Source organism: Chlorogloeopsis fritschii PCC 6912, from assembly GCF_000317285.1.
Classification (GTDB): Bacteria; Cyanobacteriota; Cyanobacteriia; order Cyanobacteriales; family Nostocaceae; genus Chlorogloeopsis; species Chlorogloeopsis fritschii.
On record NZ_AJLN01000117.1, the window covers coordinates 1 to 57,671 of the forward strand.

At 42.8% G+C, this 57,671-nt stretch carries 55 protein-coding genes and 1 tRNA gene (1 of these 56 running past the window's edge); 27 read left to right on the forward strand and 29 right to left on the reverse strand.

The features are described from left to right. Positions 1–290: 290 nt before the first annotated feature. The 4 genes from UYC_RS0127320 to UYC_RS0127335 form a co-directional block, all read right to left on the reverse strand. On the reverse strand, positions 291–2,510 hold the full coding sequence (locus tag UYC_RS0127320; RefSeq protein ID WP_016874107.1) for an SPFH domain-containing protein: 2,220 nt from the start codon (positions 2,508–2,510) through the stop codon (positions 291–293). Between the two features lie 186 nt (positions 2,511–2,696). Beyond that, positions 2,697–3,110, reverse strand: a complete 414-nt coding sequence (atpC, locus tag UYC_RS0127325) for an ATP synthase F1 subunit epsilon (RefSeq protein ID WP_016874106.1) — start codon at positions 3,108–3,110, stop codon at positions 2,697–2,699. A gap of 83 nt (positions 3,111–3,193) precedes the next feature. Then, on the reverse strand, positions 3,194–4,642 hold the full coding sequence (atpD, locus tag UYC_RS0127330; RefSeq protein ID WP_016874105.1) for a F0F1 ATP synthase subunit beta: 1,449 nt from the start codon (positions 4,640–4,642) through the stop codon (positions 3,194–3,196). A 415-nt stretch (positions 4,643–5,057) separates the two neighbouring features. After that, the gene (locus UYC_RS0127335; protein ID WP_235082923.1) at positions 5,058–5,747 is read right to left on the reverse strand and encodes a PEP-CTERM sorting domain-containing protein; all 690 of its coding nucleotides are present in this window, start codon (positions 5,745–5,747) and stop codon (positions 5,058–5,060) included. A 557-nt stretch (positions 5,748–6,304) separates the two neighbouring features. Here UYC_RS0127335 and UYC_RS0127340 point away from each other — a divergent pair. After that, positions 6,305–7,996: a potassium channel family protein gene (locus UYC_RS0127340; RefSeq protein WP_016874103.1), complete on the forward strand. Its 1,692-nt coding sequence runs from the start codon at positions 6,305–6,307 to the stop codon at positions 7,994–7,996. Between the two features lie 135 nt (positions 7,997–8,131). Here UYC_RS0127340 and UYC_RS0127345 read toward each other — a convergent pair whose 3' ends face one another. From UYC_RS0127345 to UYC_RS0127385, 9 genes are all read right to left on the reverse strand, one after another. Beyond that, positions 8,132–9,757: a mucoidy inhibitor MuiA family protein gene (locus UYC_RS0127345; protein ID WP_026087420.1), complete on the reverse strand. Its 1,626-nt coding sequence runs from the start codon at positions 9,755–9,757 to the stop codon at positions 8,132–8,134. Between the two features lie 124 nt (positions 9,758–9,881). Continuing rightward, a complete protein-coding gene (locus tag UYC_RS0127350; RefSeq protein ID WP_016879737.1) occupies positions 9,882–11,501 on the reverse strand; it encodes an ATP-binding protein in 1,620 nt (539 codons plus the stop codon). 659 nt (positions 11,502–12,160) lie between these two features. Then, the gene (locus UYC_RS0127355) at positions 12,161–13,099 is read right to left on the reverse strand and encodes a LysR family transcriptional regulator (RefSeq protein WP_016874100.1); all 939 of its coding nucleotides are present in this window, start codon (positions 13,097–13,099) and stop codon (positions 12,161–12,163) included. Between the two features lie 568 nt (positions 13,100–13,667). Continuing rightward, on the reverse strand, positions 13,668–14,444 hold the full coding sequence (locus UYC_RS0127360) for a beta-carboxysome assembly protein CcmO (RefSeq protein WP_016874099.1): 777 nt from the start codon (positions 14,442–14,444) through the stop codon (positions 13,668–13,670). Positions 14,445–14,562: 118 nt separating this feature from the next. After that, complete coding sequence (locus tag UYC_RS0127365; protein WP_016874098.1) at positions 14,563–15,252, reverse strand: beta-carboxysome scaffolding protein CcmN; 690 nt, start codon at positions 15,250–15,252, stop codon at positions 14,563–14,565. Between the two features lie 235 nt (positions 15,253–15,487). Continuing rightward, entirely contained in the window at positions 15,488–17,155 is a 1,668-nt protein-coding gene (locus UYC_RS0127370) for a beta-carboxysome scaffolding protein CcmM (RefSeq protein ID WP_016874097.1), read from the reverse strand. Between the two features lie 89 nt (positions 17,156–17,244). Beyond that, positions 17,245–17,547, reverse strand: coding sequence for a beta-carboxysome shell vertex protein CcmL (locus tag UYC_RS0127375; RefSeq protein WP_016874096.1), 303 nt, complete (start codon positions 17,545–17,547; stop codon positions 17,245–17,247). A 6-nt stretch (positions 17,548–17,553) separates the two neighbouring features. Continuing rightward, the gene (locus tag UYC_RS0127380; RefSeq protein WP_016874095.1) at positions 17,554–17,898 is read right to left on the reverse strand and encodes a carbon dioxide-concentrating mechanism protein CcmK; all 345 of its coding nucleotides are present in this window, start codon (positions 17,896–17,898) and stop codon (positions 17,554–17,556) included. Between the two features lie 106 nt (positions 17,899–18,004). Continuing rightward, positions 18,005–18,313 (reverse strand): carbon dioxide-concentrating mechanism protein CcmK, encoded by a 309-nt coding sequence (locus UYC_RS0127385; RefSeq protein ID WP_010995042.1) that lies wholly within the window; start codon positions 18,311–18,313, stop codon positions 18,005–18,007. A 635-nt stretch (positions 18,314–18,948) separates the two neighbouring features. On the opposite strand from UYC_RS0127385, the gene UYC_RS0127390 reads away from it, so the two are divergent. The 3 genes from UYC_RS0127390 to UYC_RS0127400 all read left to right on the forward strand — a co-directional run bounded on the left by UYC_RS0127390 (position 18,949) and on the right by UYC_RS0127400 (position 23,828). Next, complete coding sequence (locus UYC_RS0127390) at positions 18,949–20,805, forward strand: NAD(P)H-quinone oxidoreductase subunit F (protein WP_016874094.1); 1,857 nt, start codon at positions 18,949–18,951, stop codon at positions 20,803–20,805. Positions 20,806–21,090: 285 nt separating this feature from the next. Then, positions 21,091–22,590, forward strand: coding sequence for an NADH-quinone oxidoreductase subunit M (locus UYC_RS0127395; protein WP_016874093.1), 1,500 nt, complete (start codon positions 21,091–21,093; stop codon positions 22,588–22,590). A 107-nt stretch (positions 22,591–22,697) separates the two neighbouring features. Further along, on the forward strand, positions 22,698–23,828 hold the full coding sequence (locus tag UYC_RS0127400; protein WP_016874092.1) for a CO2 hydration protein: 1,131 nt from the start codon (positions 22,698–22,700) through the stop codon (positions 23,826–23,828). Positions 23,829–24,192: 364 nt separating this feature from the next. On the opposite strand, the gene map is transcribed toward UYC_RS0127400, so the two are convergent. From map to UYC_RS0127415, 3 genes are all read right to left on the reverse strand, one after another. Continuing rightward, entirely contained in the window at positions 24,193–25,020 is an 828-nt protein-coding gene (map, locus tag UYC_RS0127405; protein ID WP_016874091.1) for a type I methionyl aminopeptidase, read from the reverse strand. Between the two features lie 263 nt (positions 25,021–25,283). Further along, complete coding sequence (locus tag UYC_RS0127410; protein WP_016874090.1) at positions 25,284–25,775, reverse strand: cupredoxin domain-containing protein; 492 nt, start codon at positions 25,773–25,775, stop codon at positions 25,284–25,286. A gap of 76 nt (positions 25,776–25,851) precedes the next feature. Beyond that, positions 25,852–28,704, reverse strand: coding sequence for a M16 family metallopeptidase (locus UYC_RS0127415; protein ID WP_016874089.1), 2,853 nt, complete (start codon positions 28,702–28,704; stop codon positions 25,852–25,854). Between the two features lie 203 nt (positions 28,705–28,907). Here UYC_RS0127415 and UYC_RS0127420 point away from each other — a divergent pair, with 203 nt between their 5' ends. Then, positions 28,908–29,945 (forward strand): protein-L-isoaspartate O-methyltransferase family protein, encoded by a 1,038-nt coding sequence (locus UYC_RS0127420; protein ID WP_016874088.1) that lies wholly within the window; start codon positions 28,908–28,910, stop codon positions 29,943–29,945. Between the two features lies 1 nt (position 29,946). Here UYC_RS0127420 and UYC_RS0127425 read toward each other — a convergent pair whose 3' ends face one another. Next, complete coding sequence (locus UYC_RS0127425; RefSeq protein WP_016874087.1) at positions 29,947–30,393, reverse strand: VOC family protein; 447 nt, start codon at positions 30,391–30,393, stop codon at positions 29,947–29,949. A gap of 150 nt (positions 30,394–30,543) precedes the next feature. Next, positions 30,544–31,053, reverse strand: coding sequence for a TIGR02652 family protein (locus tag UYC_RS0127430; RefSeq protein ID WP_016874086.1), 510 nt, complete (start codon positions 31,051–31,053; stop codon positions 30,544–30,546). A 205-nt stretch (positions 31,054–31,258) separates the two neighbouring features. Between UYC_RS0127430 and UYC_RS0127435 the strand changes: the two genes are divergently transcribed. The 3 genes from UYC_RS0127435 (at position 31,259) to UYC_RS0127445 (ending at position 33,803) form a co-directional block, all read left to right on the forward strand. Then, a complete protein-coding gene (locus UYC_RS0127435; protein ID WP_026087419.1) occupies positions 31,259–31,789 on the forward strand; it encodes a gamma carbonic anhydrase family protein in 531 nt (176 codons plus the stop codon). Positions 31,790–32,281: 492 nt separating this feature from the next. Continuing rightward, positions 32,282–32,407, forward strand: a complete 126-nt coding sequence (locus tag UYC_RS0127440; protein WP_016874084.1) for a photosystem II protein Y — start codon at positions 32,282–32,284, stop codon at positions 32,405–32,407. A gap of 142 nt (positions 32,408–32,549) precedes the next feature. Further along, a complete protein-coding gene (locus UYC_RS0127445) occupies positions 32,550–33,803 on the forward strand; it encodes a bifunctional folylpolyglutamate synthase/dihydrofolate synthase (protein ID WP_016874083.1) in 1,254 nt (417 codons plus the stop codon). A gap of 54 nt (positions 33,804–33,857) precedes the next feature. Here UYC_RS0127445 and UYC_RS0127450 read toward each other — a convergent pair whose 3' ends face one another. Further along, positions 33,858–35,162 carry an ABC transporter substrate-binding protein gene (locus UYC_RS0127450; RefSeq protein ID WP_016874082.1) on the reverse strand — a complete coding sequence of 435 codons (1,305 nt, stop codon included), beginning with the start codon at positions 35,160–35,162 and terminating at the stop codon, positions 33,858–33,860. Between the two features lie 167 nt (positions 35,163–35,329). Between UYC_RS0127450 and pilM the strand changes: the two genes are divergently transcribed. The 4 genes from pilM (at position 35,330) to UYC_RS0127470 (ending at position 40,707) form a co-directional block, all read left to right on the forward strand. Next, complete coding sequence (pilM, locus tag UYC_RS0127455; protein ID WP_016874081.1) at positions 35,330–36,436, forward strand: type IV pilus assembly protein PilM; 1,107 nt, start codon at positions 35,330–35,332, stop codon at positions 36,434–36,436. 4 nt (positions 36,437–36,440) lie between these two features. After that, positions 36,441–37,202 (forward strand): PilN domain-containing protein, encoded by a 762-nt coding sequence (locus UYC_RS0127460; protein ID WP_016874080.1) that lies wholly within the window; start codon positions 36,441–36,443, stop codon positions 37,200–37,202. Continuing rightward, positions 37,199–37,957, forward strand: coding sequence for a hypothetical protein (locus UYC_RS0127465; protein ID WP_016874079.1), 759 nt, complete (start codon positions 37,199–37,201; stop codon positions 37,955–37,957). Before UYC_RS0127460 ends, UYC_RS0127465 begins: the two co-directional genes overlap by 4 nt. Positions 37,958–38,241: 284 nt before the next feature. Beyond that, positions 38,242–40,707, forward strand: a complete 2,466-nt coding sequence (locus tag UYC_RS0127470) for a type IV pilus secretin family protein (protein WP_016874078.1) — start codon at positions 38,242–38,244, stop codon at positions 40,705–40,707. Positions 40,708–40,860: 153 nt separating this feature from the next. Here the strand turns inward: UYC_RS0127470 and UYC_RS0127480 are convergent, their stop codons facing one another. The 4 genes from UYC_RS0127480 to UYC_RS0127495 all read right to left on the reverse strand — a co-directional run bounded on the left by UYC_RS0127480 (position 40,861) and on the right by UYC_RS0127495 (position 43,289). After that, positions 40,861–41,154 carry a type II toxin-antitoxin system Phd/YefM family antitoxin gene (locus UYC_RS0127480; protein WP_026087418.1) on the reverse strand — a complete coding sequence of 98 codons (294 nt, stop codon included), beginning with the start codon at positions 41,152–41,154 and terminating at the stop codon, positions 40,861–40,863. A 174-nt stretch (positions 41,155–41,328) separates the two neighbouring features. Further along, positions 41,329–42,543 (reverse strand): DUF4336 domain-containing protein, encoded by a 1,215-nt coding sequence (locus UYC_RS0127485; protein ID WP_026087417.1) that lies wholly within the window; start codon positions 42,541–42,543, stop codon positions 41,329–41,331. A 144-nt stretch (positions 42,544–42,687) separates the two neighbouring features. Beyond that, positions 42,688–43,044 (reverse strand): DUF5615 family PIN-like protein, encoded by a 357-nt coding sequence (locus UYC_RS0127490; RefSeq protein WP_016874074.1) that lies wholly within the window; start codon positions 43,042–43,044, stop codon positions 42,688–42,690. Further along, entirely contained in the window at positions 43,044–43,289 is a 246-nt protein-coding gene (locus tag UYC_RS0127495) for a DUF433 domain-containing protein (protein WP_016874073.1), read from the reverse strand. Before UYC_RS0127495 ends, UYC_RS0127490 begins: the two co-directional genes overlap by 1 nt. A gap of 175 nt (positions 43,290–43,464) precedes the next feature. On the opposite strand from UYC_RS0127495, the gene lysS reads away from it, so the two are divergent. After that, positions 43,465–44,991, forward strand: a complete 1,527-nt coding sequence (gene lysS, locus UYC_RS0127500; RefSeq protein ID WP_016874072.1) for a lysine--tRNA ligase — start codon at positions 43,465–43,467, stop codon at positions 44,989–44,991. 256 nt (positions 44,992–45,247) lie between these two features. On the opposite strand, the gene UYC_RS0127505 is transcribed toward lysS, so the two are convergent. Then, positions 45,248–45,319: transfer RNA gene (locus UYC_RS0127505), tRNA-Thr, on the reverse strand. Between the two features lie 38 nt (positions 45,320–45,357). On the opposite strand from UYC_RS0127505, the gene UYC_RS0127510 reads away from it, so the two are divergent. After that, on the forward strand, positions 45,358–45,636 hold the full coding sequence (locus UYC_RS0127510) for a DUF3493 domain-containing protein (protein WP_016874071.1): 279 nt from the start codon (positions 45,358–45,360) through the stop codon (positions 45,634–45,636). Between the two features lie 93 nt (positions 45,637–45,729). Here the strand turns inward: UYC_RS0127510 and aroF are convergent, their stop codons facing one another. Beyond that, on the reverse strand, positions 45,730–46,605 hold the full coding sequence (gene aroF / locus UYC_RS0127515; RefSeq protein ID WP_016874070.1) for a 3-deoxy-7-phosphoheptulonate synthase: 876 nt from the start codon (positions 46,603–46,605) through the stop codon (positions 45,730–45,732). 784 nt (positions 46,606–47,389) lie between these two features. Between aroF and UYC_RS0127520 the strand changes: the two genes are divergently transcribed. Then, positions 47,390–47,881 carry a hypothetical protein gene (locus tag UYC_RS0127520; RefSeq protein WP_016874069.1) on the forward strand — a complete coding sequence of 164 codons (492 nt, stop codon included), beginning with the start codon at positions 47,390–47,392 and terminating at the stop codon, positions 47,879–47,881. A 969-nt stretch (positions 47,882–48,850) separates the two neighbouring features. After that, positions 48,851–49,537 (forward strand): pentapeptide repeat-containing protein, encoded by a 687-nt coding sequence (locus UYC_RS0127525; RefSeq protein ID WP_016874068.1) that lies wholly within the window; start codon positions 48,851–48,853, stop codon positions 49,535–49,537. Here the strand turns inward: UYC_RS0127525 and UYC_RS0127530 are convergent. Beyond that, a complete protein-coding gene (locus UYC_RS0127530; RefSeq protein WP_016874067.1) occupies positions 49,528–50,343 on the reverse strand; it encodes an alpha/beta fold hydrolase in 816 nt (271 codons plus the stop codon). The genes UYC_RS0127525 and UYC_RS0127530 overlap by 10 nt on opposite strands. A 266-nt stretch (positions 50,344–50,609) precedes the next feature. Here UYC_RS0127530 and UYC_RS0127540 point away from each other — a divergent pair, with 266 nt between their 5' ends. From UYC_RS0127540 to UYC_RS40020, 8 genes are all read left to right on the forward strand, one after another. Beyond that, positions 50,610–50,909 carry a hypothetical protein gene (locus tag UYC_RS0127540; protein WP_026087416.1) on the forward strand — a complete coding sequence of 100 codons (300 nt, stop codon included), beginning with the start codon at positions 50,610–50,612 and terminating at the stop codon, positions 50,907–50,909. 149 nt (positions 50,910–51,058) lie between these two features. Next, a complete protein-coding gene (locus tag UYC_RS38200) occupies positions 51,059–51,235 on the forward strand; it encodes a hypothetical protein (RefSeq protein WP_016879739.1) in 177 nt (58 codons plus the stop codon). A gap of 85 nt (positions 51,236–51,320) precedes the next feature. Then, positions 51,321–51,512, forward strand: coding sequence for a hypothetical protein (locus UYC_RS0127550; RefSeq protein WP_016874064.1), 192 nt, complete (start codon positions 51,321–51,323; stop codon positions 51,510–51,512). Further along, positions 51,505–51,855 carry a type II toxin-antitoxin system PemK/MazF family toxin gene (locus UYC_RS0127555; protein ID WP_016874063.1) on the forward strand — a complete coding sequence of 117 codons (351 nt, stop codon included), beginning with the start codon at positions 51,505–51,507 and terminating at the stop codon, positions 51,853–51,855. Before UYC_RS0127550 ends, UYC_RS0127555 begins: the two co-directional genes overlap by 8 nt. A 187-nt stretch (positions 51,856–52,042) precedes the next feature. Beyond that, positions 52,043–52,204, forward strand: coding sequence for a hypothetical protein (locus tag UYC_RS38205; RefSeq protein WP_157171280.1), 162 nt, complete (start codon positions 52,043–52,045; stop codon positions 52,202–52,204). Between the two features lie 89 nt (positions 52,205–52,293). After that, positions 52,294–53,019 carry a pentapeptide repeat-containing protein gene (locus UYC_RS0127560; protein ID WP_016874062.1) on the forward strand — a complete coding sequence of 242 codons (726 nt, stop codon included), beginning with the start codon at positions 52,294–52,296 and terminating at the stop codon, positions 53,017–53,019. A 260-nt stretch (positions 53,020–53,279) separates the two neighbouring features. Continuing rightward, positions 53,280–53,609 (forward strand): DUF433 domain-containing protein, encoded by a 330-nt coding sequence (locus tag UYC_RS0127565; RefSeq protein WP_016874061.1) that lies wholly within the window; start codon positions 53,280–53,282, stop codon positions 53,607–53,609. Between the two features lie 8 nt (positions 53,610–53,617). Beyond that, positions 53,618–53,743 (forward strand): hypothetical protein, encoded by a 126-nt coding sequence (locus UYC_RS40020; protein ID WP_268743991.1) that lies wholly within the window; start codon positions 53,618–53,620, stop codon positions 53,741–53,743. 162 nt (positions 53,744–53,905) lie between these two features. Here UYC_RS40020 and UYC_RS0127570 read toward each other — a convergent pair whose 3' ends face one another. Beyond that, the gene (locus UYC_RS0127570; RefSeq protein WP_016874060.1) at positions 53,906–54,220 is read right to left on the reverse strand and encodes a helix-turn-helix domain-containing protein; all 315 of its coding nucleotides are present in this window, start codon (positions 54,218–54,220) and stop codon (positions 53,906–53,908) included. Between the two features lie 4 nt (positions 54,221–54,224). Continuing rightward, positions 54,225–54,566: a type II toxin-antitoxin system RelE/ParE family toxin gene (locus UYC_RS0127575; protein WP_016874059.1), complete on the reverse strand. Its 342-nt coding sequence runs from the start codon at positions 54,564–54,566 to the stop codon at positions 54,225–54,227. Between the two features lie 151 nt (positions 54,567–54,717). On the opposite strand from UYC_RS0127575, the gene UYC_RS0127580 reads away from it, so the two are divergent. Beyond that, on the forward strand, positions 54,718–55,200 hold the full coding sequence (locus tag UYC_RS0127580; protein WP_016874058.1) for a cupin domain-containing protein: 483 nt from the start codon (positions 54,718–54,720) through the stop codon (positions 55,198–55,200). Positions 55,201–55,370: 170 nt separating this feature from the next. Continuing rightward, positions 55,371–55,886, forward strand: a complete 516-nt coding sequence (locus UYC_RS0127585) for a DUF1877 family protein (protein ID WP_016874057.1) — start codon at positions 55,371–55,373, stop codon at positions 55,884–55,886. Here the strand turns inward: UYC_RS0127585 and UYC_RS39620 are convergent. After that, positions 55,883–57,364 carry a diguanylate cyclase domain-containing protein gene (locus UYC_RS39620; protein WP_016879740.1) on the reverse strand — a complete coding sequence of 494 codons (1,482 nt, stop codon included), beginning with the start codon at positions 57,362–57,364 and terminating at the stop codon, positions 55,883–55,885. The genes UYC_RS0127585 and UYC_RS39620 overlap by 4 nt on opposite strands. Positions 57,365–57,640: 276 nt before the next feature. Between UYC_RS39620 and UYC_RS0127595 the strand changes: the two genes are divergently transcribed. Then, positions 57,641–57,671, forward strand: the start of a protein-coding gene (locus UYC_RS0127595; protein ID WP_016874055.1) for an alpha/beta fold hydrolase. It continues 938 nt past the right edge of the window; only the first 31 of its 969 coding nucleotides appear in the window; the start codon lies at positions 57,641–57,643; its stop codon lies beyond the right edge, outside the window.

Here is a 57,671-nt window from a genome sequence, read left to right on the forward strand (position 1 = left end):
AGTACAGTGTTTCATTAATTCATAGTAAATTCTGGCGTTGCTGAATAGAAGTATGAAATTAAAAATTCAGTATCTTGAAACTCTTACTCTCCGCGCCTTTGCGCCTCTGCGTGAGGTAGATTCATCCCCGGATTCAGCAACGCCTAAATTCTCTATAGACACACTCTGCGTTACTTTGCGCTAACTCTGCGTGCCTCTGCGTTTAAAAAATTAAAGAGGGCAGGCAGGATGCCTACCCTACACCAAGTTTACATTTATACAATAGTAGAATTCACTTTAGCTATCTTAAACTAACCAAAGTTACCATCCAAAGGAAATTCAACCACGACAGGAGACTGATTCCCATTTGATGGAGTAGTTTCAAGCTCGGTAACTGTGGATTGTGACTGCAAAGGCGATATCACCTCACCTGGCTTGGCTGTTTGATTCCACAAAATCATCGAAAGCAGCCCATCTACCAAACCATTGGTACTGCCATTATTGCCACCAACCAATACATCTGGAATTAGACGCACGTGGCGATCGCCTATAATTTGCATCATCTGCATTGCCGTATATCCTTGTGTGCCCAAGGCTTCCACACCAGAACGGTAGGCTTCTGCTTTCGCATTACCTGTAGCGCGGATGGCTTCAGCTTCGGCAATACTTTTCAGTCGCAAAGACTCAGCTTCTGCATTTGCTCTTAAACGAATCGCTTCGGCTTCACCAGTCATTTCTTTGACTTTGGCACTTGCCTTGAGTTCGGCAATTTTTACGCCTTGCTCCGATCGCACTGCCTCTTGCTGAATGTCTGCTTTTGCTTTGAGTTCAGCAATCATTACACCCTGCTCTGATTTCACCATGTCTTGCTGAATATCAGCCAAAGCTGTTTCCCGTACCAGTTGTTGTCTTTGGGTTTGCGCTTGCTGTTGCACCTCAAAAGTCTTGCGTTGTTCTTCGGCAATTTTTCGATCTGTCTGTGTTTGCATCAGTGTCGCTGGCGGTTGAATATCACCAATTAAGGTGTCAATTGCCTGCACGTCATAAGCTCGCAGTGCCGTTTTAATATACTCAGCAGCTTCTGCTTGTCGTTCGCTGCGGGCGCTTAAAAAGTCGAGTACGGTATAATCTTGGGCTGAGTTACGGAAATAGTTGCCAATCGTCGGTTCCAACACATGATCTACTAAATTCTGCATGGCACCAACACGGGAAATCACTTTGGGAGCATCCAAAGCACCGACGTGAATAATTTGGGCAACTTCTAAATCGAAAGCAAACCCATCTTTGGAACGTACCGTCAGAGAGCCTAGTTTTGCATCATAGTTGTGACGTTCGGTGCGACCAGACCAGTTTAAAACTATGTTAGTAGTTGGCACCAGTTCAATCTTCATCACGCGAGTATTAATTGGGTGTTTCCCTGGATACAAAGGTTCAACCCATACACCCTTATGTCCGGAATTGACTAAGTTACCGTGGGTGAAAGCCGCACCACTGACATCTTCATGGGCTTTACCAACAAAAGAAATCACCACACCTACATAACCAATGGGTATTTCTGTCATTGGCACTTGTTCAACCTGAACAAACCAAGGGTTCAAGTTCCAAGAACCAGAAAGCAGAATTTGCTCTTGCAAACCCCGCCGCCCGCCGCCATCGATAAATCTTTGCCCGCTTTGGAAGTTGTCGTGTCCGGGAATTATGGGGCCTGCTATTTCACCACCAGGAATGGGAAGCCCGTCTAAGGTTGTGACAATACCAACTTTATCGGAAGCAACATGATACACTCGCAGATGTTCTGGACTCATGCCTTGCTTGGTGGCATTCGCTACTGTAATTACTTTAAATAAAGCAGTGTTAATACGGTAAGTACCAGCTGTGAGAAAACCCATTTGCCGCCCTTTTTCCCCGCCATTGCTAAGGAATTTACGGGCATCTTGGAAATTGTCACACTCTACAATTTTGCCCATAATCCTTTCTGGCGGAATTGGTGCGCCATCTTCCGCTACCAGTAGAGCGATTTCACCTTGAGGAACAACGACTACTGACTCTTTTTTTACCGAGTATTGCCAAGGCCAATAGCCCCAATGCCAACCAGGAGCTAAAGTATCGGCTTGCAAACCAGCTTCGCCATCAAGGGCAATTAAGCGTCCAGCTGGAAGCCCACGCCCAGAAATAGCAAATTTTTTAACTACAATTCCAACTTCCCGTTCACCAATTACAACTAGTCCCCCAAAAAACAAGGGAAAAAAGATTACTAAACCGCCAACTACGACGATGGGGATAAGCCCCCAAGGCGAGATTTGTGCAAGTTGGAGGTGACTGGTAACACTTGGAGACTGAGCAATTGTTGGTTTTGGTTGCTGTAGTGGGATTGATGTTGAGGCGATGTGTTGTGTAGTAGTTTTTTCGATCGGGTTTGCACTGACAGAATTTATGCTACCAGCCAGTGCGGCAGTTGTGAGTACAGATGCTGCGAAACGGAATATTTTATTGTGCTTATTTTTGCTTGAGAAATTTTGTGAAGCTTTCATAATTTTTGCCCCTTTGGGCAACTAATCATATAGATTATTACTTCACCAAGATTTTCCCTATATTCTTAAACTTGTTCTAATTTTTAGAAAAGAAACGCCCGCAGGTTAGAAGCCTGGGGCTACAAGTACTAAGCCCATCGAACTGGGCTAAAATCCCTGAATTGTATAAAAAACTAGAGTCTCGATTTATACCATACCGCCAGCAGCTTGAAAGCGAGCGCGAGCGCGTTTGTAAGCTTGGGTGGCTTGAATTTGAGCTTGGCGATCGCCTTGAGCAACCTGATTTAGGCGGGTTTGTGCTTCGTTATAAGCAGTACGAGCTTCCTCAAGGTTAATAGAGTCGCCACGTTCAGCGCCATTGACGAGAATAGTGACTTCATCTTGTTCAACTTCGGCAAAACCGCCCAACAAAGCGATCGGTATCCACTGTTGATTTTTGCTGGGGCGTACTCGCATCACGCCTGTATCCAAGGCAGTTAACAGTGGTGCGTGTCCGCTAAGGATACCTAGTTGACCGGTAGTACTAGGTAAAATAACTTCTTCAGCTGAGGCATCCCAGATTGTTTTGTCTGGGGAAATTACACGAACAGTTAATGTCATTTGTCTTTCGTTCTGTGTCCTTTGTCATTTGCTAATGGCTATTAGCTATTAACTATTAGCTATTAGCCATTAACAATTAGCCATTAACCTTTGAGCTTTTCGGCTTTAGCGATCGCTTCATCGATGCTGCCAACCATGTAAAAGGCTTGCTCTGGTAGATCGTCCAACTCACCAGACAAAATCATCTTGAAGCCTTTGATGGTGTCTTCCAACTTCACATATTTACCAGGAGAACCGGTAAATACTTCTGCCACGAAGAAAGGTTGGGACAAGAAACGCTCAATTTTACGGGCACGAGCCACTGTTAAACGGTCTTCTTCAGACAACTCATCCAAACCAAGGATGGCGATGATGTCTTGCAGTTCTTTGTAACGCTGCAAAGTTGCTTGTACGGCACGAGCGGTGCTGTAGTGATCGTCACCAACAATGTTGGGTTGCAACATGGTGGAAGTAGAACCCAATGGATCTACAGCCGGATAAATACCCTTAGCAGCCAAACCACGAGAAAGTACGGTGGTTCCGTCCAAGTGGGCGAAGGTGGTTGCAGGTGCAGGATCGGTTAAGTCGTCCGCAGGTACGTATACAGCTTGAATCGAGGTAATAGAACCTTCGTTAGTAGAGGTGATGCGCTCTTGCAGTTCACCAACGTCTGTACCCAGAGTTGGCTGATATCCTACCGCAGAAGGCATCCGTCCCAACAACGCAGACACTTCTGAACCAGCTTGTACGAACCGGAAGATGTTGTCGATAAACAGCAGTACGTCTTGCTTGTTGACATCACGGAAGTATTCCGCCATCGTCAAACCAGACAAACCAACGCGCATTCTCGCACCAGGTGGTTCGTTCATCTGACCGTAAACCAGAGCAATCTTCGACTCGTTGAGGTTGTCGTTATTGATTACTCCAGATTCAATCATTTCGTTGTAAAGGTCATTACCTTCGCGGGTACGCTCACCCACTCCAGCAAAAACAGATACACCACCGTGTTCAGTAGCGATGTTGTTGATCAACTCCATCATGATCACGGTTTTGCCTACACCGGCACCGCCGAATAGACCAATCTTACCGCCACGACGATAGGGAGTTAGCAAGTCAACAACTTTAATCCCAGTCTCAAAAACGGAAGGCTTGGTTTCCAGTTCAGTGAGTTTAGGAGCAGGACGGTGGATGGGGAATTTTTCCTCAGCATCAACAGGCCCCCTGTTGTCTACAGGTTCGCCAAGGACGTTGAAAATCCGACCTAGCGTGACTTTACCAACAGGTACGCTAATCGGAGCGCCAGTATCAACGGCTTCCATGCCACGTACTAAGCCATCAGTGGAACTCATGGCAACAGCCCGTACTTGGTTGTCACCTAGCAGTTGCTGTACTTCGCAAGTAACCGAGACTTCCTGTCCGGCTTCGTTGGTGCCTTTAATGCTCAAAGCGTTGTAGATAGGTGGCATTTTCCCTCTGGGGAATTTGACGTCTACAACTGGACCAATGATTTGGGTAATGTAACCAATTTTTGTGTTTTCTGCAGTGGTGACCATGCTGAGTCTAGTGATTGAAGCTATATTTCAGATCGGGTCGTATAAGGCTTAAGAATTAAGCAATGTCATCTTCAAGAGTAGCACTGAACGACGCCACTATATCGGCAGAAATTTAATAGTTAAGCAATAGTTAAGTCTAAACCTTCAAAATGGTGCTCAAGTTTAGAATAAACATGATTGAGGCTACTATGCTATAGATGTAGACAAAAAATAGCCGTGTCCTTGCTAAAGAAGACACAGCATATTAGTTACAAGCTAACTCTAGGTTAATTTTGAGGCTTGCTCTGAAGCTGAATTTTGTTGTTGGCGTTTAGTAATGAGGCAGTTCGAACAGCACCTATAGCCAAAATACCCAATATATAATCAGGTTCGGGAACAGTTTGAGGAGGCTTGATTTGTTAGTTTAGGTTTATGATTAGCTGGCTGCCTGGCCTTTTCGACGACGAGATACAAACATTACTGCACCTGTTAATCCTAATCCCAACAACGCAGCTGGTTCAGGAACTGTAGTAAATGCCACACCAGTAAAACTTGCTGTGAGCTTTCCCTGCTCCAAGAGGGTTTTAGCATTGTTAAAGTTAATATTACTAGCGACAGAAAAATTTAAGTGTCCTTTCCCCGCAGTTTTATTCAGCGATCCAATTGCATCTGTAAAATAGCCTGTAAAATTCATTACTCCAGTTACACCATTATTGTTAGATAAGATAGGATTTTTTAAAGATTCCAAAACAAAGATATTTTTTTGGTCAGAGGTTGTATTGCTGCTGTCATTATATTTACCAAGATCCAAAAAGAGTGTATTAGCAAATAAAGGTGAACTAACGTCATATATTGTCGCTATATCAAATGCAGGATTGTCGGGATAGGCAGGGCCAAAAGTTCCTGTTTGCTCAGAAAGTACAAGATTCGCTGGTGAAGTTGGAGAAAATTTTAAAGAATTATTTGAAACTACAACTGAAGGCAAGGGAACACCAGTAGGAGTATAGTTAAAACCACCAGAAAAGGTGGCTGCTTCAGCAGAATTAGCAAAGGTAAAAACTCCAGCTGTGGTTAAGGGGAGCGCAGCAGCCAAACCAAGAGATGCTTGTAATATTTTTGATTTCATAGCAAACATTTTCATTTCAAATCCCTATTACAAATTACGAAAAGTATTTCAAGTACTCTACTCATGATTACCGATTAATTGAGTACCTATTGAACTTGTTCTTTCCATAGAATTACATAGAAATTTTTTCGGTACAATATTTGCATACGTGTCTTTATTGAATCTTTATTACCCGTATACTAGTTCTACGTATATTTGTCTCAATTTCTGAGGTTTAAATTCTAAGGGATAGCTAACCAATTCAAGATATTGGGCTAAGTTCAGTAGAATGATTCAAATTTTTCTAGAAAATATCTATATTATTTTTTAGGTAAAGTAAATTTTATACGGAAATAAAATATAGTTTTTTATTAAATTTATACCTAAGATTTTATAAATTTACCAAAAGTAGGGGCAAATAAATTAAACAAGAAAACTGAGTATCAGTACTGCCCAAATTAGAATTTTAGAATTATCGTGTTTTCAGCTACAGTTCCGTTCAACATAGATAAGCAAAAATTTAACTTAATATTTCATTTAACAATGCAGCTTTTTGAAGCACATCATGCTGCCGATTCATGAAACCTCGCATAATTGTTTGTGGTTTAGGACGAACTGGATATAAAGTCTTTCGTTTGCTGAGACAGCAGGGGGCGTTAGTTGTCGGCATTCATCACCAAGCGCTTCCTGGGGAACGAGCCGGAGATGTAATTGTCGGCGATCTACACGCAGCTAGTACCCTCAAAGCTGCTGGAATTCAACAAGCACACACTATAGTCATAGCTGGAGGCGATGATGCCCTAAATTTACGAATTATGATGCAAGCGCGGGTGCTTAATCCCCGGATTCGGATTATTAATCGCTTCTTTAACACTAGTTTGGGAGAGCGTTTGGATCATGCTGTACCAGAGCACTTAAGCATGAGTGTTGCCGGATTGGCAGCACCTGTATTTACTTTTGCAGCACTAGGAAGCCAAGCGATCGGGCAAATTAAGCTGTTTCAGCAAACTTGGCCGATTCATGAAGAGTATATTGATGAAAATCACCCGTGGCTGAATCGCAAAATCAGTGAGTTATGGGCCGATCGCACGCGGATGTTGATTTACTATATGCCAGCAGAAGGTGAAATGGATCTGGTTTCGGCACTGGTGTCTGGGCAAAAGTTACAGCTAGGCGATCGCTTAATTGTTGGTGCTCAACCGCGCGTTCGTTGTATCCGCAGATCGATGATTGCCAGATTGCTGAAAATCTTGACTAGTCTGCGGCACTTTCAAAAACACGCTGAAGCAGTTGTGGCAATGTCGATCGTGCTACTGGTAATTATTGCGATCGCTACAGTCATCTATACTTCTGCTGATGCAGCTGTTTCTGTTATTGACGCTTTATACTTTGCTGTCGGTATGATTACAGGAGCGGGTGGCAATGACAAAGTGGTAGAAAACGCTCCAAGTAGCATTAAATTATTTACTGTATTAATGATGCTAGTTGGTGCTGCGGTGATTGGTCTTTTTTATGCACTGCTCAATGATTTTGTCTTAGGCAGCCGTTTCAAACAATTTTTAGATGCAGCCCGGATTCCGCAACGCCATCATTATATCGTCTGTGGCTTGGGAGGAATCGGTATAAAAATTGTTCAACAACTCCACGCCAGCGGACATGATGTCATAGTCATAGAGCGTGACACCAACAATAGATTTGTGAATACGGCTCGCGGATTAGGCATTCCCGTTATGCATGGAGATGGTAGCTTTGCAGAAGTTCTTAAAGCGAGCAATTTAGAAAATGCTGCGGCACTCATTGCTGTTACCAACGATGATGCCACCAACCTGGAAATTGCCCTCAAAGCCAAAGCCTTGACACCAAAAGTACCAGTAATTGTCCATTATGCAGATCCGGATTTTGCCCGCATGGCACAACAGGTTTTTGACTTTGAGACAGTACTAAGCCCGGCTGAACTTGCCGCCCCAGCTTTTGCTGCTGCTGCTCTAGGGGGGCGTATCCTTGGTAATGGTATTACAGCGGATAGTCTATGGGTTGCTTTTGCAACATTAATTACACCTGCTCATCCCTTTTGCGGTCAAAGAGTCAGAGATGCAGCAATGTCTGCTGACTTTGTACCTTTATACTTGGAAACAAATAACCAAACTATTCACGGCTGGGATTTACTCGAAACTAGCCTCAGTGCTGGAGATATTTTGTATTTAAATATGCCAGCAAATCGTTTGCATCAGTTGTGGCGTTATACACCACCGCAGGTAATGGTAAGTTGAACAGAACTTGCGCACGAGTCTATAGAATAATAAACCGCAGAGAACGCAGGGAACACGGAGTCAAGAGGATTGTAGAGGGATTCTGCGTAAGTTCTATACTCATTAAGTGGAAGTTCATAGAGAATTAGTATAAGTCTAGATATCTAAACCTACCACTGTTAACTGCGGTGGATGTTCAACGGCAAACTGATAATATATCTCTTGTTTGGCTTGCGCAGGAATAGTAATATCCCATTCCAATCTTCCCATTTCTCCTAGTTGAATTTGCGGATTGCAACGAAGGAGGCGAACTTTAATTTGTTCGCTGCGGCTGACTGGTAATTGTTCTGTTAATTTCAGATCCACTTGTTGAGTCAGCAAGTTTGTAATTAACAACCGATATGCATAAATAATTTTAGAGTTATTACCAATCAATTTTTTATCTACTTGGCGCTCAATTAAATCGCGCTCTATTTTTAATCCTTCGTCAATACCCAAGTTAACTTTAAATTCTTGCCCTGGTGTAATATTTTCTAACTTAGTTGTACCGACAAAGATATTGTCGCGAAATATATTTGCTTTTCCTGGTAATAAGGTTGCCCCATTAGAGTTATTTTTGATATGAGCTTGTAAATAAGCAAAACTTACCAAGCGTGGCATTGCTACATAACTAAAGTGGCAAGGAAAATCATCCTGAAAAATTGTGGTTTTATGTGGTGTGCCATCACTGGGAATGTTACCGTTGCCATTTAGTTTAAAGTTGACGACGCTGCCTTCTTTGGTGACTTCTGCGACAACTGTTTCGGCTGCAATGAAATTTTCTTCTAGTAGTTCGTAGTCTTCTTCTTCAACAGCGTCGCTGGCAGGAGCAGCCGCAGTCATAGGTAACATAGGTGTTCTTCTTCTTCTCACTCTCCTTAATTCTGGGTTTGAGCGTGGTACGTCAATATACCAAGGTTCTAGTTTTGGAGGTAGTGTTCCCAATCCTGGTTTAGCAGTAGAAAGGGTAAGAGCAACACCAAGCCAATCTTCACCGCTATTTTGCGTTACTTCTGCCAGATAGCTTAGATTGACAATATTATTTGTACTACATAAGCGCAAATCGTATAGGGGAGTCCAACTGGCACGATGAACGATGTAGGATACCTCTAGCTCAAATTCGCCCTCACCCTCAGGCTCGATCGCTACGCTCAAACTATAAGTTTCTTTGGGGTGGGGTGTTTTCACTGTTTGCAACTGCTGGCGAAGGCTTTGTAATTGCTGCTCTAATTCTTTTTGCCTATTTTTACACTCAGTTGTGGAAATACCATATTCTGTGTATTGACTTCCCAAAAAGTTGAGAAAATCCAATGTTTCGCTGAAGCTAAGATTTTTTCGCGCCAGGCTGATTGAAAATTGCTCCTCTGTTTTCTCACGCAAGCCCTGGATAAAGCTAGACTGCAATGCTAAAGCATCGATTTGCGCTTGCAGATGCTGCCATTCTGCTTCTAATTGCTGGATTTGCTGAGTTAGGTGGGCAACTTTTGCTGCCACTGGTTCTGTGGAGAAGATGCGATCGCATCTAGCTTCAAGCAAGCGCACTGGAATTTCGCCTTTGCCACTCACCCTGACTGATTCTGTTTCTGTCGTGTCTGGCAGTGGAGCAATTACTAATTCTGTTTCTTGTCCTGTTAAGGATACTACACCCCGTCGTGTCACCAAAGCTTTGTCAGAATAAACGGTTACAGCTACAATCTGGCTTGCTACTATTGTTTGCACAGATGGCATCTCTGGGTTAACCACTGCCAGTTTCCCCCTTATTTTTGATGTTATGCAGGTTAATTTTTAATGTTTACAGGTCTATAGGTCAAGCAATTTGATGTTAGGAACAAATCAATTAAAATTTTTAATTTTTAATTTTTAATTTTTAATTTCTCACCTCTAGCCCATTAGAGAGGGTAAAGTAAAAAGTCGCTCCCCGATCTACTGCGGCTTCCGCCCAAATTTGTCCTCCGTGTTTTTGCACAATTCGCTGTACAGAAGCAAGCCCTATACCTGTACCTGAAAATTCTTTTTGAGAATGCATTCGCTGAAAAGGACGAAATAGTTTTTGAGCATAAGTCATGTTAAAACCCGCACCATTATCCCGGACATAAAATTTGGGCAAACTTTCAGATTCCAAAACAGCACCAAACTCAATTTTCGCCCCTTGGCGTTTAGAAGTATACTTCCAAGCATTAGATAACAAGTTTTCCAGCACCACACGCAGCAAAATGGAATCGCCATATACTACCAATCCTTCCTGAATTGTAGTTTCGACTTGGCGGTTAGGCTCGTTAGCTTTAAGATTTGCTAAAGTTTCTTGAGCAATTTTGCTCAGATTTACTGCCTGTGATTGAATTTCGGTTTGTGAGAGCTTGTGCAATGACAGCATATGCTCAATTTGTGCGTTCATGCGATCGCTGGCAATACACAAGCGGTTGAGGAAAAGCTTGGCTCGCTCATCAAGTTGGTTACCATATTCACTCAACAACAGCGAACTATAACCATCGATCGCACTCAGTGGCGATCGCAAATCGTGAGAAAGGGTATAGGCAAACGCCTCTAATTCTTGGTTGGCTGCTTCCAATTGGGCGGTGCGATCGCGTACTCTTTTTTCTAGCTCTTTGTAAACTTGGACGTTTTCTATTGCTACTGAGGTGGTATCGGCTAAGGCTTGAATCAAACTTATTTCTTCGGCAGTGGCAAGGTGCGGCGTAGCCCAATAGTTACCAATTGCCCCGATTGGTGCTTCTTTCCGAATTGGCACCATTACCAAGCTCTTGATAAAAGTGGGCTGATAAGCTTCATAAGGAATGCGTTTATCTCCATACACATCCTCTATGATTACTTGCTGCTTGTGCTCCATACACCAGCCACCAATGCAGAGATTAACAGGAAAACGCCGTCCTTTCCACAATGGCTGTATGGCGTCTTCATCGGCGTAGAAAGTCATATCTCCCTCACGTAGCACGAAGGTAGCTCCGTCAGCACCAGTCAGTTCTCTGGCGGCTACGCGCACAATTGCCGTAATTTCATCTAAGCTACGTGCTAAAGAAAGTTCCTGAACTACCTTAACCAGTCTTTCCATGGCCTGGTTATGGCGCTCTAGACGAGTTTCTGAAAGATTTTGGATTGTACCACCTGCAATTGCCCGACGAGCGATCGGTACAAGTCGCCACAACTGATTTTTACTAATGCAGTCTACAACACCTTCATTTAAGTAAGTAGCGCTTTCTTCTGGATTTGTATTTGCAGAAACCAAGATAAAAGGTATATCAGGACACTTTTTTTTGGCTATTTCAAAGGCGGCGTGTCCAGTAAACTCAGGGACACTACTATCAGACAAAATCAAATCAAAACTATTTACATCAAGGGCAGCAAGATACTCAGAAACTGAATTTACCACCAATGTTTCACATACCAAACCATCCTTAGCGAGGATTAGCTGAATAAGTTCGGCGTCCATTGGGTCATCTTCCAGGTGAAGAATGCGTAGTCTATTCATGACTCTTCTCAAAAGTAATTTTTATGAAAAATTTCCTCGAAAATATAGATATTTAATACCAAAAAAATTATTTACTGAGATAAAACACTCTTTTATTACTAGCAAATATTGCGCCTAATTTATTTAAGTACTACAATAATCTAAACTTTAAACTTTAACTATATATAATCAAGAGATTCCCAGATGAGCGATGTACAAAAATTCTCCTCAAAACACGAGATTTCTGCTTATTTCGCTTCTAAGTTGTGCACTATGCTGCAATATTAGAATTTAGGGTTAAACAGTGGAATTATGTCAATTTTCAGTAATTTTCGGACGAATAATAGGTATCAATTAATAAATATTTTTTCACATTAACTGTTTTTTTATTATGACCGATCCATTACCTATCTATAAGAGGTTGCTTGTAAAGAAAAGTTTAATTTTAATACTTTTTAGCACTTAACTGGTTATAGTGCGCTCTCACATATTAAATTTTTACCAAAAGAAATATCTGAGCAAAGTCAACAAAAGTGCGTTTACAAAAGCCAGAATATTGATAGATTCTTAATTCTGTATTCTGACTTCTGTATGTGTGGGTTCTGAATCCTGTTAACAAACAAGCCCCCAGCCTCTTCATATCTCAAATTTCTAACCTCAAATCTCAAAAAATTAGCATTTTAACTGCTTTCGTGATGTCGTTCGCAACTAATAGAAGCGGTTTGCTCTGCAATCTGCTTGGCTGCATCCATCAGATACTCAAAATAGGTACGAGCAACAATGGATAGTTGTTTGCCAGAGGGATAAACCATATACCAATCTCGTTTAATTGGAAAGTGTTCTACATCCAAAATAGTTAAGTCTCCCGTATCTGGTAATAAGGTATGGCGAGATAAAATAGAAATTCCCAATCCACCTGCTATCGCTTGCTTAATCGCCTCATTGCTCCCCAACTCTAACTTGACATTTACTGTCACTCCATGTTCATCAAATAATTTTTGCACGGCGCGACGTGTTCCCGAACCAGGTTCCCGCATAATAAAAGGTTCGTTAGCAAGACGTTGGATGGAGATATTTTTTTCATTTGCCAAGACGTGATTAATTGGTGCTAAAACTACTAGGGGATTTTCGAGAAATTGCTGGTAGCTTACATCTAAATGTTCTGGAACTTGGCTCATAATATACAAGTCGTCCATATTGTTTGTCATTCGTTCCAGAATACCCTCGTGATTTGTAACTTGTAGAGAGATTTCAATGCCTGGGTAAAGTTGGCAAAAGGGCCCTAACAAACGTGGTATAAAGTATTTTGCTGTTGTAATCACTGCCAAGCGCAATTGACCTTGTTTTAGCCCTTTTAAATCTGCCACTTTCATTTCAAACTTGGCTATAGTCTCGAAAATCTGGCGACAGGTGGCGTATAATTCTCGTCCTGCCTCTGTGAGATACAGACGCTTGCCTACTTGTTCAAATAATGGTAATCCTACCGATTTTGTCAGTTGTTTGATCTGCATAGAAACGGTAGGTTGAGTAAGAAAAAGTTCTTCGGCAGCACGAGTAAAACTACCGTGACGTGCGGCTGCCTCAAACACCTTCAACTGGTGCAGTGTTGCTTGGTTCAATGCTAGTTCTCCTCTTTAATGGCAACTTACCAGGATATAGCGGTTCTTAATTTGCCTCCAAGATTGTTTAATCCGAAACCACCTTTTTCCCTTTTAACAAGTGTAGGTTGTTATTTCACGCCTACTAATAGCTGTCTGAATCGCTCAAAACTGATACAGTACTTTACTTCCCGCCTTGAATAAAGCAAAGAAGTGAAAAATTTTGATTTTGTTAGCAGGAGGAATAATTGCCCTCCCTTACAACAAGGGAGGATGAAAGAGAAAGTGGCATATATTGCTAGAAAACCATAACCGCTATAAATCTAGTATCACAGAATACTTGTCACTCCTACAGGGCGACTTGTACAAAAGTTATGAATCCTAGATATAGATATTTATTTATGATTGTCATTGAAATTTGGGTCTTTTGTTTATATACCTGACAAGCTATGATCAAAACAACAAGCAAAGCGTAAGATGCCTTCCAGCCAACGTTGCACACCTTGAAGGTGTTTTTGGGGATAGTAACCGACGTTGTACTAACCTCGTCATCACGGGTGTGTACAACGTTTTTTTCGGTCTCAAATTTTTAGGATTCTTCTGTAATTTTTGCAGGTAATATAGATAAATCTGGCAATTCTACTAATTCAGTTTCGGCTACTGGTTGTTTGATATTTAAAGGGAACCTCAATGGTTGACGCTCTTCTATCCAGCAACTTGCTACTGGCAAGGTTTGTTCTAATTCATCCAATGGTCGAGGAATGACCATTACGGCGTTTAACTCTCCAATGCGTTCTGCTTCATACATCCCAGCTTCTACTGCTACCGCAACATTTGCCACGGAACCACGAATAATGGCTGTACACAATCCTGCACCAATTTTTTCATACGCTGCTAATTGGACATCAGCCGCTTTGAGCATTGCGTCAGCAGCTCCTACCATGGCGGGAAAACCTCGCGTTTCTACCAAGCCTACTGCTTGATTGCTTAAACGGCTGTAATTGCCATCTTCAGCAAAATTACTGAGACGAGTAGTGATAGGAAGTACTACATCTAGGTTGGGAAAAGGTCGGGGAATTACCAGGCTAGAAACATACTGATCGAATTGTTTAGCAGTCTGTTCACCAGATTCTACCGCTAGACGTACATCAGCAATGTTACCCCGGATGATAGCAGTACAATGACCGCCACCTATTTTTTCATAACCAATCAGGTGAACTCCCGCTGATTTGAGCATCATGTCTGCTGTACCAACGATCGCAGGAAAACTGCGGGTTGATACTAATCCCAAAGCACTATCCCCAAAGTTATCTCGACGACGGGATGTCTGGGCAGTGCTAATAGATCGTTGATTGTATGCGTCCATGTGAATTCTCCGGGGTTCTCAAAGGAAGGATGAAAGTGAGGATGAAGTCTTAAAGTAAAAATACTTCATACTTTTTGCTTTCTGCTTCCTGCTACAGGTGACAACTTACAATTAACACTTACTCAGACGAATCGTCAGAGTTGGGTTTATTCAAGGACTGCCTATGGGGAAATAATGTAATTAACAGTTGTTGAATGCTCCCTTGTCCATAGATGTGAGTACCGATAGCAGTAGATTCAGTACTAGGCTCTTGTTTATGCTGGTTTTGGGGTTCTGGTTGTTGTGCGATCGGATCTGGATTAGGTGTGTTGATGGCAGGTTTAGGAGAATTTTCTTTCCCATTTGCCAAATTACCTACATCTGTTTCATCTGATGCTGTAGTTGTAGAAGTGGAATTGCTCTGGGAAGATGTTGATGGTTGTGTAGTATCAGTGGCGGTAGTTAAGTCAGAGATTTGGCGACTAGTATCTCCCAAAACTGAACCAGGAGCAACTACCTGTCCCGGTTCTACGGAACAATTGAAAATCGTTGTTGCTGAACCAATACAAGCATTTGCGCCGATTTTGCCTTTCCCAACCATCAAAAAGCCGGCTCCCAAGTTTGCTCCCGTTTCTACTTCTAAGGTTCCTTCATGGACTTTGAGGATTGACCCCATACCAATACAAACCCCTGAACCAATAATGATTTTGCTGTTTGGAGCCGCTTGGAGTATCACTCCAGGTGCAAGAACTGCACTTGGATGAATAATAACCTCGCCACTGATGTAAGCATCAAAGTTATGACTCAGGCGCAGTGGCGGCACAGACATGGAAATTTTAACCTCGGAAGCCGGAATAAATGTAAGTGATGAAAAGGTTACAGGTGAATCCAGCACCGTGCGGGAGTTCCCCCCGTTGTAGACGCCGGGAGGGCGGCTTCCCGTAAGGGTGGTGACTGGCGTAGACGCCGGGAGGGCGGCTTCTCGTAGAGTACCCCAAGGGTTATAGGTTATGGGTTGATTGGTTAAATTTTCCTGTACCCTGTACCCTGTCCCTGTCCCCTTCCTACGGACGTTGAATAATCGTTTCTAATACTCGGCGTTTACCTTTCGGATCGATACCGATTAAGCGCACGTATTCTCCTTGATATTCAGCAAGGTATGCTTCTAATGCTGCGATCGCATCTCTAAGGCTAGTAGCTTGAATTTGTCCGCAGCTACTCCACGAACCCATCCGAAAGCGTCTTTGATCTACGTGTTCGGCGCTAACTTTATATCCACTAGCCAAAAGTTGCTGTAGTTGTTCCACCACTTCAGAATTTAATTTGGTACTAGTGGCAGATGCAGTAGCTGTTGCAGAGGTAGAAGCACTAGTACTAGCAAAAGATGACTTTTGAGTGCCAGATCCAGAAACCGGGCCATTGGGACGTTGGATAATTGCTTCCAGAACGCGACGTTTAGCTTTTGGATCGATACCAATCAAGCGTACATACTCGCCTTGGTGGTTAACCATACAATCCTCTAATGCTGCTACCACATCATTAGCAGAATGGGAATCAATTGGCTTGCAGCTTTGCCACGAACCGGTGCGGAAGCGCCGCTCATCTACGTGTTCCGTACCAATCTTATAACCACCTGCTAGCAATTGACGGACTTGGTCTACTGTTTCAGCACTGAGTTTGCTGCTGCCATTACCATAACCATTGCCGTTGTAGCTACTGCCATTGCTGCCATAGCTAGAACTGGTGGGAGCTTTAAAGGAAGTAGGTGCTTTGACAGCGCCATCTGGACGTTGAATAATGTTCTCCAGCACACGCCGCTTGTTTTTGTCAATACCAAACAGGCGGACATATTCACCAGCATGATCTGCCAAACAAGTTTCCAACGCTGAGATTGCTTCACCCAAGGATCTACCTTCAATGGGCTTACAACTAGTCCAAGAACCAGTGCGGAAGCGCCGCGCGTCTACATGTTCTGTACCGATTTTATATCCTTGCTCCAACAGATAGCGCAATTGCTCTACTGTTTCTGCACCTAAGCTACTGCTAGACACCTCACTGCTCCTTTCTAATCCATTAACGGCTGTACTTGTATAAGATTGCTCTAATTCGTTACGAATGGTTCTAATACATTTGCTATCAGCAGCACATAAATATCCTGCTCGTAGTGCCTGGTTAATACCAACCACATGATGGGCAAATTGCTTATCCTCTGTTTGCACATCTGGCAAGCGATCGGCTTGCTGCTGAGTAGTAATGATGGCTCCCGAAGGCACGTATTTGCCTGGAGGTATTTCTACATCTTGAATTAAAGCGTGCATCATCACGATGCACCCTGCTCCAACTCTGGCATTGAAGACTGTAGAGCGAAAACCAATAAAACAGTCATCGCCTATGTAACAAGGGCCGTGAATTAGAGCCATATGGGTAATACAGCTATTGCTCCCAACCCAGACAGAGTATTCTTGTTGATCGTCGCCGATGATACGGCCTTTCTCCAAGCCATGAATTACTACACCGTCTTGAATATTGGTATTTTCACCAATAAAAAATGGCGTTCCTTCGTCTGCCCGAATTGAGGTACCTGGTGCAACGATGACGTTCGCTTCTATCTTTACATCCCCAATTACGTGCGAAAAAGAATGCACAAAAGCTGATGGATCGATTCTTGGTTCAGCTAAATTCTTTGACCACGGGGTTGGGGGAGCCGCCTCCGCGATACTGCGGACTGCCATTGCGAGATTCCTCCTCTATTGTCAGTTGTCAGTTATTCAGTTATCAGTTATCAGCCTGTTTACTGTTAACTGATTACTGTTCACTGAACTTATCGATATTGATTTTTTTTGCTATAAATCAGGCGATCTTCAACGTGAACTGTATCAATAATCGCCACTACTGCTGCATCTATCGGACGCTGTTCATTGCCAAGAATTTGACGAGCGGCACTGCCACGACTGACAAGTACCCATTCATCCACTCCTGCACCAACAATATCGGCAGCCACTTCGTATTCTGACAGAATACGTCCTTCTTCATCTACTAATTGCAGCAACAGTAGTTTGACACCTCTAAGGCTTGGATCTTTTTGAGTGCTAACTACTGTGCCGCGCACTTTGGCAATTTGCATTACACTTTACGGTCTTCTACCGAAAGGACGAATCGCATTAACGTTTTCACGGAACTGTTCTACGTCTTCGGTATAACGAATAGGCAGAACGTATTCTAAGTTTTCGTGAGGACGAGCAATGATATGAGTAGACATCACTTGCCCGCCATTGACTCGCTTGACTGATTCAACTCCTGCTGCTACGGAAGCTTGTACTTCCGAAACATCACCCCGTACAATCACTGTGACACGACCGCTACCGATTTTTTCATAGCCTACTAAGGTAACACGAGCAGCTTTTACCATCGCGTCAGCAGCTTCCACTACTGCGGGGAAGCCAAGCGTTTCTACCATTCCTACTGCAATTGACATAATTTTTATTTCCTAAGAAGCTTCCAACAAACGAACCAACGAACACAAACAAAGCTAGCTACAAGAAGGCAACCCCGTGAATGAATTTTTTGATGTTAAAGTCTGCCTAAGTGCGGAACTGCTCCACAGCTTCGGTGTAACGAATAGGCAAGACGTATTCTAGGTTTTCGTGAGGGCGAGCAATAATGTGAGTAGATACCACTTCACCACCATTGACTCTTCTAGCTGCTTCAATTCCTGCCGCTACTGAAGCTTGCACTTCAGAAACGTCTCCACGAACAATTACTGTCACCCTAGCACTACCGATTTTTTCGTAACCCACTAAGGTAACACGAGCGGCTTTCACCATAGCATCAGCAGCTTCCACTACTGCCGGAAAACCTTTTGTTTCAATCATCCCAACTGCAATAGGCATCGCAGATCTCCTAAACTAACGTTAATGCGACAAGTACTCTTTTGTTGAAAATTTTGACGGGGGTGCTCATCTTGAGCTAATTAACTGTTCTCAAATTAAGCATAGGAAAGCTTGGTGCCCCTGACAATATAAATTAGTATAATAGTTTATAATAAAATAGTTTAAAAAACTTAATAATATTTTATTAGCTGCATTTTGCTCAACCAATCTTCATGGATTCCTAGAGCAGCTACTTCTGCTTTATAATTTTTTTATTACATTACACTCAAACAGGTTCATACAGATACAAATTTTATCTTTCAGGGAATGGCAGATTACCTAAAAGTAAGGCAGTTGCCCTTCCTCAGCGTTTGTTATTTGTATAGAGCATCCATTAAAAACAAATATAAGTTTTGTTTATAGGTAATATTAATTGCTGTTTTCATGCTAGAAACTTCAAGCCGTTCAAGGAACGGTAGCATAGAAAGAGTAAACATCTATTTAGGAACAAGATGATGATTTTTTCTATATTCTCCGTGGAAAAGTGAAATAATGCTACTTAAACAAGACCGACAACTAAAAACATCTAATTTGAATTTATTAAGTTCATTTAGTAAAGAAAAGAAATACAAGCTGAGACGTCAAGGGCAAATTAAATGAACCAATTTCTGTTCTCAACAACTTGGTGGATACCGTTTTATAGCTTATTAGGAGCATTGCTAACTTTACCTTGGGCAATGGGAATAGTTCGGCGCACAGGCCCAAGACCCGCAGCTTATTTTAATGTATTGACAACGATTTTAGGTTTTGTTCATAGCTTATTTGTCTTTAAACATATTTGGGATAGAGGGCAAGAAAATTTTGTTGTCACCTGGTTTAGTGCTGCGGATTTAAAAGTAACCTTTGCTTTGGAAATTTCACCAGTAAGTGTTGGAGCAACAGTTTTAATTGCAGGATTAAGTTTATTAGCCCAGATTTATGCTTTGGGTTACATGGAAAAGGATTGGGCATTAGCTCGATTCTTTGCCTTGATGGGATTTTTTGAAGCAGCACTGAGTGGTTTAGCGATCAGTGATTCCTTGTTTCTCAGCTACGCTTTGCTAGAAATGCTGACGCTTTCTACTTACTTGCTAGTAGGATTTTGGTATGCCCAACCGTTGGTAGTAACAGCAGCACGAGATGCTTTTTTAACTAAGCGTGTAGGCGACTTGCTGCTGTTGATGGGAGTGGTAACCCTTTCGACCAAAGCAGGCAGTTTGAATTTTTCAGATTTGTATGAGTGGGCGCAAACAGCACAGTTAAGTCCTTTAACATCAAGTTTGTTAGGGTTAGCATTAATTGCTGGGCCTGCGGGTAAATGCGCTCAATTTCCCTTACATTTGTGGTTAGATGAAGCGATGGAAGGGCCTAATCCAGCCTCTGTGATGCGAAACTCAATGGTAGTGGCTGGAGGAGCATATGTGCTCTACAAATTGCAGCCAATTTTAGCGCTGTCGCCGATCGCTCTAGATGCTTTGGTCATAATTGGTACAGTAACGGCAATTGGCGCTTCTTTGGTATCGATCGCCCAAACTGATATCAAGCGTGCTTTATCTCATTCCACCAGTGCATACATGGGGCTGGTTTTTTTGGCAGTGGGCTTGCAGCAAGGGGGAGTAGCCCTGATTTTGCTGTTTACCCATGCGATCGCCAAAGCGCTGTTATTTATGAGCGCAGGTTCAGTGATATACACCACGACTTCTCAAGATTTAACAGAAATGGGTGGTTTGTGGTCGCGAATGCCAGCAACTACCTCTGCTTTTGTTGTCGGTGCAGCCGGGATGGTATCGCTGTTGCCTCTAGGAAGCTTTTGGGCAATGCTATCTTGGGCTGATGGCTTAGTTGTAGTTAATCCTTGGGTATTGTGGGTATTGGTGCTTGTCAATGGTTTGACAGCATTGAATTTGACGCGGGTGTTTCGATTGGTATTTTGGGGTGAACCGCAGCAGAAAACCCGTCGTGCTCCAGAAGTTCACTGGCCAATGGCATTGCCAATGGTATCTTTGACAGTGATGACTTTGTTAGTACCTGTGATGTTGCAGCAGTGGTATTTGCTGCCAACTTGGGGAAGTGTCAATTGGTTTGTAGTGTCGATATTAGTTTTATCTACTTTATCAGGAGTAGCGATCGGCTCTACAATTTACTTACACAAAGCTTGGTCGCGTTCGAGAGTCTTGGTTTGGAGATTTTTCCAAGATTTGTTGGGATATGACTTTTACATCGATCAAATTTATCGGGTGACAGTAGTTAGTGCTGTTGGGCTGCTTTCTAAAATTTCAGCTTGGAGCGATCGCTATCTAGTAGATGGTTTGGTTAACTTAGTTGGTTTTGCAACTATGTTCAGCGGGCAAAGTTTGAAATATAGTATTTCTGGTCAATCTCAAGGTTACCTGCTAACCATACTCGTAGGCATTAGTATCTTAGGTTTCTTTATTAGCTGGTCATTAGGTTTGTTGGAAAATTTGCCTTTTTAGAGTTTAGGGGTTAGAGGCTAGGGGCTAGAAGAGGACACGGGGACAATGAGAGATGGGGAAGATGGGGTAGCTGGGGTAGCTGGAGGAGTAAACGTGAATAACGATTCTCCCCTTTCTCCACGGCAGTTGCTACAAGTCTCTTAACCCGCAAGGGCGCACTGCCTCCCCTGCTGCACCTCTCCCCTTGCTCTCTTCTTCCCTCTCCTGCTCCTGGTGCTTCTTTCCTAGTCCCTAGTCCCTAATCCCTAGTCCCTAGTCCCTAATCCCTAGTCCCTAGTCCCTTATATGCTCAGTGCTTTGATTTTGCTGCCGCTGTTAGGTGCGGCTTTGATCAGTGTCTTACCTTCTGGTGTTGCCAAACTACCTCGTCGTGTGGCTTTGGTATTTGCCAGCCTCGCATTTTTATGGAATATTGTTTTAACCACTAAGTTTGACCCAACAGTCACAAGTCAACAATTCAGGGAATTCTTACCTTGGATAGATGCATTGGGTTTGAATTACCATTTGGGAATAGATGGTTTGTCTTTGCCGTTACTGCTGCTAAATGGACTGTTGACTTGTGTAGCCATCTATAGCAGTGATGAAGACTTACAAAGACCTCGATTTTATTACTCTTTACTCCTGTTGTTAAGCGCAGGCGTCACAGGCGCATTTCTAGCACAGGATTTACTGCTGTTCTTCCTGTTTTATGAACTGGAATTGATTCCCCTTTATTTACTGATTGCCATTTGGGGTGGTGAGCGGCGGGGGTATGCAGCGACGAAGTTTTTGATTTATACTGCCGTTTCCGGAATTTTGATTTTAGCAAGCTTCCTGGGTGTAGTGTGGTTGAGTGGTGCTCCTAGCTTTGCGATGGAGACGCTAAATACTTCTGCTCTGCCTTTAGCGACACAATTTGTACTGCTGGTAGGAATTTTAATTGGTTTTGGCATCAAGATTCCTTTAGTTCCCTTCCATACCTGGTTACCAGATGCTCACGTAGAAGCTTCTACGCCTATTTCAGTATTGTTGGCTGGGGTATTGTTAAAGCTGGGAACTTACGGCTTAATTCGCTTTGGTTTGTACTTGTTGCCAGAAGCTTGGAGTTATGTAGCTCCTACTTTGGCAACTTGGGCAGTGGTGAGCGTGCTTTATGGTGCCTCCTGTGCGATCGCCCAAAAAGACATGAAAAAAATGGTGGCATACAGTTCCATTGGGCATATGGGCTTTGTACTGATTGCTGCAGCTGCTGCTACTCCTTTAAGTATTTTGGCAACAGTCATGCAAATGATCAGCCACGGTTTAATTTCCGCGCTGCTATTTTTGCTAGTAGGAATTGTGTATAAAAAAGCCGGAAGTCGCGATTTAGATGTACTCCGGGGGCTGTTTAACCCAGAAAGAGGTATGCCTGTCATCGGCAGCTTGATGGTGCTAGGTGTGATGGCTAGCGCAGGTATACCGGGAATGTTCGGATTTATTGCGGAATTTGTGGTTTTTCGCAGTAGTTTTGCTGTTTATCCTGTACAAACTTTGTTGTGCATGATTGGTACTGGTTTAACAGCCGTTTACTTCTTGATATTGATGAATCGTGCCTTTTTTGGACGCTTGTCTGCCCAAGTGGTAAACTTGCCACGAGTTTATTGGAGCGATCGCGCTCCCGCGATTGTTTTAGCTGTGTTGATTGTAGTTTTCGGTATCCAACCAAATTGGTTAATACGTTGGACGGAAGCAACAACTACAGCAATGGTGGATACTCAAAATGTTGTTGCCAATGTTTCTTTGGTAAAGGCAAAAAGTACAAATTAAAAGTAGGTAGAGGCGCGATAAATCGCGTCTCCACAAGTAGTTAGTAGTTGGTTGTTAACAACTATCCACTAACTAATTACTACTCCCAATTTTTAGGAGAACTATCAATGGTAACTGCTACAAATAAACCTACCAAACATCCATTAGCCGAGTATATAGAGCGTTTGGTATTAGGAGGAACATTAGTTCCTAATACTGCCGAAAACGTATTAGAAGTAGTAGGTATTCTTAAAAGTTATGGTGTAGTTTTAGATGCCTACTCAAAAAATCTTATTTATATTGCCGAAAATCAATTTTTAGTATTCTTTCCATTTTTTAAATACTTTAACGGAGAAATTACTTTCCAAAAGTTACTTCGCCATTGGTCACATGACAGAATTAATTATGAATATGCCGAATATTGCCTAAAAGCAATGTTATGGCATGGTGGTGGCGGTTTAGATAAATATTTAGATACAAAAGAATTTCAACAAAGAGCGCAAGCTGTTATTCAAGCCAAATTTAAAAACAATCCCATTGTGATGGGAGTTAATCAACTTTTTCCCGATTTTTTAATTGAGCAGTTGCGCGTTTCTGCCTACTATAGCGGTTTGGGACAATTTTGGAGGGTAATGGCTGATATTTTCCTTGAATTATCAGACCGTTACGATCGAGGTGAAATTAAATCAATTCCCCAAGTTGTAGACCACATTAAAGCAGGTTTGGTGGCAAATGCCAATAAGCCAATTACCTACTCCGTTAAAATTAAAGATAAAGTTTATGACATTATTCCTGCAAGTGTGGGTTTAACATTCCTTGCAGATACAGCAGTTCCTTATGTAGAAGCAGTTTTCTTCCGAGGAACACCTTTTCCTGGTACAGTTTCATTCAACGCTCAAGCCTATCAAGTTCCGCCAGATCAAGCTAGATTTCAGTATGGCGCTTTATATGCCGATCCGTTACCTATTGGCGGTGCCGGTATTCCTCCTACTTTGTTAATGCAGGATATGCGTCATTTTCTCCCAGAGTATTTGCATGAAGTTTATCGTCGCAGCCGTCGGGGAGAAGATGATTTGCGGGTACAAATTTGTATGACGTTCCAAAAGTCAATGTTCTGTGTGACTACCGCCGCGATTGTAGGATTAATGCCCTACCCTGCGGATACTCAAAATCCAGAAGAACAAAGGCTAAATCGAGTCTATTTAGCAAAGTGGATGGATAGACTGCAAACCTCACAGTTGAGAGAGGTTAATAGTTAGTAAATACTCTTTGTGTCTTTGTATTTTTGTGGTGATTTATTTCTGTTTTTTTTAATGTAGAGGCGTGAAGTTTCGCGTCTCTATATTGTTTGAAAATCTCAATAAGCGTAAGGTGGGCACTGTTTACAAGGTAAAAATAAGGGTTTGAGGAAAGTTAGGCAGTGCCCACCCTACAAAAATTGTAATAAAACAACTGGTGCAAGATGTGAATTAAAATAGACTTAAAATTTATAAATTCTAGCTAGCACAAACTACTGAAAGCGATAAAACACATTTTTAAAATTCAACAAAAAGAGGCAAGCTCATCTCATTTTGACGCTTTACCTCTTTCAATTAGTGCTATTTTATTTTTATGAACTGAGCTTCAAACTTGAGAACGATCCGTCAAAATTTCGTAGCCGGTTTCTGTCACCAACACAGTATGCTCGAACTGAGCTGACAAAGCATTATCCACAGTCACAGCAGTCCAGCGATCGGATAAAATTCGAGTGTACTTAGAACCAGCATTTAGAATCGGCTCGATCGCTAGTGTCATTCCGGCACGTAGTTTTACATTTGGCATATCACGGGTGCGGAAGTTGAACACAGAAGGTTCTTCGTGCAGATTGCGCCCGACACCATGCCCAGTAAAGTCTTCCACTACGCTGAAGCGATTAGCTTTAACATGATCTTCAATTGCTCCAGCAATATCCATCAGGTAATTTCCAGCTTTTACCTGTTCAATACCTTTATACAGCGCTTCTTCGGCGACGCGAATCAGTCTAGCAGCTTCTGAGGTAACTTCACCTACAGCAATAGTGATGCAAGAGTCACCATGAAAGCCTTCATAGTAAGCGCCTGTATCTACTTTTAAAACATCGCCAGCCCGGATGACTTTCTTGGGATTGGGAATGCCATGTACAACTTCATTATTGATGCTGGCACAAATAGAACCAGGAAAACCGTGATATCCCTTAAAACTTGGTGTTGCACCCATTTCTCGAATGCGTTTTTCCGCATGAGCATCCAAGTCTGCTGTAGTCATTCCTGGCTGCACCAGTTCAGAAATCTCTTTGAGCACGGTTGCCACTATTTTTGCTGATTGCCGCATAATTTCTATTTCACGCGGCGATTTAATTTCAATGCCTCTGCGCTGCCTTTTAGAGCGATTATCTTGAGCTGGTTGAGAAAGCAGATTACTTAAAATGTTCATGGGAAATTGATTATTGTTTGCGCCTTGCTGCTTAAATGGCAATGTTTTTCTATCTTAAGCGGTAGGCATAAATAGTGGTTCGTTGTTTATTGCTCGAAATAACTAGCAAATAACGAACCTGATAATTATGTTTATTTACGCCCGGTTACTTAATCCAGAAGTAATACATATACTTAAATTAACTTATTTTTCGCTTCATGTTTGATTCGTAGTTTTTTGCTACTGAAAACTAAATGTGATTTTTATTATCAATTTTCAATCTCTTACTGTCCCGAATTGATGGCAATGTCCCCAGTCATACCTGCCTCTGCGTGCCCTGGTATCGGACAACGCAAGCTATATTTTCCTGGCTTAAGTGCTACAAATACCCATTCTGCTTCAGCGCCAGGCTTCAATTCCAGCTCGTGGATGGCTCCTTTAACTTCTACTTTGCCTGCTTCAACTTTTTGTGTCCAAATGTTATCAGCAAAATCTTTGGCAGTGAAATAGTGCTTTTGGGCACTGGGATTTACTAGCCGGAGTGTGTAGCGTTTACCAGCCACAAATTCCAAGTGATTTGGTTCAAACTTCAGTTCGTTAGCTGCGTTACCGAGGCTGACTGTCACTTCTGTTGGTGTTTGTTTCAGTAAATCTCCTGAGTAATTTGCTGCTAATACAGGACTAGTGATAATGAGACTAAAACACAACAGCAATACTACTGTTAGGTACATACACTGTAGTAATTGCAAGGAAACTTTCGCAATGAACCGAATCATAGCCTTTCATCTCAAGAAGTTAATTGCTAATTTTTGTTTGTACCATTAGCGATTAACCATTAGTCATTAACTTTTTTTACCTAATGTTTTTCTTTGCTGTTACAGATGAGCCAGCTGTAACTACAACAATTTTATCTGGATGAAGTAACTCCCTTGCTGCTCGACTGACTTGCTCAAGAGTGACTGCCGCAATTTTACTAGTAAAAGAGCGTAGTTCCTCTTTATCCAGCCCGTATACTTCATTCATCAAAATTCTGGATGACAAATCCTCTGGATTTGCTAAGGAGACATTATAGTTGCCGATCGCATTACGTTTAGCTGTCTCCAATTCCTCTACGCTAACGCCTTGTTGATGAATTTCTGCTATCAATTTGCGGGTGCTGTCGATCGCGCGATTTGTATCTTCTGGAGCTGTTTGCATTTCAATTAAAAACATCCCCAGATTTTTCCCTGCTTGAAAGGAACTGTAAATCCCGTAAGTTAAACCTTGGCGATCGCGTATTTCTGTTCCCAATCTGCTAGAGAGGGTATCGCCACCTAAAATTTGATTTAGTATCAAAGCAGCGTAATACCGGGGATCTTGACGTTTAATTCCCGTATTGCCCAGAACAGTAACCACTTGGGTTTTACCTGGCAGTACTGGATTAACACGTATAATTTTGTCTGGTGTTTTTACCGTTGGATATTGTAATTTTGGGGCTTCACCGCTAACTTGCCAAGTACCAAACTCAGCTGTAATTAGCGATCGCACTTGATCGGGAGCAAAATCTCCTACCAGTGTTAGCACTATCGTATCTGGGCGATAGTGTTTCTCCTTAAAATCAATCACATCTTGACGGCGAATCTGCCGCAAACTCTTTTGAGTGGGAAAAGAGTGCAAGGGATGATTCTGGGGATAAAGAGTTTGTATAAATGTTCTTTGTGCAACTTCTGCCGGATCGTCTAATTCCTGCTTGAGATCCGTTAAAGCCTGGTGACGGGAAAGTTCCAACTCTTTTGCCGGAAAAGTCGCATTCTTGACTACATCTCCTAAAATCTGTAACAAAATCGGTAAGTCTCCTGCCAAGCTTTTACCTTCAATTTCCACACCTTCACGGTAAGTATCAAAGTCTAAGCTCGCGCCACGTTCATCTAAAATGTTGGCAAGTGTATGCACGTCTCTGATTTTGGTGCCATTCATCAAGTTTTCCGCAACAAGAGATGCCAACCCAGCTTTATCTGCTGGATCGAATTCCGCACCAGCTTTGATATTTCCACTCAAGGTGACTGTGGGAGTACTTCGATCCGGCAACAGCAACACTCGCAAATTATTAGGCAATGTGAATTGCTGTGGCAAAGTCGAAGTGACAGGCGTTGTTGTTACATCCACCACTGGAAGATACTTCGCGACTTCACCAGATAACTTAGTTGAGCCGGAAGAGAAGTTTTCGCTAGCTTGCGTGGAAGATGGTTTGGCATTACTATTATTTTCCGCTTGTATTCGGCTCGGTTCAAAAAAGCCGATAGTACGTGCTTTTTGTTGTAGGTATTTATTCGCGACACGTTGCACATCTTGTACAGTCACCTCGCGAATCGCTGCCAAGTAACTATCTGTATAACTGTAATCACCAGTCGTAGTTTCATTGTTCCCTAATAGCATGGCTTGACTGGTAATATCCCGGTTTTCCAAGATGACATTTGCTTCTAGCTGTGCCTGAGCACGATTTAATTCTGCTTTTGTAACTCCTGTTTGAGCTAAATGGGCGATCGCTTTTTGCATCACCGAGTCAATCTTTTTCAAACCGCGATCAGAAGCCGCAGTCACTGATAGTTCGTACCAACCGCCTTCGCGCAAGCTTGTAACATAACCAGTTAAATCAGTAGCTAAACCAGATTCCACTAACGCTTGATAGAGGCGAGAATTCCGCCCTTCCGTCAAAATGTAATCCATCACATCTAGCGCTGGCACATCTGGGTGATTCGCGGCAGGCAAAGGATACACGGTGTATAAAAGTGCGTTTGCTCCCGGTTCTCGCAATACCAGAGAGGAAGACGCGGAGAAATTATCAAACATATTCCCCGTGTCTCCGTGTCTCAGTGTCTCCGTGTCCTCTTGATTCCCCGTGTCTTGTCTATCCTTCTTCTGTATTTTCCCAAATATCTCTTTCACCGCTGTCAAAGTTTTTGCCGTATCGAAATCACCAACAATTACCAAAATGGCATTGTCGGGGCTGTAGAATTCTTGATAGTACTTTTGTAATTGCTGAACTTGAAACTTCTCGACATCGGCTTTGGTTCCACCTATAGGCAAGCCATAAGGATGTTTGGGAAACACTGCTCTCAAGACAGCTTGACTGAGGCGATACTCTGGATCGTTTTCGTAACCTTGCAACTCAGAAATTACTACCCGCTTCTCGTTAGCCAATTGCTCGGCATCAATCAGAGCATTTTCCATTCTGTCTGCTTCTAATTCCAAAAGAGCGTTCAGCTTATCGCGCTCTGCTGTATTGTAATACGCGGTTTGGTCGTAGCTGGTGAAGGCGTTTGAGTCACTACCCAAAGCACTAAACAAGCGCCCAAATTGAATCGGACGATTTTTTGTGCCTTTAAACATCATGTGTTCTAACTGGTGGGCAATACCATTAACCCCTGGTTCTTCGTTGCGCGAACCCACCTTATACCACACCTGCACTGTCACCACTGGCGCGGAATGGACTTCCTTTGTGAGGATAGTAAGACCATTTTCTAATACTGTTTTACGGACTTTGTCTGTCACTAAATTTCTTTGTGTTGTTTTTAAGATATTTTCATTGCGATTATTTACTTTAGTTGATTCCACATTCATTCGACTTGTCGCCGAGCCATTGCTTAGTAGCAAAACCGCAATCAAACAGAGACTAAACACAAAAATTGGTAAACGATATCTATGCAATGCGGTCAAAACACCCATGTATTTGCTGAAAGCATCTACAAATTAGATTACAGATTTTTCTGACTATAGCGTGTTCTTTAGTACTTGAGGCTTTTTTTAACTAATTCTATTTTCTCAAAAAGCTACAAGGTAAGTCTACTAGATATGGCTAGAGGTAATTCTTTACGAGAGGGGACTAAATTTTAATAGCTTTGAATTTTTCAAAAGAATCGCTAAAAAACATGGGTGATCCAGTAGATTGGGCAGAGTCTGCAATTTCTTACGAAACTTTTGTCAGACAAGCCGATGGTATACCGATACCGCAAAGCTCATCGCCAAAAATCATCGCGGCGATGCTGCGCCTTTTAGATGTTCAACCAGGGATGCGAGTTTTGGAGGTTGGCACAGGTTCTGGATACAGTACAGCAATGCTGGCATATTTAGTGGGGAAAACAGGTTATGTCGTTTCTTTAGATATAGACTCAGATTTGGTGGAGCGTGCTACTAGATTATTGACTTCACAAGGTTTTGATATGGTAAAGGTAGTAGCAAAAGATGGTAGAGAAGGTTATTTACCTGCTGCACCTTTCGATCGCTTAATTGTTTGGGCAACAGGAGATGCTTTGTCACCCGCTTGGGTGGAACAAGTAAGAAAAAAGGGTGTGATTGTCGCTCCCATTCGACTTCTGCCACTAGCAAATACTACAGCCATAACTCGTGTCTGGATTGACTGCGATCGCATCCCGAAAGGAGAAAAATTGATTCCTGGAGGTTTTGTTCCCTTAAGCAATCAACCCCGCTACCAATGGCACGGCTATGCTGAAGAAGCGGATTTAGCTGTATTAGAAAATTATCAGCCTGTAGCTTGGGTGAGTTCACAGTGGCTGCGAAGTGAAAAGGCAGCCCAACACAAGCCAAAATTTCTGTACTTGTTACAAACTGCTTGCCGTCAAGATAGCCCTCTTCAAGACAACGAGGATGTGATGGGGCTGCGAGCTTATCTTTTGGCTAATAACCCACATGGGCTGACAACAGCTTCAACCCCAAGTCTTGGGCTTGGTAGTGCGATCGGTATCAGCCAGCCTGATAGTTTAGCACTGCTGTCTGAGTTTGATCACGCCTATGTTAAAGCGGGGACAGATGCTGCTGCAATAACTCTAGCTAGCTGGATTGATAATTGGCGTGCAGTTGGAAAACCTGGTTTTGAACAACTTCGTCTAATTCTTAATAAAATACCTTCTCGTTGGACAGTACAGGCAAAATTACCCTTGTTTGAATGAATTATGAATTAAGTTTTGTTAACATCCGAATGAATTCTAGGGGTAAGCCATCGGCATCGGCAATAAAAGTGACTTCGTAAATGCGATCGCCTATTTGTTGCTGCGTCGGTTCTAAAAGTACCTTGAGCGGTTGTAATTGCTCTGGTTGATTTTGTGCAGCCAAAGCAAAGCGCTCTTTTAAACTTGTTAACCAACTAGGTAAATCAGTCGCGATCGCACTCAGATCGAAAGATAAATGGTAGTAACCTACATAATGTTCGTCGGCAAATGCGTCTGGCGCTGGTTTTGGTTCAGGTATTTGAATGAGTTCAATTCTGCCACCTAGCCCTTCCATCCAACAGGCAAGGGTGTAGCCTGTAGTAAAGCGATCGCAAACAGTGAACCCCAATTGTTCGTAGAAGGCGATCGCTCGATGAATATTAGCAGTGCGAATTGAAGCATGGTGCATAAGAGAAGGGGCTAGAGGCTAGGGGTTAGGGGCTAGTTAAGAGATAGAAACAATAGGCTAGCGATTAAAAATTAAAAATTTCTTTTTTACATATTCTCATGACTTAATTTTTAATCCCTAGTCCCTAGTCCCTAGCCCCTAGCCCCTAGTTCATTCAAACAATCTGAAATAAGGGTAGCGTACTGGTACGCCTGGTTCTTTGTCTAAATCAAAATTAATAACTTCCCAACAAGGTTCTTCTGCGGGATCGGGGCTAAACTCCACTGGTAAACCATACAGGCGGGCAGAACTTCCTTCCGGTTGCCCTCCTCGCCAAGGAGTACTACGCTCTAAGTAGCCACTCATCAATTCCTGATAGCGGCGAGCAATAATTACCCGTGTTGCTCGATAACCTTGTGTATATAACTTGTCTAGAGCTTCGTGTATTTCAAATCTAATACCATCGGGATGAGTATGTTGTCTATACCATTCTCCATTCCACCTGCGCCAATGACGCCCAGACTGTAGATGAATTAACTCTCCGGTTTTGGGATTAGCCTCAAATGCCCCATGACGGGGACATAAATACGTGTCTGTTAGTGTCAGTGCCGGAATTGTCTGTCGGCAGTGGGGACACTGAATTTCGGGGCCAAATATTGGGTACTGCAAGCCTGGATTCATCATGAAGTGCGTACAAGAAGAATGTTGTTGTCTTCATTAGTGACGTTAGTTTTTTTAACACTTCTGCGCCACATGATTAGGGTACCTACTTACTGCTGCCTCAGTGAACTGTCTTGACGCCGTGATATCCTGGTTTTGCAACCAGTTTTCAAGGTTGGATTTCTCCAGTGTTCCTGAGTACCATATTCACAATTCATATTCTATCGTGTCAAACGCTTCCTACTGGTCTTCTGTGGACATTTCTCAAGCTTCCTTCGTCGCCAACAACGCTGTGGTCATAGGATCGGTATGCATAGCGACAGGGGCAAGCATTTGGTATGGAGCAGTAATTAGGGCAGATGTAGAACGCATTGAAATTGGTGAATGTACAAATATCCAAGATGGAGCCATTCTACACGGCGATCCCGGTCAACCGACAATATTGGAAGATCATGTTACAGTCGGGCATCGTGCTGTCGTTCACTCCGCTTACATTGAAAGCGGTAGTTTAATTGGAATTGGCGCAATAATTTTAAATGGAGTACGGGTGGGTGCTGGTAGCATTATTGGTGCTGGCGCAGTGGTAAATAAAGATGTCCCACCTAAATCTTTGGTTGTTGGTGTCCCTGGAAAAGTAGTACGCCAAGTCACAGATGTTGAAGCCGCAGAACTGATTGAACACGCCGAGCGTTACAAAAAGTTAGCGCTCTTTCATGCTGGCAAAGGAACTGATATGGGTTTTGGTGCTCCTCATTGAGGAGAAGGGGACAAGGGGACACGGAGACGCGGGGGCGCTGGGAAGAGGAGAGGGGGAGATAAGGGGACAGGAATAGACAAGAAACCTATTAACCACTAACTACTAACTACTAACCACCAAGTACGGGCGGGTTTAAAAGATAAATTGTCTGTTTCAACCCAAAGATAGTCAGTAAAACCCGCACGGCAGTCGCTACAACGGAGCGGAGCCTCCCTTCGGGCACTCTGCGAGAAGCCGCCTCCGGCGTCTACGCCAGTTCCCCTACCCTGGCGGGAAGCCGCTCCGCGTCTACGTGACGGGAACCGCCAAGACGGGGACTGGACTCACCGCAACGCGCTGCCTCCCCTACGAACCACTAACAAATGACCATTGACCAACTTTGTAAACATTCTTTACATAATCTATTGAGAAAAGTTGCCCACTTGGGCTAAAAATAAAAAATGAGAACAGTTGATAAAACTTTAAGCTCTATTTAACAGAGGGGTTCTAAATATGGACTTAGATATGCGTTTGCTTATTGTCTTAGCGCCGATCGCGATCGCTGCTGGTTGGGCAGTTTTCAATATTGGTGCTGCTGCTTTAAATCAATTGCAAAACTTTTTAAACAGAGAAGCCTAAACTATACTCCGCATCGTTAGTCAGAAACTGACTGTTTCTCTAGATGAGAGGCAGTCGGTTTTATTCTTGATTGCTAATTGTTAATTGCTAATGGTTAGTTGTCCATTACCAGTAGCGATTAGCTATTAACCATTAACCACTTGTGGATATCGACTCCTTACTCAAACCCTTTCAACGCTTTGGCGTCAATCTAGGACTAGAACGCATCCAAAAATTGTTGGCGAATCTTGGTAACCCCCATCACCAAGTTCCAGTCATTCACGTTGCTGGCACTAATGGTAAAGGTTCTGTTTGTGCCTATCTTTCTTCAGTACTCACAGAGGCAGGTTATCGCACAGGACGTTATATCTCTCCCCATTTAGTCGATTGGACGGAACGTATTTGCCTCAACGAACAGCCTATTTCCCCAGAGGAATTTTGCAATTTATTACTGCAAGTGCAAGCTGCCATTGCAAAAGATGGTGAGCCACCAACTCAGTTTGAAGTGATTACGGCAGCAGCCTGGTTATATTTTGCTCAACAAAAAGTTGATATAGCAGTAATAGAAGTTGGACTGGGAGGACGTTTGGATGCTACCAACGTTTGCGATAAACCTCTTATCACTGTCATTACATCCATTAGCCGCGAACATTGGCAGAACCTTGGCCCTACTGTTGCCGATATTGCTAGAGAAAAAGCTGGTATTCTCAAACCAGGATGCCCTGCTGTAGTTGGAAACTTGCCACCAGATGCAGACAAAGTTGTGCGATCGCGTATTTTAGAATTGCACTGCCCTAGCTTTATGCCTCAAAGCGCCCGTCAAATTGCCACGGGATGGGCAGAATATAAATCAATTATAAATCCAAACGTCACTATTAAATATCCCTTACCGCTACAAGGACAAATTCAATTGACTAATTCAGCATTGGCATTGGCGGCATTAGAAATTTTGCAACAAAGGGGTTGGCAGATTTCGGAAAAAGCTATTGTCAACGGCATGGCAAAAACCAAGTGGCCGGGGCGGATGCAGTGGACTAGTTGGAAAAACCATAAATTATTACTTGATGGCGCTCATAACCCAGCCGCAGCCCAAGTTTTACGGGATTATGTAAATACCCTCAATACTCCCGCAGTCACTTGGGTGATGGGAATGCTCTCAACAAAAGACCACACGGATATCTTTAAAGCTTTATTGCAACCTCATGACCAATTGTATTTAGTACCTGTACCAGATCATAGTTCGGCTCATCCTGAAGAATTAGCTGTGCTAGCTCAACAAATTTGCCCTGAATTAAACTTGTGTGTTGTTTATCCAGATTTATTATCAGGGCTAGAGACAGCTTTTAGCTCAACGGATAATCTTGTTGTCTTGTGCGGTTCGCTGTATTTAATTGGGCATTTTTTAGAAACTAAGTAAAAAAGAACCCCGACTTCTCAAAGAAGTCAGGGTTCTGTGTTCATTAACTATTAACTAGCTCCTTGTGTTGTTCCACTCCTGTGCTGCATCTTCTACAGCTTTATCAACTGTCTTCTCATCCAACATAGCTGCTTGCAAATTCTCATAAATTGCCTTTTGTAGGAGATTGAAATTCTTCAATTTAGGAGTTAAAACTTCTGCCTGTTGTAGTTGACTAGCGCTAATTGCACGCGCTTTATCTATAGTTGGGGCATTTGCTGGTACATTTTTAAAGTAACTATCAGATAATGCCTTAACTGTAGATGGCAGAACATTCGCTTGTTTAGCAAAAGCTAGCTGGTTTTCATCATTAGTAACAAATAGGGCAAATTTAACAGCAGCATCAGGTTGTTTGGTGTCGCGGGGAATAACTATATTCATGACAGCCACATTTTTTTTGCCAGTATCGCCAGTAATTTGAGGTGCAATATCAGAATATTTAGCGATCGCCGGTGCGTTTTTGCTAATCTGTTTTAAAAATTCAGGCCCCGAAGCTAATAAAGCTGTTTCTCCAGCCTGATAAAGTTCGATAGCATGACGGTGTCCCTGCGTTAATACCTCTTTAGGAAGCAGTCCTTTTTTATAAAGATCTACCCAATACTGAAATGCTGCTTTGCCTTGAGGAGAGTTAAAAGCTGCTTTACCTTCGGCATCTACTAAGTTTACTCCCATCTGCACAAAAGATTCTAAAACTTCTCCGGAATCCTGCGGAACGAAAGTAACAAAAAAGGCATACTTACCAGTTTTATCTTTAATTTGTTGAGCTATTTTTGCTAATTCAGTGTAAGTACCGGGTACTTTATTTATACCTGCCTGTTTTAATAAATCAGTGTTATAAATAGTTAGCCGTGTGGTGAGATACCAGGGTATCCCAAAACTCTTGCCATTGAGCGTACTAGCTTTCCATATATTGGGCAGATAGGAGGAACGGACGTTATTTGGAACTTTTGTATCCAAATCTAACCAAGCATTTCGACCCGCTAATTGGGATGCGAAATCTGGATTTAGGTTAACAACATCAGGTGGCGTTTTTGCGGAGACAGCTGTTAAAATTTTGTTTTGCATTTCCGCCCATGGTATATCTACCCAGTTGACTTTTATACCTGGGTTTTGTGATTCAAAATTTGCAATCAGGCTTTGGAAGTAGTCGGTGAATTGAGGTTTGAGTTGCATAGTCCAAAACTCAACTTTTGCCGCTCCTGAAGATGCCTGTTTTGTGCTTGTGCTGACGTTACCTGCGTTGCAACTAACAATCCAAGTTGTCAATAAACCGAGTAGCGCCCAAATAGTTAATTGTTTGAATTTCCGAATTTGAATCATTTTGTTTGTAGTGTTTGAATTCAACCAAGGAGAAAAGATAATGCAGAATTTTCGAGATTATAAGGTCATTAGTCATTGATTCTTCACCAATGACCAGGGACAAATGACCAAGGACAAAATAGCTTAACATTTAAATTTTTCAATTTAGCATTCATGCGGGCAAAACTGTGGTTAAAAGCTTCACGAGTCTGTTTGGCAAATCTAATAAAGGAGTTGGCATCGAACTTGCACCACAATGCGTGAATGTAGCCCGTTTACGCAAGCAACGCCAAGGTCTGAAACTAGACGCTTTAACATCTGTGTCAGTTCCAGAAGGTGTTTTTATCGATGGTCAAATTGCCGATCCTCCAGCAATGGCACAAATTATTCAGCAGGCACTCTCAGAAAGTAAAATCAACGCTTCTAGAGTTGCGACTTCTGTGACGGGACGAGATTCAGTTGTGCGTCTAATACCCGTCCCAGCAGAATTAGATGATAAAGAACTACGGGAGATGGTACTAAACCATGAGGCAGGTTTGTATTTGCCTTATCCCCGTGAAGAAGCTGATGTAGATTATCAGAAACTTGGGTACTTCGTAGATGAGGATGGCATCGAAAAGGTACAGGTACTTCTTGTTGCTACTCGCAAGGAAATCACTGATACCTATATAAGAACATTTGAACAGGCAGGATTGCAAATCGATGTATTAGAGATTAACAGTTTTGCGCTGATTCGCACAATTCGCGATCAATTGCGGCAATTTGGGCCGCAAGAAGCAGCAGTGCTTGTCGATATAGAATTTGACAGCACAGAAATTGCCATTGTTGTAAATGGAGTACCGCAATTTTCGCGGACAGTGCCGCTTGGAACTTATCAAATGCAAATGGCACTCGCGAAGGCAATGAGTGTACCTGCATCACGAGATATGGAGTTGTTGCGGGGAATAACCATTCCTTTAACTCCACAAGATGCAGGGAAAACAGGTGTCACCGAGGCGAATCCTGGGTTAGCAGCAATGATGCGGGTGTTAGGAGAACTCACAGACGAACTGCGCCGTTCCATCGATTTTTATCTCAATCAAAGTGAAAACTTGGAAGTTGCGCAGATTTTTTTGGCAGGAGCAGGAGGTGGGCTAGCACAGTTGGATGAATTTTTTACACAGCGATTGAGCTTACCAACCTCTCAAATAGATCCCGTCGGTGCTTTGTCATTACAAATTGATGAAGAAAAATACCCCCCAGTGCAACGCCCTGGGTTAGGAATAGTGCTTGGACTTGGAATGCGGGAGGTGTAGCAGAATGTACAGTTTAGAAATTAATTTTCTCAAAGACCGTCCAGCTTTCCAGAAAAAGATTGAAAAAAAGGCAAAAGTAGCAATCCCTGCCGGGAATTTCACTCCTGTATATATAGGAGTTGGACTTGGTTTGGTTTTCCCGCTGTTGGTGGGAGTTGGTTGGTGGTTCTTGCAAGCGAAAAATGCTGATTTAGAGCAGCAGATAGCACAGTTAGAACAGGAAAATAAGAACTTAGAGGTACAAATAGGAAGCATTAACAAAATCAAGGAAGAAACCAACAGAATTAAGGAGCAAACTCAATCTTTGGTTTCCGTATTCGATCAGATTCGTCCTTGGTCAGCAATGTTGCAAGAATTACGCGATCGCATTCCAGCAACCGTCCAAATACAGAATGTCAGGCAAATGCCACCCGTTGCCGCTAAAGAAGGAGAGCCACAACCAAACCCTGCTGGAGGAATAGAAATTAACGGAGAGGCTCGCTCTTTTAATGATGTCAACGATTTCTTGCTTGTTTTGCAACAATCTCCTTTCTTTAAACCCAGTGAAGCAAAAATTGTTTCTGCTGAACTAGTAGAAACACCAGTACTAAATTCTGAGGGAAAGAGTGTACCTAACAAAACAATCTCAATGGTCAAATACACTATTCAATCCGCGATGAGTGATGTTCCAGCTTCCGAACTCATTCGGGAATTAGAGCAAAAAGGCACAGTGGGATTAGTAACGCGCATTCGCAATCTGCAAAAAACAGGAGTCATTCAAAAATGACGCTGAGTGAAGATTTGAATTTTATTGACGCCGGAGAGCTAGACGAAGGGGCATCAGGTTTCCCCGTTGTTTTTGGCATTACCTTTACACCCAAAATTATTGGCATTTTAGTGGGAGTATTGGGAATTGCTGGAGCACTTTTTATGGTGATGAATTTGGTGATGCCAGCTTGGGAATCCTTTCAACAGCAGCAATCAAAGCAAAACGATCTGCAAGGGCAAGTAGAGCAAAAGAAATCTACCATCAAACAGATGGACAAAGTCAAACAGGAGCAAAACGAGGCAAAACAGCAGCAGATCCAATTATTATCATTATTTGCTGATGAAAAAACATTGGATACATTACTGATTGATTTGAATCGTTTGATTGAGGCTGGTAATGGGAAACTTGCTTTCAATGCTGTCAGAGCCAAACTCAGGAAATTTACCCCAGCTCCTAATAAACCCGAACCAATCACCGATAGTTCTCTAGGGCCAGGAGTTAACGGCAAATTGAAGCGTAGTAGCATCACTATCGATATCGTTGGTACCTATGAACAAACGCAATCAATTCTTCGCAACATAGAGCGTTTACAGCCTTTGCTCATAGTTAAAGACTATCAATCTAGCCTGGCTCCAGAACCTGCTCCCGAAAAAGGCAAACCATTAAGTAGAATTGGCCCGGCACCGATTTCTACATCTTTCCAATTGCAAGCATTGATGCCACTTAACCCAGACGAAGTTGCCGCCGCCGCTAAAGCAGCTGCCAAAAAGTAATGGAAAGTAAAAGAAGGGAGATGGCAGAAGGGAAGACAAGGATTTTGATCCCAAAGTGTTAATTACATAGACTTTCAGGGAACTATACAAGTAACAAACTGCGCTCTAACTTACGTACAAATAACTAGGAAATAGATCCTGTTTCTACTGAATGAATAATTCGGTAATGATTCAAACCTGTTTTCACAGGGATAAGCTTCTTAGTCGGAAATTTATTTCCAGGCTAGATAGTACAAACATTTGAAAAATTGTCTAAAAATTTGGTGTTTTGTGAGGAATGAACTGTGAAACAGCTTCACGGTAACGGATTAATATTAGGTGCTACTGCAATAGTTTTTTTAGCCGCTCATCCGGTTAAGGCACAAATTGCTCAAGTTACAAATGTACAACTAAAACCAGTTAATGGTGGAATCAATGTTGTTTTAACAACTTCTGCCAGTTCCCGCCCCCAAATTTTTACTACAAAAAGGGGCAATTCTTTAGTCGCAGATATTATTAATTCTCAACTGCGTTTACCAAAAGGTAATAACTTTCGCCAAGAAAATCCTGCTCCAGGAATTACGTCGGTTGAAATGAACCAGCTAGATACCAATAGTATCAGACTGATAATAACCGGAACTAACGGCATCCCTAGCACTCAACCTGTAAAGCGAGGAACAAACGGAGTTACTCTCGGCTTTACACCACCAGAAGGAACTACTGCCTCAACATCTCCTCAAATGCCTGCTGCTAACCCTGCTCCAGGGCAAGCACAAGGCACTGCACGGCAGTCGCCACAAGTAGGGGAACCCGCCCATGGCGCTGCCTCCCCTACTTCCCCTACTCCAATGGTGCCCAATCCGCAAGTCAGTATTGATAGTACAACTGCCCAACCAGCACAACCTGGACAACCGCCCGTTCCAGCTCCGCCTTTCTTGCCAAGAGCTGTAGCTCCGCCAGTTGGAGATATTGCGATCTCAAATATGGACGCCTCCCCAAGTGTTGTTGATTTGGGAACACAAGAACGCGTACCTCGGCTTGTATTGCGGGATGCTCCTGTACGGGAGGTTTTATCACTGCTTGCCCGTGCTGCTGGTTTGAACCTGGCTTATGCAGCATCAGCACCATCTACAGGAGGACAACAAGGGGCAGCTAGCGCAGGTGAAGGGCCAACCATTTCCATAGATATAGAAAACGAGCCAGTGCAAGATGTGTTTAACTATGTTTTGCGCTTAAGTGGTTTGGAGGCTAACCGCAATGGTCGCACAGTTTTTGTAGGAACGAACCTACCAAATGCCAGCCGTGATTTGATCATGCGGAATCTACGTCTTAATCAAATTAAGGTGGACACTGCTTTGAGCTTTCTGGTGTCCTTGGGAGCAGAAAGTGCTATTACACGGGAACGATTAGTTACCAGTGTCAATGCTGTGCCTGTAGGTGGTGCAGCAAATAGTGCAGTTACCCAAACTCAGACAACTACAGAACTCAAAGTAGAAACTCTGCGTACAGATTTTAAAGATGTAGTACCTTTACTACGAGGTCTACAGGCATCAGGAGACCAACGCACCAATTCTCTTACCTTAGTAGGGCCTGCTAGGTTAATTGATATTGCGATCGCTCAACTAACTCAGCTTGATATCCGCCGTCGGCAAGTGGCAATTAACGTCAAGATTATTGATGTCAACCTCTTGAATACCAAAGATTTCAACACTAGTTTTTCCTTTGGTGTTGACAAAAATTTCTTTGTTAATGATGGTGGTGCAGCAGCTCTCAACTTTGGTGGTTCTAGACCACCTACTGCTACTGAGGCAGCAAGCAGTGTGACTAGTACACCAGTAATCAAAAATCCAATCACAGGAGAGCCTTTCTTAGACCCCAATGGTACATTTACTGTGCCAAATGGAGGTTCAGGAGTGAGAGTTATACGAGATGGTCAAGTCGTACAGAATATTCCAGGTGATGCAACTTTCCTCAATCCTATTTCTCCTACAAGCACTAGTCCAACTACTCCCGGTCTGACAGATTTTACACCGGGAACACCAGATGTTGTGACTATTACTACCGATCCTGTAACTGGACGACAAACTGCCTCTTTTGCAGAAGGCGCTCGTGCAACATCTGAATTCGGTTTACCGACACTATTTCAATTCCCCAAACGTTTCCTTGCGAGTTTGCAAGCTCAAGTCACTAGTGGTAATGCCAAAATTTTGACAGATCCGACTTTGACAGTGCAAGAAGGGGAAGAAGCTCAAGTGCAGTTGACAGCAGAAGTGTATGGGGGTATTGAAACAGTAACAGCAAATGCAGGTATTTTAAGGAAGCCAATTATCAAGGACGCAGGTTTAACTCTTGCAGTTAAAGTTGATAAGGTTGATGATAATGGTTTTGTCTCTTTGTCTGTTGCTCCTACTGTGTCTGCACCTAATGGTACAACGCCAAGTCCTGATGGTGTGATTACTCTGCTGGCACAAAGAAGTCTTAGATCAGGGTTAATTCGTCTGCGCGATGGTCAGACACTAATTCTGAGCGGTATTATTCAGGAATCAGATCGTGTTAGTGTCTCCAAGGTTCCTATCTTAGGTGATATTCCCCTCTTGGGTTCGCTATTTAGAAAAACAAACAAAGTCAATCAGCGCCAAGAAGTGATTGTTTTGCTCACACCTCAAGTCATGGATGATTCGGAGCGCTCCTCCTATGGCTATAATTACACTCCGAGTCCAGATGTAAGGCAAATGCTAGAGCGTCGAGGGTTGCAGGTTCCTAGACGGTGAGGTAAAACTGCGTTCAAATTTTTATTATTATGTGTCACTATCGGGACAGGAATGCCACCTGTCCTTTAATGTTTTGGGGAATATTCTTTGACCCACTCGTAGGCACGACGAATACCATCCTGAGCTTCGGGTGTAATAATAACCCGATACTCATTACTCATCTGGAATACCAAATTCTTGTCTAAGTTCTGCAATCACCTGATCTGCAGGACGGCTTTTTCCATGCTTCATCTGTTCCAAGGCACGGCGAATGCCTTTGATACTGTCCACCAACTCAGCAGTTTCAAGCAATCTTTGGTAAGACTCTACATCCTGCACTACAAGTTCTGCTTTGCCATTCACCGTCAGCACTATTGGCTGTTTCGTCTCCTTGAGCTGCTCCATAAACTCTGCGGTGTTCCGCTTAAAGTTTGAAAGAGAATTAATATCTCGACTAAGATCAAACACTTTACCTCCTGCACAGCAAATTTAATGCAAATTTAGTGTATCTTGCCTACAAGTGTAATGCAATTTTTGAACAGAAAAACTCTGCGTTCCTCCCTTCGGGTTCACCAGTCACCAGCGGAGGGAAACCCTCCCGCAGCGCTGGTTCACCGCGCTTCCTTTGTGTTCCTCTGCGTTTCAAAACTCTTTTGGTGGTGTCGCAATTCCCCACCTCATCAAACCTGCCTCAAGTTCCTTAATAAATTGCAAGTCTTCCTCTGGCAAATCTTCGCTTATGGCAGGTTTTTTCTCAAGGAAAGCAAATGCTTGCCGAAATTGACGCCCAGTTGCCTGAATGGGTGAGTCAAAGTGACAAGAAATTATCTGTTGAAAATCCCAAGTTGCTATCTTGTCAGCCCAGTTGAGTACTTGGGTTGGTGCTTGGGGAAAAATCAGAGTTTGCAGTATCGGCGCTACAAATGGACGCCCATTGAAGCGTAGAGCATTAAATGACTTTTGCCAGTTTTCTTGCCATCGAAACGGAAATAAACCGAAGTAAGCTTTTTTTGAACGATCTGGTGCTTTGAGAGCATCGCGAAAAGCTTGCCCCAAATTAATCATCTCCACCGCACTGGGACGAAAGTAAATCGCAAATAATGAAATGCGTTGCCATCCCTTGCGACGATTTGCTTGATTATCTTCTATCGCCTCGCCAGCATTGTCTCTGGCATGAAACAACAACGGATACGGATCTAATTGAGCGATCGCAGGTGGTTCTTCTGGCACAGACAATATAGAATCAGTGACAAGTAAAGTGCGCGATCGCTTGTGCAAAACTGCAACTTCGGCAAAAGATCCTCTTCCCAAGTCGATATCCAACACTGCGTATTCAAACTCATTGGCAAAGGGAGCAAGGCTAGCATCTTCTGGGAGTTCTTGAGTCCGTTTTTGAGGAAAACCAAGCCAACTCAACGGTAAATTGAACGGGAAACTCCATTGATTAGGAGCAACGAAGACTTGAGCTTGGGGAAAACATCTAGCAAAGGGGCCAACAAAGATTTTGTGTTCCAAACCAGAGCTAGTTGGTAAGATAATGTATTTAATGTCACCATGTTCTGCCACCAACTCGTTAATCATACGCACACACTCAGCTGTCGGAGCAACAGGTGCATAAACAAATAAGCCACCTGTTTCGAGCTTGATGACTGTCATCCGAATTGGGGCGATCGTGTAGAGAATACCCTGAAGCTGTTCAAATGTCCAGATAGTATCTTCAATTATTTCCCTGCAAAGTGTCTGCCGCTTGCCGTAGGGGTAAAGTGGTAAAGCAGCCCAAAATCGCCATGACAAATCCTTTGGATGTATACGTTGCTGTTGTGCTTGTAACTTCGACTTATATCTGTGTGCGTTCATAGGTACTCTACCTACTTTTTGCTCCTTTCCAATTTCTAGCACTGGAACGGTTTCTCGTTATGTAGAAAGAACTTTTTGAAACAAAATATCTGTTATGGTCTTTTCAAGTTGTATAACAGCTAAGTCTCCTTTGTAGAAAATCTATTAAGGCAGGGAACGTTGACGTATATGTGTAGTTTCTATAACCGTAAAATTTCCCTCCAAAGATAACCCCTCAATACTCAAAATGCGAAGTAATTCTACAGCTGGCTCTTCTGGGCTAGCAGGAAAGTAGCGAAAGTAGACAACACCAACTGGCACTGGCATCCGCATTCGGTAAATTAACTCTCCATAATCTCGGTCGAACGTCAGAATTACTCGTTTCTCTCTAACTGCGCGTGCAAGTACTTCAGCGTCTTCTGCACCAGGCGCATCTTCGCTTCCATATGCCACATCATAACCAGCAGTTCGCAAATATATTACGCTTTTACGGGGAAAATTTTCATTTGCTAGAAAACGCATTAACCCGCCTCAGATATCAGCGGTTGCGTATAAAAAGATTCTTCGCGCATACACTCAGCTGTAAAAGCAAAGACGGCTCGTAAAGCTTCTGGAGTAAGGGTAGGATAATTTTCTAGAACCTGTTGTTCTGTCCATCCCGCAGCAAACAATCCTAGCAAGAATTCTACTGACAACCTAGTTCCTTTCACAGTCGGCTTGCCTAGCAAAATTTTGGGTTCTGAATGAATGTACTGTCGCCAATCCATAATTTGTATTCTGAGAAAGCTACTGCTATTTTTACGCGATCGCCTTTATTATTTCCAAGTTAAGCTTAGAAAGGATAAAGCAGATCTAGATTTTGACATCCTGTATGCAGCTGAAAGTTTATGCTACTTTGACAGCATCTATAATTAATTCTTGCCCTATGAGAGTTCGTTAACCATGTCGGAAGAAGATATCCGTGCCGCCAGGCTGGAGAAAGTAGAACAGCTTAGACAGCTAGGGATGAATCCCTACGCTTATCATTGGGAATCTACCCACCAAGCAGCACCATTGCAGGAAAAGTTTGCCGAGCTAGCCAATGGTGAAGAAGTCGATATCGAGGTGGCAGTTGCTGGACGCATTATGGCGCGTCGCGTCTTCGGTAAACTGGCTTTCTTCACATTGCAAGATGAGACGGGTAATATTCAGCTTTATCTAGAGAAAAATCGCATCCAAGAAGGCATGGCAGATATCGATTCTGATGCCTTTAATCACCTCAAACAACTTACAGATGTAGGCGATATTATCGGAGCCAAAGGAACAATCAAACGAACTGAAAAGGGCGAGTTATCAGTTTTCGTTAAACAATACGCAATTCTCACGAAATCTCTCTTGCCTTTGCCCGACAAGTGGCACGGGTTAACAGATGTTGCTAAAAGATACCGCCAGCGCTACGTAGACTTAATCGTTAATCCCGAAGTCAGGGAGACTTTTCGCCGTCGTGCCCAAATAACTGCTGGTATTCGGAGATACTTAGAAGAGCGTGGTTTCCTAGAAATTGAAACTCCTGTATTGCAAGCAGAAGCAGGAGGTGCGGATGCCCGCCCATTTATTACTTACCACAACACCTTAGAAATGGAGTTGTATTTGCGAATTGCTACAGAACTCCATCTGAAGCGGTTAATTGTGGGTGGTTTTGAAAAGGTATTTGAACTGGGGCGAATTTTCCGTAATGAAGGAATTTCTACCCGTCACAATCCAGAATTTACGACGATAGAAGTTTACCAAGCCTACGCCGACTACAACGATATGATGGCACTGACGGAGGGAATTATTACCACCGTCGCCAAAGAAGTACTCGGCACGTTGGAAATCACCTACCAAGGACAAATTATTGATTTAACACCACCTTGGCGTCGCATCACCATGCACGATCTGGTGAAAGAATATACAGGTTTAGATTTCAATTCTTTTCAAACTCTAGAAGAAGCAAAAGCTGCTGGTAAAAATGCCGGATTAGAAGCTATAGAAGATTGTCCTTCAATTGGCAAACTTCTCAATGAAGCCTTTGAGCAAAAGGTAGAAGCAAACCTCATCCAGCCTACCTTTGTCATCGATTACCCAGTGGAAATTTCACCACTAGCGAAACCGCATCGTTCCAAGCCTAATTTAGTAGAGCGTTTTGAGTTATTTATTGTCGGGCGAGAAACTGCTAACAGCTTCTCCGAACTTACCGATCCGATTGAGCAAAGACAACGCCTAGAAGAACAAGCAGCACGAAAAGCAGCAGGTGATTTAGAAGCGCAGGGAGTAGATGAAGATTTTCTTACGGCTTTGGAATATGGGCTGCCGCCTACAGGTGGATTAGGTATCGGAATAGATCGTTTGATTATGTTGTTGACTGACAGTCCGAGTATTCGGGATGCGATCGCCTTCCCTTTACTCAAACCCGAAAAATCTGACTCATCCTCAGAATCAGCAACTTAGCAAAGAGTTAAAATCGAATCTCCAAAAAACCTGTAGAGACTTAAAATATAGCAGGGAACAGGGAACAGGGAACGGGGAATAGGCTTGAAACTCTCTTAATGTCTGGCTTTCATCATAAGTTGATGTCCTAATCTACCTGGTAACTACTATATGTACTTCTACAGGTTTTTCAAAGTTTATTTATTAACAGTGAAACTTAACTTTGTAGCGTACCGTTTTCTCTAGTGGGTTACGGGCGCAAACATTACTTCAACAAAGCCGATGGCGGGATTTGAACCCGCGACCGCTCGATTACGAATCGAGTGCTCTACCACTGAGCCACATCGGCACATTCACCTTGAGATTATAACAGCATCATTAGTAATCATGGTACAGCCAAATCCCAAAAATCGTACAGCAAGCCAACTTAACTCAGAACAATATGCTCGTCTCAAGGCGGAAATTAAAAATCCTTATCGTAATGTACGGAAATTTATCTATGTTGCTGGCGGTGCTTCTGGTTTAATCGGAGCATTTATCTTTTTTTTTCAATCACTAGCTGGGCGCAATCTTGACACTGCCTTGCCCAACTTAGCATTGCAACTTGGAATAATAGCGCTGATGGCTTTTTTATGGCGCTGGGAAGAGCGAAGGCAAAAACCCTAGACAGTAGAGACGCGTACACCGCAGGGGTTCCCGTAGGGTAATTTCGCGTCTCTACACAGTCTGTATTTGTATCAGAGTTTTCGTGAAATTTTATTATGCAGCAGACAAACAAATAGGGGCAGGTTTGAAACCTACCCCTAATTCTTCTGATATACTGCGTCCAACTGCTGCTGCTACAGATTTTAAACTATGAACTAAATTCACCATTTCTTCTAAAGAGAGTGCTTGACGTGCGTCAGAAACAGATTTTTCTGGTTCTGGGTGGCACTCAATAATTAAACCATCTGCACCACACGCAACTGCAGCCTTAGCCACAGGTGCTACCAACTCTCGCTTACCTACGGCATGAGACGGATCGACAATTACGGGTAAGTGAGTAATTTGCTTGAGAGCTGCTACTGCTCCTAAATCAAGTACATTGCGGGTGTAGTTATCGAAACTGCGGATACCCCGCTCGCATAGCACTACATCAGGATTACCGTGGCTTAAGATGTATTCGGCTGCCATCACGAATTCTTCTAGTGTTGCTGCTAAACCACGTTTGAGGAGTATGGGTTTACCTGCTTGTCCTAAAGCTTTGAGCAAGTCAAAGTTTTGCATATTGCGGCTACCGATCTGAAGCATATCAGCGTGGGCGGCAACTACCTCAATTTGGGAGATAGACATGACTTCGGTAATAACTGGGATATTGTAGCGCGATCGCACTCCTGCCAGAATTTTCAGTCCTTCTTCTCCCATTCCTTGAAAGGCGTAGGGGGAGGTGCGGGGTTTGAAGACACCGCCACGCAATGCCTGTACGGGAGCGGCAGATAGGTTTTGAGCAACTGTTTCCATTTGCTCCCAACTTTCAACGGTACAAGGCCCGCCTATAATTACTAATTCTTTACTACCAAAAGCAACTTTGTCTGAGAGTTTTACAATTGTTTGGTGGTCAGTATCAGACTTACTAGCTAGTTTTGCACTAATCATGATGGAATTCTCCTTTGGGTTACAGAATTTGAGGTTAATAATAAAAAACCCGGAACTTTGATAAGCTCCGGGTGCTTGCGTTTCATCGTCATGAAGCTATTTACCCGGAACTTATTCTGGGCCAAAAGTAAAAGTAATAAAACCAGCTACCGAAACAGATCATGACGATGAGATTCTCCTTAAAAAACAAAAACCGCAGAGTTTGCTCTGCGGTTCACCGGGCGGTTTCCATTGGGAAACTGAATTCACTCCCGGTGAACCACCCTAAACCAATAATAAAAGTAAGAATTATATGTGAGCATCTGCGAGGGGCTTTTTTTAAAACTAGAATTACACCTATACTCAAAGACAATAGCAGATGCTTAGACCCGCGTCAAGACCCTGGACTAAAAAAGGTGTGAAGTATGAGGTATGACAATTTTGGATTGCTTGTTAAGTACAATTTAGAGAATCAAGCTAGCTTGCCGACAACAAAAATCTGGCGATAAAGACTTGTTGCTTGATTGCGCTACCTTCCCAAAGTACTGACATTGCCTATTTCCAGTGAGTTATGGTTAATTCACTACCCAATATCTAAAAGTATTGGTTTCCAAAATCTTGCGAGGTTTTATGGAATTCAGTTAATTTCTTACCTGTAAATCTTGCGTGTCTCCCTGACTGTCTTAACAATACGTATTCAATCGCACTTGATTTAACGGGATTCTATGGCAACAAACTACCAAAAATTAACCGTTACCAATTCCCTATTGACGTAACTCAGTTTTGAAGCATTCTAATTTGTATTATGCCTAGCTCCAAATCCAAAATTTTAGCTACTTCTTTCGACTACCAAGGAATTTACCCTTGCCCGGTTTGTCATGTGGGAAAAATTACTCATATGCCATTGATGGAGGCTATGTCCTGTGATTTTTGCCATCAAATTTTTACTGTTAATGTGGAACAACAGCAACTAGTAATGCCTTCTAGACAACCTCCCTTGGTTTGGCGTTGGAATGGTTTTAATTGGACAGAAGCTCATTTAGAAGGAGTAGAATTTGGTTGGGGCTATGTGCTAGCAGCCATTGCTTTTATATTTCTTCCCACTGCCTTAATTGGGATAGTCGCTTATATTTTCCCACCACATCCAGATGCTCCCTTCTCTTGGGTTCCATATATCTGGACTGTACTAACATTTTTCTCGCATTTAGCAATTATTGTTTGGCTGTTTATTGAGATTTATCAGATTCCTGTTCGAGCTTATTTTAGAGCCTTACGACAACGTTTAAGCAGTCGTTAACCGGGGAATTGTCTGGATTATTAAACTTTTGGATAGCGTTTCAGTGTCTGGGCTGTGACAATACTCGTCAATAGCCTCTACAAGCGTTGTCCACTGAATCATCAATCTAAATTCGATACTCGTTACCAATATCACTTTTTCTGCCCTCGAACTAAATCAGCGCCTATGCCGGAGACAGAGTATTTAGCACCAAGTCTTTAATGCCATGATGGCTCATTCCATCAGCGGTATGCAGATCACGTTAATCATGCCCAGAATCAGATTAGGAAAACGCTGCTCAATTAGGCTGTTGATTTCACAAACAATCTGTCTGGTCAACTTTAGCGATACCACTTATGCTAATTAGATTCACTGGAGAATTAATTTTTGAATTGGAGAATCATCCAAAACGTAAAACGTAGAATGCAGAATATAATCTTGAGTTCAAAATTATAACTTAGATGATTAAATAGATACTTCGTTCAGTAGAAGTGAAGGCATAAATACTCAATTTATACTCCTGATAATTGGACAAAAATTTAGTTAGATAAATAATGTATCTCTTACTTTAGAACTATTTCAAATAGTATACAATCTTAGCTTAAATTTTTAGATTTGAGATGGGATTGCAAAAATAATGCCCATTGTTAGCGAACAAAAGCAAAATAAAATGTATCACAAGTTACTAGATGGTTTGATAACAATAAGCAACTATACCGAGAAAACCAGATTCTTCAGTGGGTAGTACCAGTCAATCAGGTGTGAATCTCCCGTGGGAGCGTAACAAAACATTGATAATCAACTGAAGTGCCTAAACCTGTTGTTACAATTTTTAGACATTAGTAATACGGTATCTCTTTAACTGTGGCAAATACTGCGGAAAAATCCAATTTTAGTTGTAATCATTCAACAGCAGAAACTTTGACAAAAAATCAAGCTGATAGTTAGCTGCATCGCTCATAATTAAAGTTGATTATCTTTAAAAGTCTTATGAGAGAGCTGGAGCAATATTATTGGGTGTTAGACTTGGAGCCTGGAGCAACCCTAGAGGAAGTGAACCAGGCTTACAAAGATTTGGCTTTTATTTGGCATCCTGATCGCATTCCCCATGACAATCAGCGCCTCAAACAAAAGGCGCAAAGAAAGCTACAACAAATCAATGAAGCGCGGGAAAAATTACGCTCTCTCAAAGCCAAGTACCAAACTCCCCACCACCAACCACCACCTCCAAAAAAACCACAAACCAGAACCTATGAGGCACAAGCCAGAACCTATGAGGCACAAGCCAGAACTTATGAGCCACCAAAGCCTAATCCAGACTTGAGCGGGCAGGATTTTAGCCGGGCTAATTTAAGTAACAGAGACTTATCTGGCAGAAACATGAGTTACGCCAATTTAAGTGGTGCTAATCTCAGCGATACTTTTATGCACAAAGTAATTCTTAGGGGTGCCAATTTATCTGACACCAATATGTTTAGAGCCAACTTACTTTTAGCAGACTTGAGAGAAGCCAATCTACGTAATGCCAACTTGATTGGAGCCGACTTTAGCGGTGCTGACTTGCGGGGTGCTGACTTGACAGGAGCGCGGATGCGTTCTGGCGATCGCTTACTCGTAAAATTAATTGGTGCCAATTTATCTGGTGCAATCATGCCCGATGGAACAATTCATGCGTAGGATTGCCTATGTTTTGCCAAGAAATCGAGCATTACTTTGACCACAGCATCTGCTGACTCTAACACAAAGGCATGGCCGCCGCGCTCAAGGATGACTAATTCAGCGTTGGGAATGCCTTGAGTTAATTGCTCAGAAAATTTGATGGGAGTCATAATGTCTTGGTTGCCAACCACAACCAGTGTAGGGCAATGAATATCTTTGAGGCGATCGCTCGTATCACTGGCAAGAATGGCTCGGCATTGGTGATATAGCCCACTAGGTGTGGGCGGAAACGGTTGATTCTCAATCATCTGAATGAGTTGTTCCATCGCTCCTGGAGTTGAGTAAAACGCATCGGTAAACAACCAGGGTAATAAAACCTTTTGATAAAGCATTCCCTCTAGTTTCTGTGTCAATTCGCCAAATAACTCGATCAGCGAATAGAACTTTTCATCTGTTTTTGCCAAAGATGAGAGGAGTATTAAACTTTGAATTTTTTCTGGGTATGCCAAAGCTAGTTCTTGAGCAATTTGTCCACCCATCGAATGCCCAGCTACATACACTTTAGAAATGCTCAAGTAATCCAACAGTGCCGCCGCATCAGCAGCCATTTGTTTAATACTGTAGGGGCTATCTGGTGCAGAACTTTGCCCAACTCCCCAGTTATCAAAGCGAAGCACCCGATACTGCTTAACTAGCGACGGCATCATTGCTGCCCATGTTGAACTGTCACTGTTAAACCCTGCGATCAACAGTAATAGCTCGTTTGCACTGTCACCTTGAATTGTATAAAACAAATCAATTCCGTTAACTTGAATTACTGGCACAGCTAGATCTCCTCGAATTCTGGCTGAGTATGACTATCTTTTTTATAGGCGTTGCATAATATAGGGATGAATTGAGGTCATCTCCGAGTTCCAAAAATGTCTACAGGTGCAGTAAAATTATCGGTAGCAGAGTTAGCAGCCGTCAATCCTCATAAACAAATTATGCAAAATCAACTGCTTTAACTCCAGAGTAAATTAAAGTAATACAAGTCGCTTTCGGTGTTCAGGAAGAGTTGAAGAGTATTATTAAGGGCTAAATTAGAACAGTGAAATCAACATTGTACATAACGGCGAAAGTGTTACCAGGGAATAGGATTGAGATTCAAGCTCCGAATCTTTCAGTGGGGCAAACTGTTGAAATAGTTATTTTAATTCCAGAAACTACTATCTCTGATTCTTCTTCTGGGGAGCAAACTCTTACCTTGGAGCAGCGTCTTGCTTTTCTAAAGTTACCAATGTCTGAACGTAGACGTATTCTGGAAAACCAAGCAGAGATGATGCTTGCTCACTATCAACAAGATTCTGAATGGCAGGAGCTGCGGTTCAACTCCGCCGTTATGCCGTGAGTTCTCGGTTGGGACAGTAACCGCAAGGCTATAGAGTTACCTGTGAGGCAGTACTTTGAGCTTATTGACAAGACGATTATGCCCTACTCTAAGTTACGGCCGTACACTTAATAGAGCTACTTGAACAAGCCATTTCTTGACTAAAAACCTTGCCTGCCAATGAGCAGGATGCGATCGCCGCAATGATTCTGGAAAAACTCGAAGATGAAGCCCGATGGGATGCAACGTTTGCGAAGTCTCAGGATGTCCTTGCTAAACTTACATCTGAGACAACGACTGAGGATCGCGCAGGCAAAACCCAAGAATTAGATCGACAGACATTGTGAAGTCACGCACGACAGTTTTTTCCACAGATGGATATGAAAAGTAAGGTGTATGCTACGCTTGTGAGTGTGTTGCAGGAAAAGGATTATGACCACTGTAGTACAAGAATTCCTAAACACTTTTGATTGCTTGCCAGACTCAGAGCGGCTAGAGATTGCATTGGAAATATTGAAGCGAGTAATGAATCTAGACTTTCCGCCTTTATCGAATGAGGATTTAGTCTTAAATGCTGAAGCAATTTTTCTAGAGTTGGATAAGCAAGAATCTGACTATGAGTAGCCCCGAACGTGGAGAGGTTTGGCTTGTCGATCTAGGCTACGTAGCAAAAGTAAGACCGTGTTTGGTCATTAGTATCTCTGCTTTGGATCGAGACCGTGCGTTAGCGACTCTCATTCCCCACACAACCAGTCCACGCGGTTCCAGATTTGAGGTAGAGATCAAAGTCAACTTCCTTCGAGCAGGAGTATTTGATGTACAAAACATCGTTACAATTCCTTATGCAAAGCTGGTGCGAAAGTTAGGCAAATTGACAGCAGAGCAGTTAGTGGAAGTGGAAGAAGTACTACTCTTTTGGTTGGGATTTAAGGAGGAAAAGACCGAAGATGACGGAGACGGGGAGTAGTTAGTTGATTGTGCGTAACTAACTTTCTTGCTTGGTTTAAGTTAAGTTGGTGAGAGAAGTTATAAGTATGTAACAAACAATTAAGCAGAAGAATTAGAGTGAAATTTTACACATTGTGTACTGTAGGTAATCCTGTGCGAAGAATTTACGGGTATGTAAACTGTACTGGTAAAGTAACTTTTGAACAATGAGCTTGTTTTACCATTATTTCCAGGTTTGCGATCGCCTCAGCAGAATAATAGCTTTTACTAAGCTACCGCACACTAACTCTTTTCAGTGCGTAGACGTAACCGGGCTTACTGTTAGGCATCGCTTTTGCCATAGTTTTAGAAGGGCGATCGCTCATTAACAGCATTACCGTCTTAGATATTAATGTTAATAGTTATGCACCGAGATTCTGTGTGGTGGGAAAAAGATTTTATTTTCTAGTGGTGAGATATGCAGAAGCTACAGGTTGAAGAGCTATTGAGGTGTTATATTGCTGGAGAGAAGGAATTTGCTGACCTATGGCTTAGAGGTTCTATCAAAGGTGCTAATCTTAAAGGAGTTAACCTGAGAGGTTCTTATTTAGAGGGTTGCTTTGAAAAGTGCGATTTAAGTGGCGCAGACTTGAGTAATTTTAGAGGAGATCATGCAACCTTCGATAAGTGCAATCTTAGCGGCGTCAATTTGAGTAATAGCGAGTTCAGCCAGTCTAGTTTTTGGGAATCAGATTTAAGTTACGCCAATCTGAGAGGAATGAGAATGTTAGAGGGAGGTATGAGAGGAACAAACTTAAGCAATGCGAACTTAAGCCACGTTAGTCTCCCTGATTGTGACATGAGAGAAGTCAACTTAAGCAATGCTGACCTGAGTTATGCGGGTATGCCTTGGGTTAGATTAAATGGCTCTAATCTAAGCAATGCGAATTTCTTAAATGCAAACCTTGCAAAAGCCTGCCTTGAAGGGGCTGACTTAAGTGGAGCTAACTTGAGTAACGCTAACCTTGGGGCTTTTGCTTACAAAGATGTTCAAAATGATATGCCAGACTGGGATTATTCAGTAGGTGCGGATTTAACGAACACGAACCTAGCAAAGGCAAATCTCACAGGAGCGAATCTTCAAGGTGCTATTCTCTGCAAAACGATAATGCCTGATGGCAGTATCCGTAACGATTGTTGCTGATGAAAGCGCATAATAAGCCCGTTACACACCAACCATACAAAGTTAGTTGGTTGAGTCCGAGAGGCTACTAGCGGCGGGTGAACAGGGTTATTATGCCACGATTTCTCGGTTGGGATAGTAACCGCAAGGCTATCTATTAGTGTTCAACAGCAAGAAACCTCAGAGTTATCTGTGAGGCAGTGCTTAGAGCTTATTGACAAGACGATTATGCCCTACGTTAAGTTACGATCGTTGTGTACCTGAACCAGCAAAATTAGTCCATGAGCCTTGTTTTCGAGCCTGAGACACCGCCTTTGTGGGAAGATGAAACCGGAGCAATTCGAGTTGGAAATTCAAGGGTCTTACTAGAGACTGTAATCCGAGCTTTTCAAGATGGTGCATCTCCTGAGTCTATTGTTCATCGATATTCAACTCTATACTTGTCCGATGTTTACAACACAATCGGTTACTATCTTCGACACCAGGATGCTGTAGAGGCTTACTTGAGTCAGAGAGAGCAATTGGCTAATTCTGTACAACAACGTTTATCTAACATTCAACCTGATTTGAGTTACATTCGTTCTCGTTTGTTGTCTCAACAGAATCCATAGCAGTGGGTATGTTGAGTTTGTTAAGCGATGAAAACTTTAACGGTGACATCGTTCGAGGGCTATTGCTGCGTCAACCCAATCTTGATTTGCTGCGAGTTCAGGAGATTCAGCAGTTTCTTAGGTGTAATTTATGATTTTGGTTTGGTCTACGACACCGTATAACAATTCGACAGGGGCGGACTACCGGGACACCTTTAGTATGGATGCAAAGGTTACTTGTAGTTGCTCAGTCGTGCCGTTATGCTGCGAGTTCTCGGTTGGGACAGTACATCAAATTTATCTGTAAGTGTTTAGGGTTAGCCTACTTGTGCAATAACCTGTCCAATTTCTTGAGGAGTTGCGCCTGTTGCCAGCATCGCCCGAATGAGTAATTCAATAGAAACCGAAGCATCACCATTCTCAGCCTTAGCGATCCGGGGTTGGCTGGAGTGTAATTTCTCTGCGAGTTCTGTTTGGGTCATTGATTTTTGTCGTCGTTCTTTGAGGCAACGGCTGAGAGCAAGCTTAATTTCAATCAGTGTAGTTTCTTCTGGGGTAAGGTCTAAAAATTCTGAAACAGTTCCAACTGTCCAGCCTTTTTCTTCCAGCTTTTTTCTTTTAGCTTCTTTCATACGCTTAATCCTGTGTATCTTTGTCGTATTTGCTGAGTCGTTTTTGACAGGTATCGATCGCGCTGGTGGGCGTTGCTCTGGTTGTCTTGTTGAACACTTCAAGAATCAGAATTGCGTCGTCATCAATTCGGTAGATGATTCTCCAATTGTTGTCCGTGTCTCGAATCCGTAGTTCGTGGCAGTGTGCCCCAATACTTGGCATTGGTCTTGAATGAGGCAATCCCAAGTTTTCACCTTGCTGCAACCGTCGCAGCAAAACTCCTGCTTCTATTCGTGCTTCTTGGCTAAACGGAGGTGTTTTGACTTCACCATGCAACCATACCAAAGGTTTATCCGTTTCATTCATGGGTTGTTTATATCATATCTGATATATTTATATCAATTGCCACAACCCAACAATTCAAATGCAGCGGACGGTTGAAAGTCGCTAAGTTATAGGTTATTTGCCGCCGCTGATTTGAGCCATTAGCCCTCATCAATCTGCTCGCGAGACTACTATGCCTGAAGAAACACATCCAATCGCCATCACAGCAGCTGAGGCACCTGCACGAACCAAGCCATCAAACTACCCTGAACCGTTCGCGTCGCGCATGGCGGGCAGGGAGAAGCGCCCACTTGGGGATTTGTTCGGCCTCACAAACTTCGGCGTCAACTTAACACGCTTGGCTCCCAATGCCGTTTCGGCGCTTCGTCACGCTCATACGAAGCAAGACGAGTTCATCTATATCTTGCAGGGGTGCCCAACGCTATACACCGACGAAGGTTGCACCCAACTCCGCCCTGGAATGTGCGCCGGTTTCAAGGCTGGCACTGGCAACGCACATCATCTGATCAACGAAACCTTAGAAGAAGTCGTGTACCTCGAAGTCGGTGACAGAACCCCAGGTGATGTGGGGAGCTATCCCGATGACGATCTCAAGGCATTGCTCGTGGATGGACAGTGGAAGTTTGTTCATAAGGACGGCACGCCCTACTTATGACGCAGATATCAGGCATCGAATCCGGGTTAAGCTTTCCATCGAGGCGATCGCTCATTCGCAGCACCTGATGTCAAAAGTTATGCCACAAGCCCTGGGCAGTAACAGTGCTTTGAAATTGTCAGAAGAATAATCGTGTTGTACAAAGCTTAATAATCGCTATCTGTGTTTGTATGGGTATTGAAGCCAGCTATAGGCGCGTAACACCAGAAGAATTTGAAAGATTGCAAAATGATCCTACTTATGCAAGTGTTTATTTTGGTAATGATTTAGAAACCGATGAAGAGATTCATGCCTATTTTCAAGCATTAACAGCTAGCGATCGCTATCTCAGTCTTGATAAAAATTGGCAGTCACTTGACTTCCTATTGACAGGAAGTTTTCTATATGATAAAGAGAACAAGGGTGACATATCACTGCATAAGGTGATTATGGGCGGTTCAGAAACACCTTGGGAAGCTACCTATGGCGTGGTACGTTATCTGACAGTCAGCGAGGTGAATGAGATAGCTGAGGCGTTAAATCATATTTCAGAGGACGACTTCAAATCACGTCTTGACAGTTTGCTTGGTTCTCATAAAAGCAGAGTTTACACGGAACCATATTTTCTTGATCTGTATGCTCAGTTAGTCGAGTTTTTCAACCTAGCAGCACAAGAAGGCGACATAGTACTTTTATCATTTGACTAATAAAAAACGATTTGATTTCTTCCTTGCTGCTTGGCGCTATACAATTTTTGATCGCTTTGCTCAATCAGAATTTCTGGTGCAGTGCCTTGCTCAGGTACTAGACTCGAAATTCCCAAACTGACTGAGACATAAGCACTGATAGGTGAGCCAGTATGTTCTATGCGAAGATTTTGTACCTGTTGTTGAATCGCTTTAGCAACCCACAACCCACCCTGTAAATCGGTATGCGGCAAGACGATCGCAAATTCTTCTCCACCGTAACGAGCCACAAAATCTCCAGGTTGGCGCACCGCACGACAAATTGCTTGGGCAACTTGAGCCAAACACTCATCCCCTTTCAAATGTCCGTAAGTGTCATTGAAGCGCTTGAAGTAGTCCACATCACACAGAATCAAGGTGAGTGGATACTGCTCGCAGATAGCTTGTGTCCATTCCTGTTGGAGAACCTGTTCAAAGTAACGGCGATTGGCAATCTGAGTTAAGCCGTCTAAATTGGCAAGTTTTTGCAACTCCTGATTTGCAGCCTGAAGAGTTGTTTCGGAAATCTTTAACAACTGCTGGTTGCGAATTGCTCTATCCAATAGCAGGCTGATAATAATGCCGAGGGAAATGCCAACCACAAACAACACCCCCGTCAACTGATTGAGGGTAGCCTCTCCCTGCTGATATTCCAGGCGAGGCGATCGCACAGATAAAATTTGAATTGGTTGGCGATCGCTATTCAACAGATAAATTTCTCCCGTAATCCATCGATTGTTCAACACGCGAATATGTGGAGAAATCTTGACAATATCCGACATATATGCAATGTCAGATAGATTGTGCTTGGCAGACCGTTGAGTAAGGGGTTGCTCAGAAGAGAGTGGAGCGAGTTGTAACTGGAGATCGCTGTACTTTTCTAATTGATCCAGAAATTCCTGAGTGATGAAGACTCCCATCAACAACGTCCCTCGACGTGGCCCTTTGGCATCTCCAGTTAGAATCGGACGAGCTGCTACTAATAGCAGTTCGGTGGATGTTTGCACCACGGCTAAATTCCGACTACTGCCCAAAGCTGGGTCATCATCCGCCGGAAAGCGGGTTAGGAGTCGTTCCCTGAGTAAATCGTCGCGGATAGTATTGGGCAGTGGTTTGATTTGTTGCGATCGCCGATCTATCCAGTCTAGATGAATAGGGTTATCCTTGCGGTCTAGGATACCTAATACATCATAAGCAGAATTCATCAAGCCTTCAAATGGGTAAGTGTCTTGATAGAAAGTGCGATCGCGTTCTTTCATATAAATATACATTTCTGTCCAGGTTGCTTCTGCCTTAGCACTGGAATCAAGCTTTTCGACTCGTTGCACAAATACATCAGCTACACGAGCCAATTTCTTTTGCATCAGGTTCTGCTCTAGCGCTGCAAAGCGTTGCAAAATGGGTTGGCGAATGCCTACCGCAATCCCCAATAACAGGATTGTGAGACTTGCATTACTCAATAGCAGTACCTTTAGTCGAAGATTCAAAAGTTTGACACAGGGGTAAAATTGGAAATCGAACTTATTATGCCCATATCCAAGAAGAGAAAATCTACCGAGAATTCACTGTTAAATGACTTCGAGAATCAGGCGAAGCAAGCATGAATCAAGTATGCGTTTAAGGTAGCTAACTTGATTGGTTATACTGTGTAAGATCAAGTAGAGCGATCGCGAAATTTGTTTGACTAATTGTACCGAGCATCTAGCCACTGCACTTGTCATCGAACAGGAGAAATTATGCAAACAATAAATCATCGCTTCATTGAGA

Coding starts and splice junctions, on each gene's coding strand:
- UYC_RS0127425 (WP_016874087.1), bottom strand. CDS start 30,393: ATGCACCATGCTTCAATTCGCACTGCTAATATTCATCGAGCGATCGCC.
- UYC_RS0127400 (WP_016874092.1), top strand. CDS start 22,698: ATGGTAACTGCTACAAATAAACCTACCAAACATCCATTAGCCGAGTAT.
- lysS (WP_016874072.1), top strand. CDS start 43,465: ATGTCGGAAGAAGATATCCGTGCCGCCAGGCTGGAGAAAGTAGAACAG.
- UYC_RS0127365 (WP_016874098.1), bottom strand. CDS start 15,252: ATGTCTGTGCCGCCACTGCGCCTGAGTCATAACTTTGATGCTTACATC.
- UYC_RS0127390 (WP_016874094.1), top strand. CDS start 18,949: ATGAACCAATTTCTGTTCTCAACAACTTGGTGGATACCGTTTTATAGC.
- UYC_RS0127465 (WP_016874079.1), top strand. CDS start 37,199: ATGACGCTGAGTGAAGATTTGAATTTTATTGACGCCGGAGAGCTAGAC.
- UYC_RS0127320 (WP_016874107.1), bottom strand. CDS start 2,510: ATGAAAGCTTCACAAAATTTCTCAAGCAAAAATAAGCACAATAAAATA.
- map (WP_016874091.1), bottom strand. CDS start 25,020: ATGAACATTTTAAGTAATCTGCTTTCTCAACCAGCTCAAGATAATCGC.
- UYC_RS0127385 (WP_010995042.1), bottom strand. CDS start 18,313: ATGCCTATTGCAGTTGGGATGATTGAAACAAAAGGTTTTCCGGCAGTA.
- UYC_RS0127360 (WP_016874099.1), bottom strand. CDS start 14,444: ATGGACGCATACAATCAACGATCTATTAGCACTGCCCAGACATCCCGT.
- UYC_RS0127335 (WP_235082923.1), bottom strand. CDS start 5,747: ATGAAATCAAAAATATTACAAGCATCTCTTGGTTTGGCTGCTGCGCTC.
- UYC_RS0127420 (WP_016874088.1), top strand. CDS start 28,908: ATGGGTGATCCAGTAGATTGGGCAGAGTCTGCAATTTCTTACGAAACT.
- atpC (WP_016874106.1), bottom strand. CDS start 3,110: ATGACATTAACTGTTCGTGTAATTTCCCCAGACAAAACAATCTGGGAT.
- UYC_RS0127565 (WP_016874061.1), top strand. CDS start 53,280: ATGAGCCTTGTTTTCGAGCCTGAGACACCGCCTTTGTGGGAAGATGAA.
- UYC_RS0127350 (WP_016879737.1), bottom strand. CDS start 11,501: ATGAATAGACTACGCATTCTTCACCTGGAAGATGACCCAATGGACGCC.
- UYC_RS40020 (WP_268743991.1), top strand. CDS start 53,618: ATGTTGAGTTTGTTAAGCGATGAAAACTTTAACGGTGACATCGTTCGA.
- UYC_RS0127495 (WP_016874073.1), bottom strand. CDS start 43,289: ATGGATTGGCGACAGTACATTCATTCAGAACCCAAAATTTTGCTAGGC.
- UYC_RS0127520 (WP_016874069.1), top strand. CDS start 47,390: ATGCCTAGCTCCAAATCCAAAATTTTAGCTACTTCTTTCGACTACCAA.
- UYC_RS0127570 (WP_016874060.1), bottom strand. CDS start 54,220: ATGAAAGAAGCTAAAAGAAAAAAGCTGGAAGAAAAAGGCTGGACAGTT.
- UYC_RS38205 (WP_157171280.1), top strand. CDS start 52,043: ATGAGCTTGTTTTACCATTATTTCCAGGTTTGCGATCGCCTCAGCAGA.
- UYC_RS0127460 (WP_016874080.1), top strand. CDS start 36,441: ATGTACAGTTTAGAAATTAATTTTCTCAAAGACCGTCCAGCTTTCCAG.
- UYC_RS0127415 (WP_016874089.1), bottom strand. CDS start 28,704: ATGGGTGTTTTGACCGCATTGCATAGATATCGTTTACCAATTTTTGTG.
- UYC_RS0127560 (WP_016874062.1), top strand. CDS start 52,294: ATGCAGAAGCTACAGGTTGAAGAGCTATTGAGGTGTTATATTGCTGGA.
- UYC_RS0127340 (WP_016874103.1), top strand. CDS start 6,305: ATGAAACCTCGCATAATTGTTTGTGGTTTAGGACGAACTGGATATAAA.
- UYC_RS0127555 (WP_016874063.1), top strand. CDS start 51,505: ATGAGTAGCCCCGAACGTGGAGAGGTTTGGCTTGTCGATCTAGGCTAC.
- UYC_RS0127370 (WP_016874097.1), bottom strand. CDS start 17,155: ATGGCAGTCCGCAGTATCGCGGAGGCGGCTCCCCCAACCCCGTGGTCA.
- UYC_RS0127450 (WP_016874082.1), bottom strand. CDS start 35,162: ATGATTCAAATTCGGAAATTCAAACAATTAACTATTTGGGCGCTACTC.
- UYC_RS0127375 (WP_016874096.1), bottom strand. CDS start 17,547: ATGCAAATTGCCAAAGTGCGCGGCACAGTAGTTAGCACTCAAAAAGAT.
- atpD (WP_016874105.1), bottom strand. CDS start 4,642: ATGGTCACCACTGCAGAAAACACAAAAATTGGTTACATTACCCAAATC.
- UYC_RS0127440 (WP_016874084.1), top strand. CDS start 32,282: ATGGACTTAGATATGCGTTTGCTTATTGTCTTAGCGCCGATCGCGATC.
- UYC_RS0127580 (WP_016874058.1), top strand. CDS start 54,718: ATGCCTGAAGAAACACATCCAATCGCCATCACAGCAGCTGAGGCACCT.
- UYC_RS0127485 (WP_026087417.1), bottom strand. CDS start 42,543: ATGAACGCACACAGATATAAGTCGAAGTTACAAGCACAACAGCAACGT.
- UYC_RS0127585 (WP_016874057.1), top strand. CDS start 55,371: ATGGGTATTGAAGCCAGCTATAGGCGCGTAACACCAGAAGAATTTGAA.
- UYC_RS0127510 (WP_016874071.1), top strand. CDS start 45,358: ATGGTACAGCCAAATCCCAAAAATCGTACAGCAAGCCAACTTAACTCA.
- UYC_RS0127395 (WP_016874093.1), top strand. CDS start 21,091: ATGCTCAGTGCTTTGATTTTGCTGCCGCTGTTAGGTGCGGCTTTGATC.
- UYC_RS0127410 (WP_016874090.1), bottom strand. CDS start 25,775: ATGATTCGGTTCATTGCGAAAGTTTCCTTGCAATTACTACAGTGTATG.
- UYC_RS0127550 (WP_016874064.1), top strand. CDS start 51,321: ATGACCACTGTAGTACAAGAATTCCTAAACACTTTTGATTGCTTGCCA.
- UYC_RS0127525 (WP_016874068.1), top strand. CDS start 48,851: ATGAGAGAGCTGGAGCAATATTATTGGGTGTTAGACTTGGAGCCTGGA.
- UYC_RS0127380 (WP_016874095.1), bottom strand. CDS start 17,898: ATGTCAATTGCAGTAGGAATGGTAGAAACGCTTGGCTTCCCCGCAGTA.
- UYC_RS0127430 (WP_016874086.1), bottom strand. CDS start 31,053: ATGAATCCAGGCTTGCAGTACCCAATATTTGGCCCCGAAATTCAGTGT.
- aroF (WP_016874070.1), bottom strand. CDS start 46,605: ATGATTAGTGCAAAACTAGCTAGTAAGTCTGATACTGACCACCAAACA.
- UYC_RS0127490 (WP_016874074.1), bottom strand. CDS start 43,044: ATGCGTTTTCTAGCAAATGAAAATTTTCCCCGTAAAAGCGTAATATAT.
- UYC_RS0127575 (WP_016874059.1), bottom strand. CDS start 54,566: ATGAATGAAACGGATAAACCTTTGGTATGGTTGCATGGTGAAGTCAAA.